The sequence below is a fragment of the Actinoplanes solisilvae genome (assembly GCF_003999975.1).
Lineage (GTDB): Bacteria > Actinomycetota > Actinomycetes > Mycobacteriales > Micromonosporaceae > Actinoplanes > Actinoplanes solisilvae.
Map to the genome: position 1 here is coordinate 1 of NZ_RJAC01000036.1, position 55,643 is coordinate 55,643.

57 protein-coding genes (1 of these 57 running past the window's edge) are annotated in these 55,643 nt (G+C 70.5%); 24 read left to right on the forward strand and 33 right to left on the reverse strand.

The genetic code is table 11. The features are described from left to right. Window positions 1-210: 210 nt before the first annotated feature. From EER30_RS50130 to EER30_RS42910, 3 genes are read right to left on the reverse strand one after another with little or no spacing between them, the layout of a single operon-like run. Complete coding sequence (locus tag EER30_RS50130; RefSeq protein ID WP_432417599.1) at window positions 211-276, reverse strand: hypothetical protein; 66 nt, start codon at window positions 274-276, stop codon at window positions 211-213. Then, window positions 273-683, reverse strand: coding sequence for a universal stress protein (locus EER30_RS42905; protein WP_164842714.1), 411 nt, complete (start codon window positions 681-683; stop codon window positions 273-275). Before EER30_RS42905 ends, EER30_RS50130 begins: the two co-directional genes overlap by 4 nt. A gap of 22 nt (window positions 684-705) precedes the next feature. Then, window positions 706-1,584, reverse strand: a complete 879-nt coding sequence (locus EER30_RS42910) for a universal stress protein (RefSeq protein ID WP_127507979.1) — start codon at window positions 1,582-1,584, stop codon at window positions 706-708. A gap of 147 nt (window positions 1,585-1,731) precedes the next feature. On the opposite strand from EER30_RS42910, the gene EER30_RS42915 reads away from it, so the two are divergent. Next, window positions 1,732-2,718, forward strand: coding sequence for an Acg family FMN-binding oxidoreductase (locus EER30_RS42915; protein ID WP_127507981.1), 987 nt, complete (start codon window positions 1,732-1,734; stop codon window positions 2,716-2,718). 168 nt (window positions 2,719-2,886) lie between these two features. Beyond that, on the forward strand, window positions 2,887-5,352 hold the full coding sequence (locus EER30_RS42920; protein WP_240670680.1) for a cation-translocating P-type ATPase: 2,466 nt from the start codon (window positions 2,887-2,889) through the stop codon (window positions 5,350-5,352). 3 nt (window positions 5,353-5,355) lie between these two features. Here EER30_RS42920 and EER30_RS42925 read toward each other — a convergent pair whose 3' ends face one another. Beyond that, on the reverse strand, window positions 5,356-6,009 hold the full coding sequence (locus EER30_RS42925; protein WP_127507984.1) for a response regulator: 654 nt from the start codon (window positions 6,007-6,009) through the stop codon (window positions 5,356-5,358). Window positions 6,010-6,291: 282 nt separating this feature from the next. On the opposite strand from EER30_RS42925, the gene EER30_RS42930 reads away from it, so the two are divergent. Continuing rightward, window positions 6,292-6,498, forward strand: a complete 207-nt coding sequence (locus EER30_RS42930) for a DUF1918 domain-containing protein (RefSeq protein ID WP_127507986.1) — start codon at window positions 6,292-6,294, stop codon at window positions 6,496-6,498. Here EER30_RS42930 and EER30_RS42935 read toward each other — a convergent pair. The 4 genes from EER30_RS42935 to EER30_RS42950 form a co-directional block, all read right to left on the reverse strand. Beyond that, on the reverse strand, window positions 6,495-7,655 hold the full coding sequence (locus EER30_RS42935) for an acyltransferase family protein (RefSeq protein WP_127507988.1): 1,161 nt from the start codon (window positions 7,653-7,655) through the stop codon (window positions 6,495-6,497). The two genes, EER30_RS42930 and EER30_RS42935, sit on opposite strands and share 4 nt — an antisense overlap. Window positions 7,656-7,669: 14 nt before the next feature. Continuing rightward, window positions 7,670-8,167 carry a pyridoxamine 5'-phosphate oxidase family protein gene (locus tag EER30_RS42940; RefSeq protein WP_127507990.1) on the reverse strand — a complete coding sequence of 166 codons (498 nt, stop codon included), beginning with the start codon at window positions 8,165-8,167 and terminating at the stop codon, window positions 7,670-7,672. An 89-nt stretch (window positions 8,168-8,256) separates the two neighbouring features. Then, the gene (locus tag EER30_RS42945) at window positions 8,257-8,625 is read right to left on the reverse strand and encodes a spore germination protein GerW family protein (RefSeq protein WP_127507992.1); all 369 of its coding nucleotides are present in this window, start codon (window positions 8,623-8,625) and stop codon (window positions 8,257-8,259) included. Window positions 8,626-8,745: 120 nt separating this feature from the next. After that, complete coding sequence (locus EER30_RS42950; RefSeq protein ID WP_127507994.1) at window positions 8,746-9,678, reverse strand: universal stress protein; 933 nt, start codon at window positions 9,676-9,678, stop codon at window positions 8,746-8,748. Window positions 9,679-9,799: 121 nt separating this feature from the next. On the opposite strand from EER30_RS42950, the gene EER30_RS47725 reads away from it, so the two are divergent. Next, entirely contained in the window at window positions 9,800-9,943 is a 144-nt protein-coding gene (locus EER30_RS47725; protein ID WP_164842715.1) for a hypothetical protein, read from the forward strand. A gap of 74 nt (window positions 9,944-10,017) precedes the next feature. Here the strand turns inward: EER30_RS47725 and EER30_RS42955 are convergent, their stop codons facing one another. Continuing rightward, on the reverse strand, window positions 10,018-10,362 hold the full coding sequence (locus tag EER30_RS42955; protein WP_127507996.1) for an HPF/RaiA family ribosome-associated protein: 345 nt from the start codon (window positions 10,360-10,362) through the stop codon (window positions 10,018-10,020). A 216-nt stretch (window positions 10,363-10,578) separates the two neighbouring features. Between EER30_RS42955 and EER30_RS42960 the strand changes: the two genes are divergently transcribed. The 6 genes from EER30_RS42960 to EER30_RS42985 all read left to right on the forward strand — a co-directional run bounded on the left by EER30_RS42960 (window position 10,579) and on the right by EER30_RS42985 (window position 17,521). After that, entirely contained in the window at window positions 10,579-12,303 is a 1,725-nt protein-coding gene (locus EER30_RS42960; RefSeq protein WP_240670681.1) for a GAF domain-containing sensor histidine kinase, read from the forward strand. Between the two features lie 75 nt (window positions 12,304-12,378). Further along, on the forward strand, window positions 12,379-13,356 hold the full coding sequence (locus EER30_RS42965; RefSeq protein WP_127507998.1) for an Acg family FMN-binding oxidoreductase: 978 nt from the start codon (window positions 12,379-12,381) through the stop codon (window positions 13,354-13,356). A 97-nt stretch (window positions 13,357-13,453) separates the two neighbouring features. Beyond that, the gene (locus EER30_RS42970) at window positions 13,454-13,780 is read left to right on the forward strand and encodes a CoA-binding protein (protein ID WP_127508000.1); all 327 of its coding nucleotides are present in this window, start codon (window positions 13,454-13,456) and stop codon (window positions 13,778-13,780) included. Window positions 13,781-13,847: 67 nt separating this feature from the next. Continuing rightward, window positions 13,848-14,210, forward strand: coding sequence for a VOC family protein (locus EER30_RS42975; protein WP_127508002.1), 363 nt, complete (start codon window positions 13,848-13,850; stop codon window positions 14,208-14,210). Between the two features lie 348 nt (window positions 14,211-14,558). Continuing rightward, a complete protein-coding gene (locus tag EER30_RS42980) occupies window positions 14,559-15,926 on the forward strand; it encodes an AMP-binding protein (RefSeq protein ID WP_164842716.1) in 1,368 nt (455 codons plus the stop codon). Between the two features lie 173 nt (window positions 15,927-16,099). After that, window positions 16,100-17,521, forward strand: a complete 1,422-nt coding sequence (locus tag EER30_RS42985; protein ID WP_127508006.1) for a DUF4389 domain-containing protein — start codon at window positions 16,100-16,102, stop codon at window positions 17,519-17,521. A gap of 56 nt (window positions 17,522-17,577) precedes the next feature. On the opposite strand, the gene EER30_RS42990 is transcribed toward EER30_RS42985, so the two are convergent. Then, the gene (locus EER30_RS42990) at window positions 17,578-18,267 is read right to left on the reverse strand and encodes a CBS domain-containing protein (RefSeq protein ID WP_127508008.1); all 690 of its coding nucleotides are present in this window, start codon (window positions 18,265-18,267) and stop codon (window positions 17,578-17,580) included. A 179-nt stretch (window positions 18,268-18,446) separates the two neighbouring features. Further along, window positions 18,447-18,620 (reverse strand): hypothetical protein, encoded by a 174-nt coding sequence (locus tag EER30_RS47730; RefSeq protein ID WP_164842717.1) that lies wholly within the window; start codon window positions 18,618-18,620, stop codon window positions 18,447-18,449. A gap of 146 nt (window positions 18,621-18,766) precedes the next feature. On the opposite strand from EER30_RS47730, the gene pflB reads away from it, so the two are divergent. The 4 genes from pflB to EER30_RS43010 all read left to right on the forward strand — a co-directional run bounded on the left by pflB (window position 18,767) and on the right by EER30_RS43010 (window position 24,365). Continuing rightward, entirely contained in the window at window positions 18,767-20,992 is a 2,226-nt protein-coding gene (pflB, locus tag EER30_RS42995; protein ID WP_127508009.1) for a formate C-acetyltransferase, read from the forward strand. Then, complete coding sequence (gene pflA / locus EER30_RS43000) at window positions 20,992-21,741, forward strand: pyruvate formate-lyase-activating protein (RefSeq protein ID WP_127508011.1); 750 nt, start codon at window positions 20,992-20,994, stop codon at window positions 21,739-21,741. The genes pflB and pflA overlap by 1 nt, the downstream gene beginning before the upstream one ends. A 91-nt stretch (window positions 21,742-21,832) precedes the next feature. Further along, complete coding sequence (locus EER30_RS43005; RefSeq protein ID WP_127508093.1) at window positions 21,833-22,822, forward strand: Acg family FMN-binding oxidoreductase; 990 nt, start codon at window positions 21,833-21,835, stop codon at window positions 22,820-22,822. 55 nt (window positions 22,823-22,877) lie between these two features. Then, complete coding sequence (locus EER30_RS43010; RefSeq protein ID WP_127508013.1) at window positions 22,878-24,365, forward strand: alpha/beta fold hydrolase; 1,488 nt, start codon at window positions 22,878-22,880, stop codon at window positions 24,363-24,365. 53 nt (window positions 24,366-24,418) lie between these two features. On the opposite strand, the gene EER30_RS43015 is transcribed toward EER30_RS43010, so the two are convergent. Next, window positions 24,419-25,396 (reverse strand): TerC family protein, encoded by a 978-nt coding sequence (locus EER30_RS43015; protein ID WP_127508015.1) that lies wholly within the window; start codon window positions 25,394-25,396, stop codon window positions 24,419-24,421. Window positions 25,397-25,658: 262 nt separating this feature from the next. Between EER30_RS43015 and EER30_RS43020 the strand changes: the two genes are divergently transcribed. Continuing rightward, window positions 25,659-26,006 carry a helix-turn-helix transcriptional regulator gene (locus EER30_RS43020; RefSeq protein ID WP_240670683.1) on the forward strand — a complete coding sequence of 116 codons (348 nt, stop codon included), beginning with the start codon at window positions 25,659-25,661 and terminating at the stop codon, window positions 26,004-26,006. A 27-nt stretch (window positions 26,007-26,033) separates the two neighbouring features. Here the strand turns inward: EER30_RS43020 and cydC are convergent, their stop codons facing one another. The 9 genes from cydC to EER30_RS43070 form a co-directional block, all read right to left on the reverse strand. Continuing rightward, window positions 26,034-27,692, reverse strand: a complete 1,659-nt coding sequence (gene cydC / locus EER30_RS43025; RefSeq protein WP_127508017.1) for a thiol reductant ABC exporter subunit CydC — start codon at window positions 27,690-27,692, stop codon at window positions 26,034-26,036. Next, complete coding sequence (gene cydD, locus EER30_RS43030) at window positions 27,689-29,428, reverse strand: thiol reductant ABC exporter subunit CydD (protein WP_127508019.1); 1,740 nt, start codon at window positions 29,426-29,428, stop codon at window positions 27,689-27,691. Before cydD ends, cydC begins: the two co-directional genes overlap by 4 nt. Next, on the reverse strand, window positions 29,425-30,420 hold the full coding sequence (gene cydB, locus EER30_RS43035) for a cytochrome d ubiquinol oxidase subunit II (RefSeq protein WP_127508021.1): 996 nt from the start codon (window positions 30,418-30,420) through the stop codon (window positions 29,425-29,427). The genes cydD and cydB overlap by 4 nt, the downstream gene beginning before the upstream one ends. A 12-nt stretch (window positions 30,421-30,432) precedes the next feature. Further along, window positions 30,433-31,821 carry a cytochrome ubiquinol oxidase subunit I gene (locus EER30_RS43040; protein WP_127508023.1) on the reverse strand — a complete coding sequence of 463 codons (1,389 nt, stop codon included), beginning with the start codon at window positions 31,819-31,821 and terminating at the stop codon, window positions 30,433-30,435. Window positions 31,822-31,937: 116 nt separating this feature from the next. Next, window positions 31,938-33,440, reverse strand: a complete 1,503-nt coding sequence (locus tag EER30_RS43045) for an FAD-dependent monooxygenase (protein WP_127508025.1) — start codon at window positions 33,438-33,440, stop codon at window positions 31,938-31,940. Window positions 33,441-33,443: 3 nt separating this feature from the next. Further along, a complete protein-coding gene (locus tag EER30_RS43050; protein ID WP_127508027.1) occupies window positions 33,444-34,025 on the reverse strand; it encodes a hypothetical protein in 582 nt (193 codons plus the stop codon). A 159-nt stretch (window positions 34,026-34,184) separates the two neighbouring features. Further along, entirely contained in the window at window positions 34,185-35,882 is a 1,698-nt protein-coding gene (locus EER30_RS43055; RefSeq protein ID WP_127508029.1) for a SulP family inorganic anion transporter, read from the reverse strand. A 6-nt stretch (window positions 35,883-35,888) separates the two neighbouring features. Continuing rightward, window positions 35,889-36,185 carry a hypothetical protein gene (locus EER30_RS43060; protein ID WP_127508031.1) on the reverse strand — a complete coding sequence of 99 codons (297 nt, stop codon included), beginning with the start codon at window positions 36,183-36,185 and terminating at the stop codon, window positions 35,889-35,891. Between the two features lie 336 nt (window positions 36,186-36,521). Beyond that, entirely contained in the window at window positions 36,522-36,722 is a 201-nt protein-coding gene (locus EER30_RS43070; RefSeq protein ID WP_127508033.1) for a hypothetical protein, read from the reverse strand. A gap of 356 nt (window positions 36,723-37,078) precedes the next feature. Here EER30_RS43070 and EER30_RS43075 point away from each other — a divergent pair, with 356 nt between their 5' ends. Further along, the gene (locus EER30_RS43075) at window positions 37,079-38,044 is read left to right on the forward strand and encodes an Acg family FMN-binding oxidoreductase (protein ID WP_127508035.1); all 966 of its coding nucleotides are present in this window, start codon (window positions 37,079-37,081) and stop codon (window positions 38,042-38,044) included. Between the two features lie 19 nt (window positions 38,045-38,063). On the opposite strand, the gene EER30_RS43080 is transcribed toward EER30_RS43075, so the two are convergent. After that, window positions 38,064-39,287: a sensor histidine kinase gene (locus EER30_RS43080; RefSeq protein WP_127508037.1), complete on the reverse strand. Its 1,224-nt coding sequence runs from the start codon at window positions 39,285-39,287 to the stop codon at window positions 38,064-38,066. After that, window positions 39,284-39,961, reverse strand: a complete 678-nt coding sequence (locus tag EER30_RS43085; protein WP_127508039.1) for a response regulator transcription factor — start codon at window positions 39,959-39,961, stop codon at window positions 39,284-39,286. Before EER30_RS43085 ends, EER30_RS43080 begins: the two co-directional genes overlap by 4 nt. Before the next feature lie 141 nt (window positions 39,962-40,102). Here EER30_RS43085 and EER30_RS43090 point away from each other — a divergent pair, with 141 nt between their 5' ends. The 3 genes from EER30_RS43090 (at window position 40,103) to EER30_RS43100 (ending at window position 42,229) form a co-directional block, all read left to right on the forward strand. Further along, complete coding sequence (locus tag EER30_RS43090; protein ID WP_127508041.1) at window positions 40,103-40,660, forward strand: DUF2231 domain-containing protein; 558 nt, start codon at window positions 40,103-40,105, stop codon at window positions 40,658-40,660. An 87-nt stretch (window positions 40,661-40,747) separates the two neighbouring features. Next, window positions 40,748-41,452 carry a VIT1/CCC1 transporter family protein gene (locus tag EER30_RS43095; protein WP_127508043.1) on the forward strand — a complete coding sequence of 235 codons (705 nt, stop codon included), beginning with the start codon at window positions 40,748-40,750 and terminating at the stop codon, window positions 41,450-41,452. Between the two features lie 102 nt (window positions 41,453-41,554). Beyond that, on the forward strand, window positions 41,555-42,229 hold the full coding sequence (locus EER30_RS43100) for a ferritin-like domain-containing protein (RefSeq protein WP_127508045.1): 675 nt from the start codon (window positions 41,555-41,557) through the stop codon (window positions 42,227-42,229). Here EER30_RS43100 and EER30_RS43105 read toward each other — a convergent pair. The 6 genes from EER30_RS43105 to EER30_RS43130 form a co-directional block, all read right to left on the reverse strand. Then, window positions 42,207-43,577, reverse strand: a complete 1,371-nt coding sequence (locus EER30_RS43105) for a sensor histidine kinase (protein WP_127508047.1) — start codon at window positions 43,575-43,577, stop codon at window positions 42,207-42,209. The genes EER30_RS43100 and EER30_RS43105 overlap by 23 nt on opposite strands. Next, a complete protein-coding gene (locus EER30_RS43110) occupies window positions 43,570-44,262 on the reverse strand; it encodes a response regulator transcription factor (RefSeq protein ID WP_240670684.1) in 693 nt (230 codons plus the stop codon). The genes EER30_RS43105 and EER30_RS43110 overlap by 8 nt, the downstream gene beginning before the upstream one ends. Before the next feature lie 103 nt (window positions 44,263-44,365). Continuing rightward, complete coding sequence (locus EER30_RS43115) at window positions 44,366-44,881, reverse strand: DsrE/DsrF/DrsH-like family protein (RefSeq protein ID WP_127508051.1); 516 nt, start codon at window positions 44,879-44,881, stop codon at window positions 44,366-44,368. 14 nt (window positions 44,882-44,895) lie between these two features. After that, complete coding sequence (locus EER30_RS43120) at window positions 44,896-45,210, reverse strand: TusE/DsrC/DsvC family sulfur relay protein (protein ID WP_127508053.1); 315 nt, start codon at window positions 45,208-45,210, stop codon at window positions 44,896-44,898. Further along, window positions 45,207-46,457, reverse strand: coding sequence for a type III sulfide quinone reductase, selenoprotein subtype (sqr, locus tag EER30_RS43125; protein ID WP_127508055.1), 1,251 nt, complete (start codon window positions 46,455-46,457; stop codon window positions 45,207-45,209). Before sqr ends, EER30_RS43120 begins: the two co-directional genes overlap by 4 nt. Before the next feature lie 261 nt (window positions 46,458-46,718). Beyond that, window positions 46,719-47,900 (reverse strand): N(5)-(carboxyethyl)ornithine synthase, encoded by a 1,182-nt coding sequence (locus EER30_RS43130; RefSeq protein WP_127508057.1) that lies wholly within the window; start codon window positions 47,898-47,900, stop codon window positions 46,719-46,721. A gap of 199 nt (window positions 47,901-48,099) precedes the next feature. On the opposite strand from EER30_RS43130, the gene EER30_RS43135 reads away from it, so the two are divergent. After that, on the forward strand, window positions 48,100-48,354 hold the full coding sequence (locus EER30_RS43135) for a hypothetical protein (protein WP_127508059.1): 255 nt from the start codon (window positions 48,100-48,102) through the stop codon (window positions 48,352-48,354). A gap of 1 nt (window position 48,355) precedes the next feature. Here the strand turns inward: EER30_RS43135 and EER30_RS43140 are convergent, their stop codons facing one another. Next, window positions 48,356-48,844 carry a nuclear transport factor 2 family protein gene (locus EER30_RS43140; protein ID WP_127508061.1) on the reverse strand — a complete coding sequence of 163 codons (489 nt, stop codon included), beginning with the start codon at window positions 48,842-48,844 and terminating at the stop codon, window positions 48,356-48,358. 126 nt (window positions 48,845-48,970) lie between these two features. Further along, window positions 48,971-49,705, reverse strand: a complete 735-nt coding sequence (locus EER30_RS43145; RefSeq protein WP_127508063.1) for an SDR family oxidoreductase — start codon at window positions 49,703-49,705, stop codon at window positions 48,971-48,973. Window positions 49,706-49,846: 141 nt separating this feature from the next. Here EER30_RS43145 and EER30_RS43150 point away from each other — a divergent pair, with 141 nt between their 5' ends. Beyond that, the gene (locus EER30_RS43150) at window positions 49,847-50,722 is read left to right on the forward strand and encodes a helix-turn-helix transcriptional regulator (protein WP_127508065.1); all 876 of its coding nucleotides are present in this window, start codon (window positions 49,847-49,849) and stop codon (window positions 50,720-50,722) included. On the opposite strand, the gene EER30_RS43155 is transcribed toward EER30_RS43150, so the two are convergent. Together EER30_RS43155 and EER30_RS43160 are read right to left on the reverse strand one after the other, a co-directional pair. Next, a complete protein-coding gene (locus EER30_RS43155) occupies window positions 50,688-51,392 on the reverse strand; it encodes a permease prefix domain 1-containing protein (protein ID WP_127508066.1) in 705 nt (234 codons plus the stop codon). The two genes, EER30_RS43150 and EER30_RS43155, sit on opposite strands and share 35 nt — an antisense overlap. Then, the gene (locus EER30_RS43160; RefSeq protein WP_127508067.1) at window positions 51,389-51,727 is read right to left on the reverse strand and encodes a PadR family transcriptional regulator; all 339 of its coding nucleotides are present in this window, start codon (window positions 51,725-51,727) and stop codon (window positions 51,389-51,391) included. Before EER30_RS43160 ends, EER30_RS43155 begins: the two co-directional genes overlap by 4 nt. A gap of 100 nt (window positions 51,728-51,827) precedes the next feature. Here EER30_RS43160 and EER30_RS43165 point away from each other — a divergent pair, with 100 nt between their 5' ends. The 3 genes from EER30_RS43165 to EER30_RS43175 form a co-directional block, all read left to right on the forward strand. Continuing rightward, window positions 51,828-54,047: a PEP/pyruvate-binding domain-containing protein gene (locus tag EER30_RS43165; RefSeq protein ID WP_164842718.1), complete on the forward strand. Its 2,220-nt coding sequence runs from the start codon at window positions 51,828-51,830 to the stop codon at window positions 54,045-54,047. Window positions 54,048-54,299: 252 nt separating this feature from the next. Then, window positions 54,300-54,788: a MarR family winged helix-turn-helix transcriptional regulator gene (locus EER30_RS43170; protein WP_127508069.1), complete on the forward strand. Its 489-nt coding sequence runs from the start codon at window positions 54,300-54,302 to the stop codon at window positions 54,786-54,788. Window positions 54,789-54,901: 113 nt separating this feature from the next. After that, window positions 54,902-55,643, forward strand: the 5' portion of a protein-coding gene (locus tag EER30_RS43175) for an EAL and HDOD domain-containing protein (protein WP_127508071.1). The gene runs 509 nt beyond the window's last position; the window shows 742 of its 1,251 coding nt (coding positions 1-742); the start codon lies at window positions 54,902-54,904; its stop codon lies beyond the right edge, outside the window.

A 55,643-nucleotide genomic window follows, 5' to 3' on the forward strand; every position in this document is an offset into this window, starting at 1 on the left:
GATACGCAACACGGCAAGCGCCCGCGCGGCGGTCCTGGTCAGCATGGAGCCGGGCGCCTCGACCTTCTCGAGGTGAGCGGCGGTTCCCCGGCCGATGGTGGTCATGATGTCCTCCCAGATTTCGATGTCGTTGGATATGACGGTGCCGGACAGTTCGTCGCGGCGGCGGAGGCGAAGTGCCTGACTTCGATGGGACCAAGGTCCCGCCGGTCAGCGGCGGCCTTCGTGCACGACCGCGACCGAGCAGGCCGAATGACGCAGCACGTGCTGGCTCACCGAACCGAGCAGAGCGCCGGCACGCTGACCGAGCCGAGCAGACCGGCGACGCCGCTGATTCCGCGGCTGCCCAGCGCGATGAGGCCGGCGCCCTCGGAGCGCTCGATGAGGCTGATCGCGGCGCCCGCATGGACGATCGACGTCCTCGTCCGGACGGCCGGGTGGGTAGTTCGGGCGTTGCGCACGACCTCGTTCAGCATCCCGTGGACGGCCCGGTCGGTCTCCCCGTCCGGCCACACGCCGGGCGCGGCCATGGTGGCCGTAGCGGGGGCCCAGGTCGGCCATTCGTACGCGTAGATAAAGTCGACGCTTGCCCCCGTGCGGGCTGCTTCGTCGAGCGCCCACGCGGCCGCGGACCGCGCGCCGACCGATCGGTCGTAGCCCACGACAATGGTGCGAGCGGACATGACGTCTCCCTTCAGATGCCGGTCAGGCCGCCGGCGCGGTGGAACGGTGAACGATCAGCACGGGGCACTCCGAGTGGTGCAGAAGCTGCTGGCCGGCGGAGCCGAGCAGCGACCTGCTGACGACACCGTGTCCGTGGTCGCCCACGACCACGAGTTGCGCTCCGGCCGACGCGTGGACGAGCGCGGCCGCGGCGCCGTCGTGGGTGAGCACCACGTTCACCGGCACCTGGGGGTATTTCTCGGCCCACGGCTCGAGCAGTTCGTTCACCGCGGCCCGCTGGACCGCGTCCTCGTCCGGGGTGTCGACGTCGGCCGGCCGCACATTGGCGAGCCAGAGCGGGATCACCGGCAGGAACGCCCGGACAACGGTCAGCGGGGCCTGGCGAGCCGCGGCGTTCTCGATGGCAGTTTCCAGGACCGGCTCGGCCGCCGGGGTCTCGTCGAGTCCGGCCACCACCGGACCGGTCGGATTGGCCCTGCCGCGCACGACCACGACCGGGCATGTGGCTTGCGTGGCCACCCGCTGACTCACCGACCCGAGCAGCAGCCCGGCGAATCCGCCGCGGCCGCGGCTGCCCACGACCAGAAGGGCCGCATCACGCGAGACCCGCAGCAATCCTGCTGCGGCGTGCCCAATGAGCGTCCGGCTTTCGATCTCGATGCCGGGGGCGAGTGCCCGGGCGCGGTCGCGAGCCGCGGACACGATCGCCTCCGCGATCGCCCGCGCCACGTCGATGTACTCGTTGCCGATGTCGAAGCGGGACTCGTGCCAGTCCCATTCGTAGGCGTGCACGATGCGCAGCGGGGCCCGGCGCCGCCGAGCCTCAGCGGCTGCCCATTCGACGGCGGCGGTGCCGCAGGCTGTGCCGTCCGTGCCGACCACGACACTCGGGTTCCTCATGTCCGCTCTCCTTTCGATCCACTTCGATCCTTGAGCGCGTGGTGGCACCGAGGCAGGGCGCGAGGTCCCGTCCGCGTGGGCCGAAGGGCTCTGGAAGCACAGGCCGGGCGGCGACACCCTGAGAGGAGGGAGCGAGGAGGAGGAACGATGACCACCACGATCAGTCCGCCCGCCCGGGACGTCCTCACCGAGTGCGTCCGCACCGCCACGGCCGCGCCGTCGCTGCAGAACAGTCAGCCCTGGCAGTTCCGGATCCGCGGCTCCCGCATCGACGTGTACGCCGATCCGTCGTGTCATCTGCCCGTGCTGGACCCCGACGGTCGCGAGCATCTGATCAGCGTCGGCGCGGCCGTCTTCACGCTGCGGCTGGCGATCCGGCGGAGCGGTTACCGGTCCGACCACGTACTGTTTCCCGACGCCGGCCGGCCGGACCTGGTGGCCCGAGTTACCGCCACCGGCCCGTCGCCGGTGGCTCCAGCGACGGAGGCGCTCGCCGCAGCAATCCCGCATCGCCACACCAACCGGTGGCCGTTCGCACAGACGACCGTTCCCGTGGCTGTGCTCGACCACCTGCGTGAAGCCGCTCGTCGCGAAGGTGCGCTGCTGGCCGCCACCGGTCCGGCCGGCCGGGACGCGGTGCTGCGTCTGGCCCGACGCGCGGATCACCAAGTGCGGGCGCGACCCGGCTACCGCGAGGAGTTGCGCCGCTGGACGGCCACCGGTCCGCGGCCCGACGGCGTACCGAGGTGGGCGGCCGGCCCGCAGGACTCCTGGGACGCACTGCCGATCCGGGAATTCGCCGAGCCCGGGGGTGGCCCACACCCGAGTGACCGCTTCGAGCCGTACCCCACGATCCTCGTTCTGGCCACTCGCGGCGACCAACCCTCGGACTGGGTGCGGGCCGGGCAGGCCCTGCAACGGGTCTTGCTCACCGCTACCTGGCACGGCCTGGCGACGATGCCCATCAGCCAGCCGATCGAGGAGCCGTCGGTGCGCCGGCTGCTCCTCGACCCGGCCTCAGGGCTGACGGCGCAGATGCTCGTGCGGGTGGGTTACGGACGCACCGTCGGCCGGACCCCGCGGCGCCCGCTGGCCGAGGTGCTGCTGTCGACCGGCCGCCGACGGCCCACCTGATCATCCAGGACCAATGCGTGGCCGTCGAGGAAACCGGCCGCGGCGTCTTCGAGGACAAGGCCGTCAAGAACCGGACGGCCACATGCCCTCGCCGTGCGGGACCTTCGGCCCTGATGACCCGATGGCCCCCACCCGATCCTGGAGAGCAGATCGACAGGAGGGGACATCGTGGGGATCACCGCAGTCGGCGCCACCACCGGCCTCACCACCGCGGAGGCGCTGGCGCGTCTCGGGAAGGACGGCCCGAACTCGGTCGCCGCGCCCCAGCGGCGCCGGCTGGTGGGCCGGGTCGGACGTCAGCTTGCCGATCCCCTGGTCGCGCTGTTGCTGGCCGCCGCGGTGGTGACGAGTCTGCTCGGCGACCTGCCGGACACCGCCGTCATCGTCCTGGTCGTCACGGTGAACACCCTGATCGGAGTCGTGCAGGAGGTGCGCGCCGACGCGGCGATCGCGGCGCTGGATCGCCTCGCCGCCCCCACCGCGCGTGTGGTGCGCGACGGCCACGACCGCATCCTGCCGGCCGCGGAGCTGGTACGCGAAGACTTCGTACGTCTGGAAGCCGGGGATGTCGTCCCGGCCGATTTGCGTCTGGTCGAGGCGGAGCGGGCGAGCTTCGACGAATCGGCGCTGACCGGGGAGTCGGTGCCCGTGCATCGGGCGGCCGGTGAGGAGGCCGCGTCCGGGACGGTGCTGACCAGCGGCCGGGCCGGCGGATCGGTGCTGCGGACCGGTCCGGCCAGCTCGCTGGGCCACATCACCGCCCTGGTCGCCCGCACCAAGCCCGCACCCACTCCCCTGCAGCGCCGCATCGCCGCGCTGGGCCGGACGCTGGGCATCACCGCTGTCGCCGTCTCCGGCGTCGTCTTCGCGCTGGGCGCCCTCGCCGGTCAGCCGATCGCGCGGATGGCCATCACCGCGGTCAGCCTGGTCGTCGCGGCCGTGCCGGAGAGCCTGCCCGCCGTCGTGACGCTCACCCTGGCGCTCGGCGCCCGGCGCATGGCCCGCACGCGAGCCATCCCGCGCCGTCTGCACGCCGTCGAGACGCTCGGCTCGGTCACCGTCATCGCCTCGGACAAGACTGGAACGCTGACACAGAACCGCATGGCGGTGCAGCAGGCGTTCACCGCGGACGGCGTCCGGCACACGATCACGGGAGCGGGCTACGCCCCCGACGGCGAGATCCAGCCCGAGGTCTCCGACGCCCTGCGGTTGCTCGCCCAGGGCGGTCTGCTCTGCAACGACGCCAACCTCATCCCGCCCGCCCCGGGAGACGACGGCTGGACAGCGGCCGGTGACCCCATGGAAGCCGCTCTACTCGCTTTCGCCGCCCGTTGCGGTCTGGAAAGCACCGCCGAGCGTGCGGCCGCGCCCCGCGTCGCGGAACATCCGTTCGACCAGGCGAGCCGCCGCATGACCACTGTGCACCGGATCGGCGACGAAAAGTTCCTGGTCATCACGAAGGGCGCGCCGGAGAATGTCCTGGACCAGGCGATCGACGCGGATCTGCTCGACACCGCCGGCATCCTGGCCGCGGACGGACTGCGCGTGCTGGCCGTCGCCACCGCGGTCACGACGACCCGGCCCGATCCGGCGCGGCCGCCCGCGTTGCGAGCCGCGGGCCTGGTCGGCATCGGCGACCCGCTGCGCCCGAGCGCGCGCGACACCGCGGCGGCGTTCGAGGCGGCCGGCGTACGCCTCCTGCTGATCACAGGCGATCACCCGGCCACCGCCGCCGCGATCGGCCGGAAGCTGGGCATCCTCGGAACCGGCGACCGGGTTGCCACCGGCGACCCCTCGATCGACGCCCGGGTCTACGCGCGGACCGCGCCCCAGCAGAAACTCGACATCATCGCCGGTCTCCAGCGACGCGGCGAGGTGGTCGCCATGACCGGGGACGGCGTCAACGACGCGCCCGCCCTGCGCCGCGCCGACATCGGCGTCGCGATGGGCAGCGGCACCGAGGTGGCCCGCCAGGCGTCCGAACTGGTCCTGGTCGACGACAACCTCGCCACGATGGCCGACGCGATCGGCGAGGGCCGGCGCATCTACGACAACATCCGCCGCTTCTTGCGGTACGCGCTCTCGGGCGGCATCGCCGAGCTCCTGGTGATGCTGGCCGGCCCGCTGGTGGGCATGCCGATCGCACTGCTGCCCGGCCAGTTGCTCTGGATCAACCTGTTGACCCACGGCATCCCCGGAGTCGCCCTCGGCGCCGAGCCGGCCGAGGCCGGCGTCATGCACCGCAAGCCCCGCTCGCCGCAGGAATCCGTGCTCGGCGACGGCCTGCTCCTCAGCGTGCTGGCCGGTGGGGCCTGCCTGGCCGCGGTGACGCTGGGCGCCGGGGTGATCGCGAACTGGCTGGACCGTCCGTGGCAGTCGGTGATGTTCGTCGTGCTGGGCCTGGCCCAGCTCGGCGTCGCCCTCGCCGTCCGGGCCAAGGCAGCCCCCGGCGTGACACGGAACTGGTCTCTGCTCGCGGCCGTGGCGTTGTCCGGGACTCTGCAGGTCGCCGGCGTGCTGCTGCCGCCGCTGCAAACCCTGCTCGGCACCGAGCCGCTCACCCTCACCGAACTGCTGGCCTGCGCGTTCGCGGCGATGATCCCCGGGGCGGCGCTGCGCGTCATCCGGCGCTGAGGCTCAGTGACCGTCGACCGGAGAGTGCTCACCGAACAGGCGGGTCGCCAGGACCGCGGCCTGGGTGCGCCGCTCGAGACCGAGCTTGGCCAGGACACTGGAGACGTAGTTCTTCACGGTCTTCTCGGCCAGGAACATCCGCCCGGCGATCTCCCGGTTCGTCAGCCCCTCGGCGACGAACTCGAGGATCCGGCGTTCCTGCTCGGTCAGCGCGGCCAGTTCGCGCGGCTGTTCCACGCCGTGCCGGATGCGTTCCAGCACGCGCTGCGTCACGGCGGGGTCGAGCAGGGACTGCCCGTCGGCGACCCGGCGAACCGCGTCCACGAGGTCGGTGCCCCTGATCTGTTTCAGCACGTAGCCCGACGCGCCCGCCATGATGGCGGCGAACAGCGCCTCGTCGTCCTCGTAAGAGGTGAGGATGAGCCCCTTGATGGTCGAGTCGACGGCACGCACGTCACGACACACGTCGATGCCGTTGCCGTCGGGGAGCCGGGCGTCGAGGATCGCCACCTGCGGGCGCAGCGCGGGAATGCGACGGGTCGCCTCGGCCGCCGACGCGGACTCGCCGACGACCTCGATGTCGCCGGCGGCCTGCAGGAGGTCGGCCAGGCCGCGCCGGACCACCTCGTGGTCGTCCAGAAGATAGACGCGGATCATTCGTCCGTTGTACCCCGGCCCGCGAGTGACGTTCCAGGGCCGAAGGTCCCGTCGCCAGGTCAGATCGCGGTCCCGACCACCGGTGATGATCGGGACCAATGACCCTGACAGTCGTGGAGCCGCGGGACGATGATGGCAATGAGCCCACCGGACGCAACCGGACCGGGCGGCCGAGCCGAACAGTGGCGGCCGAAGAGCCGCGAGACCCACCGTCGCCAAGACGGAAGGCCGGCCGTACCCCGGATGTATCCGGTGGGCCCTTCGACCTGAGGAGGAATCGTCATGATTGCCCACGTCGGCGACCGCATCGTGCTGGAGGGCACCCACCTGGGCGACGCCCGCCGCACCGGGATCATCGTCGCGCTCGGCCACACCGACGGGTCGCCGCCCTACCAGGTTCACTGGCTCGACAACGACCGGACCACGCTCATCTTCCCGGGCGCCGAAGCACGTATCGAACAGAAGGACCCCGATCTCGACCGTCGCTAGTCCTCGGGGTCGGCTGTGGTCCCCTCCGCCCGGCGAAGAGGCATCGGGACCGTGGCTATGGCCCGGTAGGGCGCTGTTCCGACGGCCGGCGTCTCAGGTGGTGTCGTCGCCGGCGAGCCGGGCCGGACGATGGTGCTGGGCCACAACCGCGGTCGCCGGCGCGCCGCCAGATCTTCGGCCCAGCCGAACGCGAGCACGGCCAGCACTGTCAGCAGCAACGCCAGCACAAGGTCGGTCACGGCCGCCAGAGGCCCACCCAGTTCGTCGAGGGCGATCACGGCCAGCAGCGGCCACACCGCCGCGATCGCGGTGTTGTGCCACAGGTAGATGGTCACGGCCCGACCGTTGATCAGGGTAACGATGCGGTCCAGCGGGCCCGCTGCGGCCAGCCAGCCCATCGGCGGCTGCCAGCGAAGCACCACCAGCACGAAGCCCAGCGACCACAGTGCCTGCGCCTGCGGGAGGTCGTTGAGATCCCAGCTTCCGGACGTCGACGCCCACACGAGGGCGGCTGCCCCGAGGACGAACGCAATCGTATAAGCCAGCCACGGCCGTACCCTGGCCAACCGTCCGTCGTGGTGGGCGAAGCCGGCGATCCAGCATCCCCCGTAGGTCGCGAAGTCCCACAGGCCGGTGTCGGCCGTTTCCGGCAGCGGGAGCTCGGTCACCTCGAGAACCGCCATGATCAGCAGTGGTACGCCGAGGGCGGCGAGTCCGATCTTCCGCCACAGCGCGAACAGCAACGGCGACAGCAGCACAAACCAGACGTACGCCCGTAGGTACCAGAGCGGCTCCCAGATGTCGACGGCCTGATCGCTGCCGGGCGGATCACCGAGCGGCAAGATCCAGAAGATCAACGCAGGCACGCTGAACGGATGCTCGCCGTCGCTCTCGCTCGCCCATCCGGCGATCAGCATGACCGGCACCGCGATCACACCCAGCAGCCACAGCGGAGGCAGCAGACGCCGCAGCCGTGAGGTGACAACCCTGCGGGCGGGACGTCTGGACAGCGACGCGGCCGTCAGCGATCCGGCCAGGGCGAACATGACACCCATCGCGGGAAGCAGGATGGACAGCCACGGCCAGCCGAACAGGTGGTAGACGATCACACGAACGATCGCGGCGGCACGAAGCAGATCAAGATAGCGATCTCGCACCGCCGCGTTCCTCCTCAGCCGATCGCGACGCGGGCACGCGCCCGGGCGGGTTCGCGCATGGCCCTCAGCGGCACACCCAGGCCGTAGGTGATGAAGTGACCGGTGGGACGGATCTCGAGGATCGAGCAGTTCGCACGCCGGTCCGGAGGCACCAGCCGGTCGAGCCGGGGCAGATGGTCCAGATGATCGCCGGAATGCACCACCGCGACGGCCGAGAAGCTCACGGTGGCCGGCGGGATCGGAAACACCGACGACAGGAGACCACCACGGCGGATCGGCACCGTCACCGCGACGAGGCCGTCCACAGCCATGTGCCGTGCCTTCCAGCTGTCCTTGGCGACGGCCACGAACAGGCTGCGGCCCTCGATGGCATAGACGACGCCGCTGGAACGGGGCGCTCCCGCGGGGGTGACATGGCTGAGCACGGCGAACGAGGCCCGCCTCATGGCACGCCAGACATCGTCGGCGGTCAGCGACGTCATCAGACCGGCTGGGCGGATCGAAGTCGACATGGCAACTCTCTTCCTTGCTCCCACAACACTCCGCAAGCCTTCTCGGCGGCAGGGCCGAAGGGCTCCGCCGGCCGTGGGATCCGCGTTGTTCACCCGGCCCGGCGTTGCCTGAGCAGTCCTCGCACGACGAGCAACGCCGTGATCGCCACGATCTGGCCGCCGAGCACGATGCGGTTGACGTCGATCGCGGGATGCCAGGAGACCTTGCCGTTCCGGAGCACGAAAACGCCCAGTCCGCGTGCCGTTGTGCCGAACCCGCCGCCTGAACCTTCGGGACGGCCCTCGCCGGCCGGGCCGGATCCGCCGCCACCGCCCGCGCCACCGCTTATCTTGGCGACCGGCAGCAGCACCGTGCCGTTCTCGGCCACCGGTGCTCCGAACACCCGGCCCGCACCGTTCTCGGTCACCGCGGCTCGCAACGAACCGAGGACGTCCGTTCCCTCAGCCGAGGTCACCATGCCGCCCACCCTCTTCCGGATCGGGGCCGGGCTCCTCGCGCGCCGGCGCATCAGTTCCACGCTGGGCCGGCGGGATCGCATGCGGCAGGGCCGAAGGGCCCTTGCTGACGGCCGGTCGTGTCAGACCTCGGACGCCTCCGCACCCGTGCCGGCCCTCGCCGGGTCGAGGGCTTCCCGCCACCCGGGTGGGACGAGCAGGACCGGGCAACCCGCCCGCTGCCGGGCCGCCGGACGCCAGGACTCGTACAGCAGCTCGGCGAAGCTGCCGCTGCGGCCTACCCCGGCGACGAGCAGACGGCCACGGCGCATGGCGCCCTCAATGGTGTACGGCATGTCGAGCTCGTTGACGAGGAGGCGCTCGACCGGCACGTCGGGGAAGCGTGTCCGCCACTCGGCCAGCGCCGCGTCGAGGGTCTTCTCGGCCACCGCGCACTCCGCGGCGTAGGCGCCGGCGGCCACAACCGGAGGGATGCCTTCCGCTGCCCCCGGCCGGGTCCACATGTGCACGGCCACGAGCCGGGTCGAGAACACCGACGCGCGCGAGAACGCGTATCCCAGGGTGGCGCCGGCCTCGGGCCGGGCGGAGGTTGACACCACGACCGGGCCGGAAACCGGATCGCCGGCGCGATAGACGAGCAGGGGGCAACTGCTGTGATGCGCCAGATAGGCCGTGGTCGGGCCCCAACCGGAGCGGACTGTGACGTCGTCACGGTGCCCGACGACAAGCAGCCGGCTGAACGCCGACGCCTCGGCGAGCTGTATCGCCGCACCACCGTCCAGCAGTTGCTTTCGCACGCGCAGGCGCGGATGTTCCCGCCGGACCCGGGCCACCGACAGCTCGAGCAGTCGCCGCGCGTCGGATCGTGCCGGGATGGTGCCGCGGCCGCGGAAGGATCCGGTGTAACGGCCCGGCCAGACGTGGGTGATCACCAGCGGCGACCGGCGTTGGACAGCCTCCGCCGCGGCAAGATCGACGATCGCCTGGACGGCGCGCGAGCCGTCCACGCCCACCACCACCGGCCGGTCCTCGTACATCCCTGCGTCGGTGTTCATAACCGCAGGTTAAGCGGGTGCGGCGGGTGGTGACACAGCCCACGGACAGGTAGGCGCGGGCCGAAGGTCCCGAAGCGGGCGATGCGACCGACCCTGTACGCCCGTCCGGGAGGCGTCGACGATGGAGAGAGAAGTGGAGGTGTCCACCATGACGGTCGCCATCATCGCCATCCTGGTGCTGCTGGGCCTGCTCATCGTCGCGGGCCCCATGCTGGAGAGCATCATCGACCGGATCTGGCCGCCGGGGGCAGGTCGCCACCGCTGACGGCCGGAACCGCCGGGCCGGACAGTGAACGGTGCCGCGACCCCGGGGTCGCGGCACCGTGGTGCGACGTGCGGTCACTGTGGCGAGCCGGTCTCCGGCAACGGCGCGGGTGGACCCTGCTGAGGGCGGCGGCGGATGCGACGCAACCGCGAACGCAGACGTTCCTGCATCAGATCGGTCGCCTCCTGCAGCGTCTCACCCACCGCGTGCACGTGCAGACCCACCCCGTTGACGTCGACATGCGCGTCGACCCGGTCGCCGGGCGCGGCCGCGTCGAGGGTCAGCGACGTGCGCAGGACGGGGGCAGGTGCGTGGTGCAGTGCCGCCTCCAGTTTCGCCACGGCGTACGCGGCAGCCTCCGGCGCAACCTCGCCGTGCGTATGAACCTGAGGGCTGATGACTTGTTCGATACGAGTCATGACGCCTCCCTGACTGTGCCCCGGGCCGTGTCGCCGGGTCGTATCCAAACGATCAACTTCGGATGGGCGAGCTCAGTAGGGTCGTTCGTCACTACTTCCAACTCCGGGCAGGATCGTCAGGCCGCCGGCTGGAGCCGCCCGTGGGGTTCGCCCGATGCCCGAGATCTTCGGCCATCCGCTGTTCCCCGGGTCCGTAGCGAGGGCTAGCGTGGCAACATGGGTGATAGGTCGGCATTCGATGACCGGGTCGATCCGCCGTCGCTCGGGCTCAGCCCGCTGTCCCGGCTCCGGCTCGACGAGCTGCTGAAGGAGATGCTCGACCGGGTCGGTGACGTGATGGCCAGCCGTGAACGGCTGCGGGCCCTGCTCGACGCGGTCGTCGGCATCAGCACCGACCTCGACCTGCGCAGCACCCTGGTACGCATCGTGGAGGCCGCGTGCTCCCTGGCCGGCGCCCGCTACGGCGCGCTCGGGGTGATGAGCCCCGACCGCACCGAGCTCGCCGACTTCATCACCCATGGCATCGATCCCGAGACCCACGCGAAGATCGGCGACCTGCCGCGCGGCCGAGGTGTCCTCGGCGTGCTCATCAGCGATCCTGAGCCGGTGCGGCTGCCCGATATCACCCGGCACCCCGACTCGTTCGGCTTTCCGCCGAACCATCCGCCGATGCACAGCTTCCTGGGCGTCCCGGTGCGCACCCACGACCAGATTTTCGGCAACCTCTACCTGGCCGAGAAGCAGGGCGCGCCCGAGTTCAGCGACGACGACGAAGAGATCGTGATCGCCCTCGCCGCCGCGGCCGGCGTCGCGATCGACAACGCCCGTCTCTACGCTCTGACCCAGCGCCGGGAGCGCTGGCTGGCCGCCACCGCCGAGATCACCCGGGTGCTGCTCGGCACTGTTCAGCGCACCGACGCGCTGCGGCTGATCGCCCGGCGCGCTCGTGAGGTGACCGACGCCGACCTGGTGATGGTCATGCTCTACGACGAGGAGAACTCCCGCTACACGATCGAGGTCGCCGACGGGACCGACCCGGCGTGCGGCGCCCTCGTCGGCAAGATCGTTCCGGTCGACCGGGCTGTCGCGGCCGAGTTCGGACGCGAGAAGTTTCGCGCGGTGCCGAACCTTCGCGCCGCCACCGAATGGCCCGGTCCAGTGCCCGACAGCCCCGCCATGTCCGCGCCGCTCGCCGGCGCCGACACCCTGCACGGCGTGCTCATCGTGACCCAGCCCGTCGGCGAGGTACCCACCGACGAGGACGCGGTGCAGTTGTCGACCTTCGCCGGGCAGGCCGCCCTCGCCCTCGAGCGTGCCCGAGCCCAGGAGGAACGGCAGCAACTGGCGGTGCTCGAGGACCGCGAACGCATCGCCAGGGATCTGCACGACGTGGTCATCCAGCGACTGTTCGCCACCGGCATGCACCTTCAGGGAGCCGTTCAGCAGGCCGGCCGGCGCGAGGTCGCCGACCGCATCAACACGGCCGTCGACGACCTGGACGCCACCATCCGCGACATCCGCCGGTCCATCTTCGAACTGCGGGCGCCGGTCGGCCCGTCACTGCGCAGCGATCTGCGCGAGGCGATCGACACCGCAGCCGAGGCTCTGGGCTTCCAGCCCGTCCTGGACACGTCCGGCCCGGTCGACAGCGCCGTCCCCGACGACATCAAGCCCGAACTGCTCGCCGTGCTGCGCGAGGCGCTGTCCAACATCGTGCGGCATTCCCGGGCCACCGCCGTACGGGTCTCCGCGCGGGCCGCGGACAACGAGATCCGGCTCAGCGTCGAGGACGACGGCACCGGGTTCGACCCCGCCCGGGCTCGGGGCGGCATCGTCAACATGGGCGAACGCGCGAGCGACCTGGGTGGCACCTTCGAGATCGGCCCCGGCCCGAACGGAACGGGCACCGAGGTGACCTGGCGAGTGCCGCTCGGCGCATGAAACAGGACCTTCGGCCCTGAACGGTCACAGGGCCGCCCGGCACCGTTGTTGGATACACCCGCAACGGAGGTCCCCTTGAACGGCTACGACGACGCGGATCTGCGGGCGGCGGCGGCCGCGGGCATCCGAGCGCCCTCCATGCACAACAGCCAGCCGTGGCGTTTCCGCCTGCACGAGGGAAACATCGAGGTTCTCGCCGACGCGGCACGGCAGCTCGAGATCGCCGACCGATCCGGCTGGGCGATCCGTCTGGCCGCCGGCGCCGCCACCTACAACGCTCGCCTTGCCCTGGCGGTCCGGGGCCGGCCGGCCGAAGTATGGCTGCGGCCGGTGGCGGCCGAACCGGGGATCTTGGCTCAGCTCGTGCGCGGATCCGACCGGCCACCGACCACCGCCGAACGCGACCTTCTCGCCGCCGTCCCCCACCGGCACAGCAACCGGGCTCCCTTCCGGCCCGACCCGGTGCCGGCCGACACCCGGATCCGGCTCATCCAGGCCGCCCGGGACGAGGGCGCCTGGCTCGATCTGCTGGTTGGCACGACCGCCCTCACCGCCTTTTCGGAGATCGCCGGCAGCGCCGACCGGGTTCTGCGGCGCAACACCGCCTACCAGACTGAGCTCGCCGCCTGGACGCACGCCGACCAGGCGCCCGACGGCATTCCGGTCCGCGCCGGGGCGCCACCGCCCAAACCGTACGACCTGCTCCCCCAGCGTTTCCTCGGCGACCAGGGCCGGGCCGACGGTCTCGACTACGAGCCCGAGCCGCTGGTGGGCATCCTGGGCGTCTCCGGCGACCTGCCGATCGACCACCTAACCGCCGGTCAGGCCCTGCAGAAGGTCCTGCTCACTGCCACGGACGCCGGGCTGGCCGCCTCGATGATGTCCCAGCCGATCGAGGTCACGGCCGCCCGTGATCAGTTGCGCCGCTCGCTCGGCCGATCGGGCTTTCCCCAGATGACTCTCCGCATCGGCTACGGCGAACCCGCGGGATCCGCGCCACGGCGCTCGGTGGACGAGGTAATGGCTCATCGGGACGAAGTACGGCAGAGCTGATCAGTTCGTGGCCTGACACGACCGTCGGGACCTTCGGCCCTTTCCACCGTGGGACCTTCGTGCTCAGGCTGAAGGCCGACGTCCCAGGAGGCCGGCAATGACCACGGCGACCACCCTGAAACCGCTCGCCGAAGGGGCCGACCTGCACCCCCTCGGAGCCCCGGCATCCATGCTGAGTTCGATGCTGGCGCCCCGGTCGGTGGCGGTGGCAGGCGCCATGCAACAACACGGCCACGCCGGGTACGAGGTGGTGCACGCCCTGCGTGACTACGGATTCCGCGGTCGGTTGTACCCGGTCCACTGCTCGCGCCGGTCCGTCTGCGGCATCCCCGCCTTCGACGCGATGGCCGATATTCCCGCCGCCCGGAGCCGACGGGCGCCGCCGACCGGCGCACGCCCCCCGCAGCGCGTCAGGGCCGAATGACTCTGACGCAGCCCGGCGGGGCGGGCGGAACCTGATCCTCGACGACGACCACGACGAGGTGATCACCATGACCAATCCGGTAGTGCACTGGGAGATCGGCGGACCGGACCTGGCGGCGCTCAGTGACTTCTACGGCAAGGCGTTCGGCTGGGCCATCCGAGAGGAGGAGCCCGGCTACGCGATGGTGCAGGCCGTCGTCGGTGGACTGGGTGGGGGGCTCATGCAGGCCCGCGGCGAGATGGAGCCTTACGTGACGATCTACGTTCAGGTCGACGACCTCGACGTCGCGTTGCATACCATCGGCGAGCTCGGTGGCGCGACGCTCGTGCCACCCACGCGGATCAACGACAAGGCGACTTTCGCGCTGTTCCGCGACCCGGCGGGCAACACCGTGGGCCTGCTGCGGGCTACGGGGCCCATCCTCGACTGACCACCTCGGCGCGCCTGGGGCGTGATCGGTCGAAGACAGGACTCATGGCCCTGGTGGCGGGTCCGATGACGGGGAGACGATGGAATCGAGTTCGCCGGCACGTGGGTGACGATCCAGGGTGGTGGAGCAAGCTCCGCCATGGACCCGAGGAGGGCCCGGCCGGCGAACCCACCGGCTGCGGTGCGACCCGGCGATGTCTGTCGCCGCCGACCCGGACGGGCCGGTCGTGGCCGGGGTGGATCAATCACCGGCTGCCGGCGCTCCTCGGATCCACCGGCCCGCAACTCCCGCGTCACGCCGACTGCCCCGTCCTCATCGCCCGCCCGGCAGGCTGACAGGAGGCCGGCAATGGACAACGGTTCGGTCATCCACAAGGACAGGGCCACGCGCGCCCGATCCAACCTCGACAACTACGTGTGGACGCGACATGACTTCACCTGGGCCCGAGCCCGAGCGTGGCTCAGCGGCCTGCCTGACGGTCAAGGGCTGAACATCGGGTACGAGGCAGTCGACCGGCACGCCCGGTCGAGCCGCCGGGACAGCGTGGCCCTCGTGATCCTCGGACCGGGCTCGACGTCCTCCGAGGTCACCTACGGTGAGCTGGCCGAAGCGACCAGCCGGTTCGCCAACCTTCTGGGCGAGTCCGGGGTACGGCGCGGCGAGCGGGTCTTCGTGCTGCTCGACGGGGGCTGGGAGGCGTACGTCGCCGGCCTGGCCGTCCTCAGGTACGGCGCGGTCCTGACCACGCTGCCGGCCGGCCGCGCCGCCGAGGCGCCTCGATGCCTGGCCGCGAGCGAACCAGCTCTCCTGCTCACGACCGAGGACCTGTACGACCGGACAATCGCCCCGGTACGCCGGCACCTCGCCGGCCTCCGGGAGGTCCTGCTCACCGGGGAGCGCCTCGACGCGGCGCTCGAGAAGATGCCCGCGGACTTCACGGTTCCGCCGACCGACCCGCAATGGCCCGCCATGGTGCACTTCACCGCCGGAACATCGGCGGCCACGGCCGGCGTGGTGCACGCGCACGAGTCGGTCGTCGCGCAGCTGGCTTCCGCGACCTACGCCCTCGATCTGCACGACGACGACACCTTGCAGGTCTCGGTGGCCGCCGGACGGCTGACCCACACGGCGTACGGCATCATCGCGCCCCTGGTCCGTGGCATCAGAACCGTGATCGACACCACCCCGGGGCCGTTGCTTCTGCCTCGCGACGCGAGGGTGTCGGTCTGGTACGCACCGGCCGAAGCGCTGAACCGGCTCTGCGCCGAACGATCGCCGCACCCGCCACCGAAGTCGGTGCGCCTCGTGGTGGCCGAGGGTGGCGGGCTTCGCCCCGACGCGGTCGTCCGCAGCCGTTCGAGCATCGGGCAAACGGTGCACGACACCTGGTGGCAGACGGAGACCGGAGCCATCCTGATCAGCAACTACGCCGGGCTGGACGTACGGCCCGGCTCCATGGGCCTGCCGTTGCCCGGGGTCACGGCCGCGGTCGTGCGGAGAACCGGCCCGGGTCAGGTCGTGCCGATCGGGGCGCCGGACATCGAGGGCGAACTGGCCGTCCGCGCGGGGTGGCCGTCGATGTTCCAGCGCTATCTCGCCGAGCCGGGACGCGTCGGTGACTGCTTCGCCGACGGCTGGTACCTCACCGGCGACCTCGTCTCCCGTGACGCCGACGGCTATTTCTGGTTCGCCGGGCGCGCACCGGCGAGATCGTGAAGGAGGCAACGACGAGACCGGACCCTGAACCCGGCGGCCGTTGGACCCGCACCGCGTGCACCCTCTTTCGTCTGACGGCGGAGGCCCGACCTGCTCTGTACGCACCGACTTCCGGCCCTGCCACCGCCGGTGGATCGCCGATCTGCTGGAGGAAACGCCTTCTGGGAGGTGACATGAACCGCTATCCGTTGCGGGTCGAGGCACGCCATGACGCCACGCTGAGCCGCTGGCTGTGGCTGGTCAAATGGTTGCTGCTCATCCCGCACTACATCGTCCTGCTGGTGTTGTGGACCGGCGTGGTGGTCCTGACCTTGGTGGCTTACCTGGCGGTGCTGTTCACCGGCCGCTATCCGGCTGCCCTACGCGCCTACAACCTCGGCGTGCTCCGCTGGACATGGCGAGTCGGCTACTACGGCTACCAGGCACTCGGCACCGATGCCTATCCGCCGTTCACTCTCGCGGACGTGCCCGGCTATCCGGCCCGGCTCCACCTGGAACCCGACGGCCCGCCACCGCGCTGGCTCCCGCTGGTCGCGTGGCTCTTCGCGATCCCCCACCTGGTCATCCTGGGCGCCCTGACCGCCGCGGGCACCCGCGGCGACAACGTCCCGATCAGCGTGGTCGGCGCCGCGCTGCTCGTGGCCGGCCTGGCCCTGCTGTTCACCGGCAGGTACCCGCGCGGGCTGCACGACCTGCTCGTCGGCGTCGCCCGGTGGAACCTGCGAGTGATCGCCTACCTGACCCTGCTCACCCCGCGGTATCCCCCGTTCCGCCTGGACCAGGGCGAGACCGAGCCGGTTCCGCCGCCCGACGACCCGATCGGCACAGTGGGATCGGTGCACAACCCGCACCGGAGCTCGACCGCGGGATCCGTCGTCGCGCTGGTGGCCGGAGTGCTGCTGCTGGCTCCGGCGGCTGGCCTGGCCATCGGTGGTGGCGCGTTGCTCAGCCTGGACTCGGCACGCGACCGCAACGGCTACGTGGCGGCGCCCACCCTGCAGCTGAACACCGCCACGGCCGCCGTCACCGCGGAGAATCTCACCATCGGCGGCTCCGACCAGTGGGCCCGCAACGTCGCCGATGTCGGCGGGCTGCGCGTGACCGTCGCCTCGCCCTCCGGGCAGCCTCTGTTCATCGGCATCGGTCCGCAGGACGACGTCGACGCATGGCTGTCCGGCACCGCGCACGACCGATTGATCGGAGTCAACTCCGGCGCGGGGCGCTACGACCGGATCTCCGGCGTGTCCCGAGCGGTCGCCGACCCGGCCGCCCAGCCGTTCTGGCTCGCCACCGGCACCGGCCCCGGCGCCACCCTTCGGTGGAACGTCACCGACGGCAATTTCGCCGTCGTCGTGGCCAACCTCGACGGCACGCCCGGTGTCGCCGCCGACGTCGAAGGCGCGATCCAGGTTCCCGACCTGACCGGCCTGGGCGGCGGCCTGCTCGCGACGGGCATCGTGCTCGGACTGATCGCGATCGGGTTGATCGTGCTGGGCGGCGTCGGGATCGGCCGCCGGCACAGCCCTCCGCCGCCGGCCGCCGGACCGACCGGCACGGCGCCGCAGCAGATCCCCCCGGTCACCGTGGGTTCGTGAGCAAATAGTTGTGGCCCGGGCCGACGGCCCGGGCCACAACTTTCGCGCTGCCGTGGTCAGCCGATGCCCATGCCCATGCGCACACCGTGCGTCTGACGGTCGTCGTGGCGCCAGGCCAGCGAGGACTGGACCTCGACCACGCCGGGCACCTGCCGGGTCAGTCGCTCGGCGATCTCGGCCGACGACCAGCGGTCCACCTGCCCGGCCAGCGTGACCACGCCGTCGGCCACGGCAGCCGTCACCGTCGTGTCCTCGTCGTCCACGTATGGCCGCAGCACGCCTGATTCGATGTCCGCGAGAATCTCCTCGTCCGCCCGCAGGTGGGCCTTGAGCAGGTCGCCGCGGGACACGATCCCGATCAGCCGCCCGAGGTCGTCGATCACGGGCAGCCGTTTCACGCTCTCCTGGTCCATCAGCCGCGCGGCCGCGGCGATCGAGGTGCCGCTGAGCGCCACGACCGCGGGAGCGCTCATCAGGTCCGCGACGGACCGCGCCTTGGCCTTGCGGCGCTCGCCGCGGCGCCGCCGGCTCTCGAAGAGCCGGGGCCACTCGTCGCCCGCGTACTCGATCTTGCGCAGCAGGTCGGCCTCGGACACCACTCCCGTCACGTGGCGGAAGGCGTCGATCACCGGCACCGCGCTCAGCCTGTTCTCGATCAGCAGGTCGACCACATCACGGTAGGAGGCGGCCGCGTCCACGGACAGAACCTCCCGGGTCATCACATCGTCGACGTTCCAGCTCCTCACGGTGCCCTCCTTCGGGGTTCTTCACTTCGGACGGTACGGCCGTTCGCGACGACCGCAGCAGGGCCGAAAGGCCCGGCCGTCCAGGACGTGCGGGGCCGTCCGGCCCTGCTGCCGGGCGCTTCGGCAGGCACGGTCGTCTCCGGGAAGCCTGAGGACGTGTCCGCCGACTGGATCACTGGTCAAAGGCGCACGGCGGGCGCGGCGAATGCCGCGGGACGGCCGTGGTGCCGGCGGTGCGCGATCGAAACGATGCCGGCATAGGAGACAACTGCGGCGCCGGCGACCGTGGCGGCCAGGCCGAACAGCGGGAACGTGGCGGATACGGCGAAGGCGATCAGATTCTTGCGTGTCATGGCAGGACTCCCTTTCTGCGGCTTCAGGAGAACGCCGTCGGGGGGTGTCGGAGCAGAGGCGAAGTCCCACGCCCGCCGGGACCAACGGCCCTGCCGCGGCGGATCACCGGCGTCGAGGCTGAGCAGAGAGGGACAGGAGGAGAGTCATGGCTGGTGGATGGCGTGGTTTCCGGGGGACGACCTGGCGGAACACGATCGATGTGGCGGCCTTCGTGCGGGACAACGTCACCCCGTACGCCGGAGGGTCCGAGTTTCTCAGCGGCCCGACCCACCGCACCGTACGAATCTGGGAGCAACTAGAACGGATGTTCCCCGAGGAGCGGCGGCGTGGCATCTACGACGTGGACGCGCACACCCCGTCGGGCATCACCTCGCACGCGCCCGGCTGGATCGACCAGGACCACGAGCTGATCGTCGGCCTGCAGACCAGTTCGCCGCTGCGCCGGGCGATCATGCCGAACGGTGGCCTGCGCATGGTCCAGGCCGGCCTGGCCGCGTACGGGTTCAGCCTCGACCCGGCCGTGAAAACGATCTTCAGCCGGTACCGCAAGACGCACAACGACGGCGTCTTCGACGCGTACCCCGCCGACGTCAAGGCCGCGCGGCGCTCGCACATCATCACCGGGCTCCCGGACGCGTACGGTCGTGGCCGGATCATCGGTGATTACCGCCGGGTCGCCCTCTACGGCGTGGACCGGCTCATCACCGAGCGCCTGGAGCGCAAGGCCGCCCTCGACGAGCACCCGTCCACCGCTGACGTGATCCGCGACCGGGAGGAGCTGGCCGAGCAGGTCCGCGCGCTCGAGGAGCTGCGGTTCATGGCCGAGCAGTACGGCTACGACATCACCGCGCCGGCCACCACGGGGCGCGAGGCGATCCAGTGGCTGTACTTCGCCTACCTGGCCGCGACCAAGGAGCAGAACGGCGCGGCCATGTCGCTCGGCCGGACTTCGTCGTTCCTGGACGTCTATCTGCAGCGCGACCTGGACGAGGGTCTGTTGACCGAGCAGGAGGCGCAGGAGCTGATCGACGACTTCGTCATCAAGCTGCGCATCATCCGGTTCCTGCGCACCCCCGACTACGATCAGCTGTTCTCCGGCGACCCGACCTGGGTGACCGAGGCGATCGGGGGTCTCGGCGCGGACGGACGGCCGCTCGTGACCCGCTCGAGCTTCCGCTACCTGCAGACCCTCTACAACCTCGGTCCCGCGCCCGAGCCGAACCTGACCGTGCTCTGGTCGCCGCGGCTGCCCGAGGGCTTCAAGCGGTTCTGCGCGCAGGTGTCCATCGACACGAGCTCGATCCAGTACGAGAACGACGACCTCATCCGCCCGGCCTACAGCGACGACACCGCGATCGCCTGCTGCGTCTCGGCCATGCGGGTCGGCAAGGACATGCAGTTCTTCGGCGCCCGCGCCAACATCGCCAAGGCCCTGCTGTACGCCGTCAACGGTGGCCGCGACGAGATGACCGGCGAGCAGGTCTTCACGGGCGAGCCGATCGCCGAGGACGTGCTCACTTTCGAGACCGTCATGGCCGCGTACGACCAGACGCTCGACTGGCTGGCCGAGACCTACGTCGACGCCCTCAACGTCATCCACTACATGCACGACAAATACGCCTACGAACGCCTCGAGATGGCGCTGCACGACTATCCCGTGCACCGGTTCCTCGCGACCGGGATCGCCGGTCTGTCGGTGGCCGCCGACAGCCTGAGCGCGATCAAGTACGCCCAGGTGAAGGTGGTACGCGACGAGACCGGCCTGGTCGTCGACTACTCGGTCGACGGCGAGTTCCCGGCCTTCGGCAACAACGACGACCGGGTGGACGCCATAGCGGTCGATCTGGTCGAGCGGTTCATGGCGAAGATCCGCCGGCAGCAGGCGTACCGAGGGGCCGAGCCGAGCCTGTCCGTGCTGACCATCACGTCGAACGTCGTCTACGGCAAGCACACCGGCAACACGCCGGACGGGCGCCGGACCGGCGAGCCGTTCGCGCCCGGGGCCAACCCGATGAACGGCCGCGACAAGCACGGCATGGTCGCCGCCGCCCTGTCGGTTGCGAAGCTGCCCTTCCGCTCGGCTCGCGACGGTATCTCGCTGACCATCACGGTCACTCCCGACGGCCTGGGCCACACCCGCGACGACCGGATCACCAACCTGGCCGGCGTCCTGGACGGCTACACCGACAGCGGCGGTTTCCACATGAATGTCAACGTGCTCGACCGGGCGACGCTCGAGGACGCCATGGCGCACCCCGAGAACTACCCGCAACTGACCATCCGGGTGTCCGGATACGCCGTGAACTTCGTCAAGCTCACCCCCGAGCAGCAGCGGGATGTCATCTCCCGCACCTTCCACGGGTCGCTGTGATGGTCACGACGGCCCGGACCGTCACCGGCTCGCTCCACTCCTTCGACATCTCGACGGGAGTGGACGGGCCGGGCACACGGTTCGTCGCGTTCCTCGCCGGTTGCCCGCTGCGGTGCCTGTACTGCCACAGCCCCGACACCCAGTTCCGCCGTTACGGCGGCCTGACGACCGTCGCCGACCTGCTCACTGAGATCCGCCGGTACGAACGCTTCGTGAAGGTCGCCGGCGGCGGCGTGACCATCAGCGGCGGCGAGCCGTTGCAACAGGCCGGCTTCACCCGCGAGGTGCTGCGCGGCTGCAAGGAGATGCGGCTGCACACGGCGCTGGACACGAGCGGCTTCCTGGGTGACCGGGCCGACGACGATCTGCTGGACGCCGTCGATCTGGTGCTCCTCGACATCAAGAGCGGCGATCCCCGGACGTACGCCGAAGTGACCCGCACCGGCCGTCTCGAGCCCACGGTCCGCTTCGCGCATCGCCTCGCGGAGCGGGGCAAGCCGATCTGGGTACGCTTCGTCCTCGTCCCCGGCCTGACCGACGACCCGGCGAACGTGGACGCGGTGGCGGCCGTCGCGGCGGGCGTGCCCACCGTCGAACGCGTCGAGGTGCTGCCCTTCCACCGCCTCGGGGAACAGAAGTACGCCGCGCTGGGCCTGCCGTTCCCGCTCGCCGGCACACCGGCCCCCAGTGTCGCCCTGCTGGAACGGGTACAGGGCCAGTTTCGCGACCACGGCCTGACCGTGTACTGACCGGTCCGGCGACACGGGACTTCCGGCCCTGAACGGGCACTGCCGCCGAACGGCACGCTGGTGAGGAGACACGATGACGGAGGTTCCGACCATGACGCCCACCGAGCAGGCCCCTGTTGCCCAGCACGCGCCGACCCTGTTGTACGGCGAGGGAGACCTGCGCTCGGCGGCGATCGCGGGAATCCGAGCCCCGTCGATGCACAACAGCCAGCCCTGGCGGTTCCGGCTGCGCGACGGCGCGATCGAGATCCTCGCCGACCCGGACCGGCAGCTCGCCGTGGCCGACCGCTCCGGCTGGGCGATCCGCGTCGCCTGCGGGGCCGCCACCTACAACGCCCGGCTGGCCCTGGCCGTCCGTGGCCGGCCCGCCGAGGTGCACCTGCGCCCGACCTCGGAGGTCATCGCGCGGCTCACGCCAGGCCGCGAACGTCCACCGACGTACGCCGAGGAAGCCCTCTACGCCGTGATCCCCCGCCGGCACAGCAACCGGTCGCCGTTCTGGCCCGAACCGGTGCCCGCCGAGCTCCGGATGCGCCTCGTCCAGGCGGCCCTCAGCGAACACGCCTGGCTCGATCTGCTGGTCGGCGTGGTCGCCCTCACCGGATTCGCCGAGATCGCCGGCAGCGCCGACCGTGTCCTGCGCCGCGACAACGAATACCAGTCCGAGCTCACCGGCTGGACCCGCACGGACGACCGCGCCGACGGCGTGCCGGCCCGCGCGGGAGGGCCCCGGCCGGAACCTCAGGACCTGCTCCCCCAGCGCGATTTCGGCGATCGTAGTCGCGCCCCCGGCCGCGACTACGAGCCCGAGCCTCTCGTCGGGATCCTCGGCGTGCCCACCGACCGGCCGATCGACCAGATCACCGCCGGCCAGGCCCTGCAGAAGCTTCTGCTCACGGCGACGGATTCCGGCCTGGCCGCCTCGCTGATCTCCCAGCCGATCGAGGTACCGGCCGCCCGTGACCAGCTCCGCCGGTCGTTGAACCGCACCGGCTTCCCCCAGATGGCGCTGCGCCTCGGCTACGGCATGCCCGGCCACCCGTCACCACGCCGCGACGTCACCGAGGTGCTCGCGCCGTGAGGGCGATCGGCTTCGGGCTCACGCTGGGGCGAGACACAAAAGGAAGTGATCACTCATGGCCGCCTCGCCGGTGCTGCCGGCCGCGTTGCCGGACGTTCCCGGGTCGCCGCGGGTTCGACAGGCCCCATGGGCTTCGGCCCTCGTAGCGTGGCTCGTCGCGTCGTCGGGCGTGGTGTCGGCCGCGCTCGCACCGCGCGGCCCGGTGACCGGCAGTCAGGTCATAATGCTGATCACCGCGTCCACCCTCCTCGGTGGACTGACCGGATTCGTCGTCCGCTCCAGGTGGGCGATCGTGACGGTGCCCGTTCTGCACCTGGCGATGTGGGAGTTGGCTCGCGCGACAGCGTTCGGGCTGGACGGTCCCACGTTCGGCCGGCCGCGCTTCGACGTCGCGATGGGCGTCGTCGTCTTCATCGCCGTACACGTGATGTATGCCGTGGTCGCCGTGCTGCCCATGGTGCTCGGTGTGATCGGCGGCCGGGCCTGGCGACGCCGGAGGCCACGATACGCCGCGGTCTGGTCGGCCGTCCTGGTGCTCGTCGTAGGAGCGCTCGGTGTGCTGCTCGTCCGTCCCGGCACGACCGACCCGGAACCCGCCGGGGTCGCCACAGTCGTGAAGCTTCGCCTGGGTGGCGTCGACCAGTGGGTGTCGATCCGCGGTGCCGACGCCGGCAATCCGGTGCTGCTGCACCTGTCCGGCGGCCCGGGAAGCTCCGACGTCGGCTGGGTCCGCACCTTCAACCGGCCGCTCGAGGATCACTTCACCGTGGTCGTCTGGGAGCAGCGCGGCGCCGGCAAGTCGTACCCGGCGCTGGATCCGACCGCCGACCTGACCCTCGACCGGCTGGTGTCCGACGGTCTCGAGCTGACGACCTGGCTGGCCCACCACTACGACGAATCGAAGATCTACCTCACCGGCAACTCCTGGGGCAGCACGCTGGGGGTGCTCATGGCGCAGCGCCGGCCCGACATGTTCCACGCCTTCGTCGGCACGGGCCAGATGGTCAGCCAGCGGGAGACGGACCAGCGGCTGTACCGGCAACTGTCCGCGCACGCGCTGCGCACCGGGGACCGGAAGCTTCAGGCTCGGCTTTCGGCGCTCGGTGAGCCGCCGTACCACGACGTGCTGGGCTACGCCCTGGTCATGGAGTACTACGACGTCCTCGAACCCTACGACCACGTCCCGGCCTTCGACGCGGCCCGGGGCCTGGGCGGCTTCTTCCCGGACGAGTACAGCGTGCTCGACACCTGGAACGAGCTGCGGGGATTCGCCGACATGGGTGGGCTGATGTACCCGCGGATACAGGACGTCGACTTCCGCCGGGACGTGCCCCGGCTCGACGTGCCGGTCTATTTCGTGCAGGGGCGTCACGAGCTGACCGCCCGGAGCGGACCGGCCGCCGAGTGGATCGCGCGTCTGCGGGCGCCGGTCAAGCGGGTGTACGAGTTCGCGAGCTCCGGGCACAACGCCGACGCCGAGGAACCGCAGCGCTACAACGACCTGCTCGTGTCGACCGTCCTGCCCGAGACCTACGGAAGGTGAAGCCGCCACCGGCACCGCGGACGTCGCCGTCGTCGTGCACGACGACCCGGTCTTCACCGTGCGTCACCGGCCCCGCCCGCGTCCGGCGCCGGTGGAGTCATCGGTGCTCGCGGGGTGGCGCCGCGCGTGGTTCGAAGGCTCCAGACGATCGACACAGTGATGGTCACGACGATGGCACCCACCGTGACCGGGATGGGCAACTTGCCGACCGGAGTCTCGGAAAGGATGAGTTTCACGCCGGCGAAGGCGAGCAACACGGCCAGGCCGTAGTGCAGGTGGACGAAACGCCGTAGCAGCCCGGCGAGGCAGAAGTAGAGGCTGCGGAGGCCGAGGATCGCGAACGCGTTGGCCGTCCAGACGATGAATGCATCGGTAGTGATGGCCAGAATCGCCGCCACCGAGTCGATGGCGAAGATCAGGTCGGTGGCCTCGACCGCGATCAGCACCACGAACAGCAGGGTCGCGACCCGCCTGCCGTTCATGCGGGTGAAGAGCTTGGCGCCGTGATAGGCCGGGTCGGTCGGAACGATTCCGCGGACGAGCCGGACGACGAGGTTGGCGTCCGGTGGGGTCTGCTCGCCGTGTCGGAACGCCATGCGATAACCGGTGTAGACGAGAAACGCGCCGAACAGGTAAGCGGTCCAGAAGAACGTCTCCAGCAGCTCGGCACCCACGAAGATGAAGGCCAGACGGAAGACGAGCGCGCCGATGACGCCCCAGAACAACACCTTGTGCTGCAACGCGGCGGGCACGGCGAAATAGGAGAAGATCAGCGCGAAGACGAACACGTTGTCGATCGACAGCGCTTTCTCGATGAGGTAGCCGGCGTAATAGGCGCCCGCCACCTCGGCGCCCTGCCACACCCAGAGGACACCGCCGAACAGGAGTCCGGCGGCGATCCAGAAACCGGACCAGGCGATCGCCTCGCGGAAGCCGATGACGTGATTGTCACGGTGCAGGAACAGGTCCGCGGCGAGCATCGCGGCGATCGACACGATCAGCGCGAGCCAGATCCACCAGGAGACCGACATGGAGAGTCCTTTCGACCGGCCGGGCCCGCGGTGACGGGCCGGCGTTGCTGGTCGAAGGTCTCCCCGAGCCACCGTTGACGGTGGCCGCGTCGCCGGAACCCGGATGGGCCAGGTCCGTCCTGACGACAACGCGTACGACAGTCGGGTACTCCCCTTCACATACGTATACATATTCGCGAAACATGCTTCGCATGTCAAGGCTTCGGGACCTGGAAGTGTGTTTAAGATTTCGTGACTTGAGCTACGTACATCGGAGGTCGGCATGCTCGGTGAGGAACGGAAGGTGGCCATGTCCGCGGCAGCCCGCCCGAGAACGGCGAACGGGCCCAAAGGCTGGACCTTTCTGACGAATCACGCCCACGTCCTGCTGGCCATCGCCCGGGAGCCGACCGCGCGTCTCCGTGACGTCGCCGCGTCCGCCGGAATCACCGAGCGCGCGGCACAGGCCATCGTCGCTGACCTCGAAGCCGCCGGCTACCTGCGACGTGAGCGTGTCGGACGGCGCAACGAATACACCGTCAACCCGTCGGGCCGGTTCCGGCATCCCGCCGAAGCCGATCACCGCATCGGTGACCTGATCAAACTGTTCACTGCCGCACCGAACGCCTGACCAGGCCGTGACGCGGCGGCACCGACGTCATGATCGCGCCAGTGAGGAGGGAGCGGCCAGCTCGATCACCTCGTCGACGCGGGACGCGATGTCGGTGCGGTGCGTAATGACCAGGACGCTGCGTCCGGCCGCGGCGGCCAGCAGGTCGTCGAGCAGCGCGGCCGCGGTCTCGTCGTCGAGGTGTTCGGTGGGCTCGTCGAGGATCAGCACCCGGAAGTCCGCCAGCAGGGCGCGGGCCAGGACGAGACGGCGGCGCTGGCCGCCGGACAGCGCCCGGCCGTGCTCCCCCACCAGGGTCTCCAGACCGTCGGGCAGGGTGTCGACCCAGTCCAGGAGCCGCGCCTGCGCCAGAACCGACCTCAGCCGGTCGTCGGTGGCGTCCGGGGCGCCGATACGCAGGTTCGCGGCGATCGTGGTGTCGAACAGGTAAGCGTCCTCGGGCAGATAACCGACGATCTGCCGGATCCGCTCCGGGGCGATCCGGCGCAGGTCGACGCCGTCGAGGGTGACCCGGCCCGCGGTCGGGTCGAGGAATCGGACCATCAGCGCGGCGACGGTGCTCTTGCCGCAGCCGCTCGGGCCGACCAGCGCCACCCGCGCGCCGGGCGCGAGCTCGAGGTCGATGTCGTGCAGCACGGTGCGGCCCGGGGTCCAGGCCGCGCCGACCCGCTCCAGCCGCAGGGTATGCGGGCCGTCCGGGACCGCGACCGGCGCGACCGGCGCGACGACGGGCGCCGGGGTGGCGAGCACATCCGCGAGGCGGCGCAGCGAGGCCCGGGCGGCGGCGAAGTGTTGCGCGGCGACGGGCAGGCCGGCGGCGGTCTCGAACACCGCGAGCGGGGTCAGCACGACGACCGCGAGCAGCTCACCCGAGAGTTCGCCGGAGCGGACCGCGACCGCGCCGGCGGCGAGACCGACGAGCAGGCAGACTCCGGTGACGAGCGCGGTGACGGCGGCGGAGACACCGGCCATGGCGGCGGAGCGCTGCTCGGCGCCGCGCAGTCGCGCGCCGGTGTCGGCGAGCCCGGCCAGACGGGCGCGGGCGGCGTCGTAGGCGAGCAGGTCGGGCAGGCCGTGCAGCAGATCGGCGGTGCCGGTGGCGAGGCCGGCGCGCAGCGGGGCCCGCCGCCCGTCGGCGCGACGGGCGGCCCGGGCCTGCAGCACCGGCACCGCCGCTCCGATCAGCACCAGTCCGGCGGCGAGGGTCAGCCCGGTGAGCGGCGAGTACGCGCCGACCAGCAGCACCGAGCCGGTCCCGACCAGCACGGCAACGGCGTACGGCAGCAGCACCCGGGTGAGCATGTCGAGGACGGCGTCCACGTCGGCCGCCAGCCGCTCGGCCAGGTCGGCGCGGCGGTATCCGGCGAGCCCGGCCGGAGCCAGCTCGGCAAGCCGGGCGAAGACGCGCGCCCGCAGCCGGCCGAGCACCCGCAGCGCAGCGTCGTGACCGGCCAGCCGCTCCGCGTAGCGCAGGACTCCGCGACCGAGGCCGAAGGCGCGAACCGCGACGATCGCGACCATCAGGTGCAGCACCGGCGGGTGCAGGGCGGCGCGGGAGATCAACCAGGCGGAGACGGCCATCAGCCCGACCGCGGCACCGGCCGCCCCGGCCCCGGCGAGGACGGCGAGAAGCAGCCCGCCGGTCGCCGGGCCGGCCGCCACACGCAGCAGGCGGATCCAGCTCATCGGGCACCCACCGGCTGCGCCGGGTCCACGGCCGGCGAACGGACGGGGACGGCCTCGTCGGGCGGTGGGCCCAGGTCGATGACGCGGTCGGCCAGGGCGATCAGCTCGGGGCGGTGGGCGGCCAGCAACACCGTGCGACCGCGGGCGAGCCGGCGGACGGCGGCCATGATCTCGTCGGCGGTGACCTGGTCGAGGTTCGCGGTGGGCTCGTCGAGCAACACGATCGGGGCGTCCCGGAGGAAGGCGCGGGCCACCGCGATCCGCTGGCGCTGCCCCGCCGAGAGCCCGCTGCCGTCGTCGCCCAGCGCCGTGTCGTAGCCGTCCGGAAGGGCGCTGATGAAGCTGTCGGCGCCGGCGAGCCGGGCGGCGGCGGCTACTTCCGGGCCGGGGGCACCGAGACCATCGCCGGTGAAGCATTGCGCGAAGGCCGTCGGTGGCGCCGGCAGAGCGGTCGGCATCCGGCCGAGGGCGATGTTGTCGCGGACGGTGCCGGCGAACAGGTACGGCCGCTGCGGCACCCACGCGATCGTGGACCGCCAGGCGGCCGGGTCGACGGTCGCCAGGTCGACGCCGCCGACCACGACCCGGCCCCGATCCGGGGTGACGAAGCCGAGCAGCACGTTGAACGCCGTGGACTTGCCGCACCCACTCGGCCCGCTCAGGGCGACGACCTCACCCGGTTCAACCCTGGCCGACAAGCGCAGGGCATCGCGGCCGCGGAAACGCACGAGCACGTCGTCGAAGACGATCGTCCCGGCCGGGGCGGGCGCCGAGCCGGAGGTGGGCGCCGGGGTCTCGAGGATCGCGAAGGCCTCCTCCGCGGCGGCGAGTCCCTCGGTGCTGGCGTGGTAGTGGGCGCCCACCTGCCGCAGCGGCAGGTAGGCCTCCGGCGCCAGGATCAGCACGAGCAGCGCGGTGGTCAGGTCGAGGTGCCCGGAGACCAGGCGCAGCCCGATGCCGACCGCGACGAGCGCCACCGACAGCGTGGCGAGCAACTCCAGCACCAGCGAGGACAGGAACGCGATCCGCAGCGTACGCATGGTCAGGTGTCGCTGTTCGGCGCTGATCCGGCGGATCGTGGCCGCCTGCGCGCCGGCCCGGCCGAAGATCTTCAGCGTGGTCAGGCCGGCGACGACGTCCAGGAAATGGTGCGAGAGGCGGGCCAGCAGGCGGAACTGGCGCCGGTTGGCGGCCTGGGTGTGCAGGCCGACCAACGCCATGAACACCGGGATGAGCGGCAGGGTGAGCGCGATCGTCAGGGTGGCGGTCAGGTCGGCCGGCAGCAACCGGGCCAGCACGACCGCCGGGACCAGCGCGGCGAGCACGAGCTGGGGCAGGTAACGGGCGAAGTACGCGTCCAGAGCGTCGAGCCCGCGGGTCACCAGCGCGGTGACCGCACCGGTGTCCGGTCCCCGGCCGGGCCCGAGCGCCACGAGGTGGGCGAGTAGACGGGTCCGCAGCTCGCTCTTGACCGCCGCGGACGAGCGGGCCGCGACGGTCTCCTGGGCCCAGGCGATCGCGGCCCGGCCGGCGACCACGGCCGCCAGCGCGACCAGCGTCGGCAACAGGTCGCCCGCGCCGGCGCCGTCGAGGAACACAGCCGTGATGCCGTGGGCCAGCAGGGTCGCCTGAGCCACGATCAGGGCGGCCAGGATCACCCCGAGGACCACCGTGGCGACGAGATAGGCGCGGGTGCCGCGGGCATAGCGCAGCAACCGCGGGTCCAGCGGCTTCACGCCGGGATCCGGTCGACGGTCAGCCTCTTGCGGAACACCCAGTAGGTCCAGCCCTGATAGGCCAGCACGATCGGCGTGAAGGCCACCGCTACCCACGTCATCACCTTGAGCGTGTACGGCGTGGACGAGGCGTTGTCGACGGTGAGGCTGTTCGCGGCGGCGATGCTGGACGGCATCACGTCCGGGAACAGCGTCACGAAGAGCCCGAAGACCGCGAGCACGAGCGTGGCGCCGGTGGCCAGGAACGCCCAGCCCTCGCGGCGCAGGCGGGTGGCGACCGCGGCCCCGGCCAGGGCGAGGGCGGCCACCGTGAAGAGGATCCAGCCGGTGACGTCGTGGTGGGCGCGCGCGGTCCACGCCAGGAACCCGCCGGCGATCAGGATGGCCGGCGGGGAGAGCCGCTCGGCGAGCCGACCGGCGCGCTGCCGCATGTCACCGTCGGTCTTCAGGGCCAGGAACACCGCGCCGTGCAGCACGAACAGCACGAGAGTGGTCAGGCCACCGAGCAGCGCGTACGGGTTGAGCAGGTCGAAGAAACCGCCGACGTACTCGTGATTCGCGTCCAGACGTACGCCTCGGACGATGTTGCCGAAGGCGACACCCCACAGGATCGCCGGCACCAGACTGCCGCCGATGATGCACAGGTCCCAGCGTCGCCGCCAGCCGTCGTCGTCCCGCTTGCCGCGATACTCGAAGGCGACGCCACGCAGGATCAGCGCGACCAGGATGAGCAGCAGCGGCAGGTAGAAGCCGGAGAACAGCGTCGCGTACCACTCCGGGAAGGCCGCGAAGGTGGCGCCGCCGGCGACCAGCAGCCACACCTCGTTGCCGTCCCACACAGGACCGATCGTGTTGATCAGCAAGCGGCGTTCGCGGTTGTCGCGGGCGAGCACCGGCAGCAGGATGCCGACACCGAAGTCGAATCCCTCGAGCAGGAAGTAGCCGGCCCAGAGGACCGCGATCAGCGCGAACCAGACGGTCGTGAGTTCCATCGTCGTGAGTCCCTAGTAGGCGAAGGCGAGCGGACGGTCGGGGTCGTCGGTCGGCGCCTCGATCTCGGGGGCGCCGGCCCGGGCGTACCGGACGAAGAGCCCGACCTCGATGACCGCGAGCACTCCGTAGAGGAGGGTGAGCACGATCAGCGAGGTGGCCACCGACCCGGCGCCGACGGAGGGCGAGACGCTGTCGGCGGTTTTGAAGACGCCGAAGACCGTCCAGGGTTGGCGACCCATCTCGGTGAAGATCCAGCCGAACGAGTTGGCGGCGAGTGGCATGCCGATCGACGCGATGGCGGCGATCCACAGCCACCGGTTCGAAGGCGTCCGGCCGCGGCGGGTGAACCACAGCGCGGCGACGGCCACCAGCATGGCGAGGCCGCCGAAGCCGATCATCAACCGGAACGACCAGTACGTCACCGGCACGTACGGGACGTAGTCGCCGGGACCGTACTTCTCGGCGTACGCGGTCTGCAGGTCGTTGATTCCCTCGACCTCGCCGGTGGGGCTGCCGGTCGCCATGAACGACAGCAGGGAGGGGATGCGGACACTCGCCGTCTCTTCGCGCCCGTCCAGCGACCCGATCGTGAAGATCGAGAAACTGGCCGGCTTCGAGGTGTCGTAGAGCGCCTCGGCGGCGGCCATCTTCATCGGCTGCTGCTCGGTCATGACCCGCGCCTGCAGATCGCCGGTGACCAGCACCCCGATCCCGGCGATCAGCACCACCCAGGCGCCGAGCTTGAGGCCGGGCCGGAACACCTCCTCCTGGTTGCGGCGCTTGAGATGCCAGGCGCTGACCGCCAGCAGCACCGCGCCGGCGGTGAGGAAGCAAGCCGTGATCGTGTGCGGGAAGGTGACCAGGGTCGTGGAGTTCGTGAGCACGGCCCAGATGCTGTGCAGCTCGGCGCGGCCCGCCTCGGTGTTGATCTCGTAGCCGACCGGGTGCTGCATCCACGAGTTGGCGGCGAGAATGAAGTAGGCCGACAGCAGCGTCCCGATCGACGCCAGCCAGATCGTCGCGAGGTGAACTTTCTTCGGCAGCCGATCCCAGCCGAAGATCCACAAGCCGAGGAACGTCGACTCGAGGAAGAACGCGAGCAGGCCCTCGATCGCCAGCGGCGCACCGAAGATGTCACCCACGAAGCGGGAGTAGTCGCTCCAGTTCATCCCGAACTGGAACTCCTGCACGATGCCGGTGACCACACCCATCGCAAAGTTGATCAGGAAAAGCTTGCCCCAGAATTTGGTGGCGCGCAGATAGTGCTCCTTGCCGGTGCGCACCCAGGCGGTCTGCAGGCCGGCCACGAGGGCCGACATTCCGATCGTGATGGGCACGAACAGGAAGTGGTAAACGGTGGTGATGCCGAACTGCCATCGGGCCAGGTCGAGCGCATCCACGGCGGGGTCCTTTCGACAGACACCCGTCGAGTCTCTCGATCACGAAACGGCTTGCTCAGGGTCGAAGGTCCCGATCTGCGCAGGGCCTATTCCCCGAATCACCCCGGCCACCGGTCTCATAACGCGCCGACGCGGGCCAGCCACGCGGGAAGCCGGTCGTCGACCGTGCCACATCGATACCCGACGTAGCCGTCGGGCCGGACGGCGACAACGCCACCGCCGACCCGATCGGCCAGCCGATGAACGTGGACGTAGGGTCCTGGCCGGCTCAGACGCGGATCGGCAGCGTCCCGCTGCAGCAGCACGTGCACTCCCGGCCGTTCGAGCAGTCGGTGCACCGGCAGGCGCTCGTTGCCGCACACCACGCTGTCGTCGGGCAGCCGGGCGCCAGGGCGAGGCAGACGGTCCGCCGTCGGCCACTCGTCCGTCGCCGCCGGACCCGTGGGATAACGCACCCACAACTGCGACAGCATGCGCCCACCCAGGCTCAACAAACCCGGTGCGCGCAGCATCAACGGCAGGACCGGAGCGGCCAGCGGTGCGAGTAACCCGCGCAGCAGGCCAGCGGTTCCCCCGGCCGACTCCCCCCAGAAGACCGCGTCCGTCAAGGCCAGGATCCGGCCGGCGACCGGACGGCGCTCGGTCTCGTACGAGTCGAGCAGTGCCGTGGCATCCCGGCCGCGACCGGCAAAAGCCAGCTTCCATCCGAGGTTGGCGGCGTCCTGGATGCCGGTGTTCATGCCTTGGGCGGCGGCCGGCGAGTGCGTGTGCGCGGCGTCCCCGGCGAGCAGCACCCGTCCGCGCCGATAGGTCGTGGCCACGCCGTGCCGCAGGCGTACCCGGCTCGACCACGCCATCCGCGTGATCCGGGCGCCCAGCCCGGAGTCGTCGAGCACCGCCTGGAGCTCGTCGATGCCCGGGGCGTCCGGGCCGTCGCCACCGGGCCGGGCGACCAGCAGACGCCACCGGGCCCGCTCGCCAAGAGCGAAAACGAACACCACGCCGCTACGGGCGACGACGACGTGAGCGACCCCGGGCTGCAGGTCACCGCTCAGATCCAGGTCGGCGAGCACGATCTCCTGCCGGTACGGCCGCCCGCGCCAGCCGATGCCCGCGAGCCGCCGAGCCGTGCTGTCCGCGCCGTCGCACCCGGCCAGGAAGGCGCACGTCTCCTCGGCGTACCCGTCGGTGGTCCCCAACCGCACCCGCATCCGGCTGCCTTCATCAGTGAGCGACGCCAGTTCTGTACCCCACTCGATCGGCACGCCCCGCTCGGCGAGCGCCGCCGCCAGCACCGTTTCGACGTTCATCTGCGTGATCATCGTCAGGTGCGGAAACGCCGTGTCGCGCCATCCGAAGGGCCCTATCTCGACCGGGACGGTATTGGCTCCCACGTGCAGACGCGCCCGCGGCGCGATGTCGGAGCGGGCCATCAGGGCCGGCACCACCCCGAGCGGCTGTAGCACCTCCAGCGTGCGCGGTTGGACGATCAGCGCGCGAGACGGCCGGAACGGCTCGGCCCGCCGTTCCACTATCCGCACGGACGCGCCGTGCCGGTGAGCCTGCAACGCCAGCGTGAGACCCACCGGCCCGGCGCCCACCACCAGAACGTCGGGCACCGCTCACCCCTTCTCGACCAGCTGCCACCACGACTCCGCCTCCGGGACCGCCGCCTCGCCGAGCAGGCGTGGATCGTCCAGGACTTCATCGCGGCGGAGACCGGGCACCACGTGGTAGCGGATGGACGCCGGCACGCTCACCAGCGCCAGCACCCGCCACAACGCTCGGGCATAGGCCTGCGCCTGGTCGGAGCCGTCCCATTCGTAGATGCCGCGGTACACGCCGTTCGAGTCGTGAGCCATCCAGAGCTTCGACACGAAGCCGGGGAAGCCGACGAACAGGGGCGTGTTCAGCAGGCTCAGCCGCCGGAACACCCGGTGCCCGCGACCGCGGACCGCGCGGAGCCGGAACTTCACCATGAGCACGCAAGGGTCGAGCGGCGCGACCGGATGGACGACCGTCTCCCGATAGACAACAGCGCTGGTGCCGTCGCCGAAGGCGAGAGGGAGGCCGAGATTGCGGCGCGGCACTTCCACCCGCCCGCGGGCCAACAGAGCCATCGTCCGGGCGAAGCACCGGCTCACGGCCGCGGCCGCCACCGGCACGGGAAGGGGAGCCTGCAAGTTCGACGACGTGGCGCTCATGCCAAGGGCCTCCTTCCGAACCCCTCCAGCGTGCGCGCGGCCACCGCCCACCGGCAGGGTCCTTCGACCCGTCGGCGCACGCCAGGCCGGCTGATGGAGCGAACGGCCCCGACGCCACAAGCTTCGTCCCCCTCACAGCGCCGGCCTCGAGCGTGTCACCTACCCGCGCGACGACCCGCCGTCCGGTCCGGCCGACCCATCGCCGTCCCGCCATTTCTCGTACGCCGCGACGGCCGTCGGCAGGGTGGGGAAGATCAGATCGGCGCCGACCTCACCAGCCAGCCCGAACGCCTCGAGGTCGCGCAGCAGCTCCTGTTTGACGCGGGCCAGCGCGAACACGACCCCCCGCTGCGCGAGTTGCCGCCGCAGGCGTTCCACAGCATCGAGCCCGGTGATGTCCACCTCGATGTTCGCCTCGGTGTTGAGCACGAACCAGCGCACCGGATCCGGCTGCTTCTCGACCGCCGCCAGGGCGCGACGATGGAAGTCCTCGGCGTTCGCGAAGAACAGCGGCGAGTCGTACCGGTAGACCAGGAGCCCGGGGACGAGATGGGCCTGGGGGTAATCGTCGACGTCGTGCATGCCGGCCAGCCCAGGCACCAGACCCTCGACAGCGTCGTGCGGCCGCGCCACCCGGGCCAGCATCTCGGCCACCGACAGCCCCACCGCGAGCAGCACACCATACTGGATGTCGAGGACCAGCACCCCCGCCGTCGCGCCGAGGGCGAGCAGCAGCTCGCTGCGCCGGAAGCGGGCCAGGCGGCGGAAGCCGGGCACATCGATCAGGCGGATCGCGGCATAGACGACGAGCGCGCCGAGCGCCGCGGTGGGAAACAACGCCAGCACCGGGCCGAGGAAGACCAGGGTGCCCGCCACGCCGGTCGTCGTGACCAGCGAATGGACCTGGGTGTGCGCGCCCGCCGCCTCGGCCAGCGCGGTCCGGCTGCCGCTGCTGCTCACCGGGAGCCCGCGGAACAGCCCGGCCCCGAGGTTGGCCACGCCGAGCGCGACCAGTTCACGGTTGGCGTCGATGGTGTCGCCGGTGCGGCCCGCGAACGACCGGGCCGTGAGAATGGTGTCGGTGTAACCGACGAGCAGCACCCCCAGCGCCGGGAGCGCCAGTCCGGGCAGCTGCGCGACATCGGGCAGAGCGGGCGTCGGAAAGCCTGACGGAACCTCGCCGACGACGTGGATGCCGCGCCGCTCCAGGTCGGCGAGCACCGTGGTGACAGTGGCGGCGAGCACGGCCAGGAGCGGACCGGGCGCGCGCGGCACGAAACGCCGCAGGGCGAACAGGAATATCAGCACGGCCAGGGCGAACAGGGCGGTCAGGGGGTCCAGGGACCGCAGGCCCGCGCCGAATGAGACGAGCTGCCGGAAGAACGTCTCCCCGTGCACGGGAACGCCGGTGAGTTTGCCGAGCTGGCCGACAATCATGATCAGGGCGACCCCGGCCAGGAGTCCGACCAGGACGGGCCGGGACAGCAGGTCGGCGACGAACCCCAGACGCGCCAGGCGGGCCAGCAGACAGAGGAGACCGACGACGACGGCGAGGGCGGCCGCGAGTCCGGCGTACCGATGGGGATCGCCGGCGGCCATCGGGCCGACGACCGCCGCCGTCATGATGGCCGTCGTCGATTCCGGGCCGGCCGAGAGCAGCCGGGAGGAGCCGAGCAAGGAATACGCCACGAGCGCGGGAAGAGCCGCCCACAGGCCGGTCACCGGCGGCAGGCCGGCCAAGGTCGCGTACGCCAGCACCTGCGGCACGAGGTACGCGGTGACGGTCACGCCCGCCACCAGGTCGCCGCGCCACCACGGTCGCTGGTAGTGGCGCAGACCGGCCGGCACGGGCAGCACGGCGGCTCAGGCGTCCGCCGGGCCCAGGTCCGGCGGAACGCACAGCGGGTTGCGGTCGTCGTCGCGGGCGGCGAGCCCTTCCAACGACCGGCGGTACTGCACCGGCGTGATCTCCCCGGCGATCAGCTGTGCGACCAGCACGCCCTCCAGGCTCTCCGGCTTGACCCGCGTCGCCGCGGCGGGTCGGGCGTCCGGCGCGCCGCGCCGACGACGCCGCCCTCCGGCGACCAGGTCGGGCAGGAACCACCCAGCGAGCATGCAGGCCACGCTGAGAACCGTCACGATCAGGAGTGGGATCACCATTCTCCTCACCTCCCCGTGATCCATGCTGACGCACGGCCGCGTTGCGCGGGCAGGGACCTCGGTCCCGTCCGGACACATCCTCCGGCCCGAAAGCGTGGACCCGAGGCTCGACCGCCCGGGGCGAAGGCCTTCGGCACTACCGGGCGAGGGTCCCGAACGCTCAGGGTGTCGGCAAAGCCGGAATAGGAGGCTGTCGTGACGAGAAGGAAGATCATCTTCGGGTACGACCGCTCACCGTCAGCGAGGCTGGCCGCCGACTGGGCCCTGGATGAGGCGGCCCGCACAGGGTCGCCGGTCGAGGACTCCAGCTCGGGAGCGACTCGACGGCCGCCGGCCTCAGCCCGAAATGAACCGGAACAGGTCGTACACCATGAAGGCGGGCCAGACCAACGCCTTCAACATGCCGATCACGCCCGCACCGAAGCTGTCCGCCTGACTGATGTAATGAGCCAGCGCTCCGATCGCCCCGAGCCCGTAAACGGCGTCCCCGCCGCCCGCGCTCCGAACCCCGGTCCTGCGCTGCATGGTCTCGCTCATGGCAGCCTCCCTCGCCGACCACCGGCCCGTACGAGCCGGACGGTCCCAGCGTGCGCGCGCCGGCCGCCCCGTCGTCAGAGGCGTTGGTCCCCCACTCGACGAACCGGGTGGGCTCAGGCAGCACGACCCGCCGACCTCTTCCGTCCGACAGGATGCGCGGCCAGCGACCGGCCGCGCATCTGCCACGGCTCCGGAAGCGATGAACGTGGCCCCGAACCGCCGACGCTCGTTTCCCGGGTTCGCGCGGAAGCGGGCTTCCCCCGTGAGACCGTGAGAAACGGTGCCTCTCACCGCACTGTCGCGCTACGGCATCGACGGCTGTCCGACCGATCCTGACTTGGGAGAGGAAGTAGGTTGTGAAGATTGAAACCGATCAGCGCCAGGCGTTGTTGCAAGCCGCGGAGGCTGCCCGATACGCGCCCTCGGTTCACAACACTCAGCCCTGGAACTGGATTCTCAGCGGCAACACGCTCGAGTTGCACGCGGACAGCGGCAGACAACTGACGGCACAGGACCCCGACGCGCACATGCTGCTCCTCAGCTGCGGTGCCGCCCTGCACCACGCCGAGGTCGCCTTGGCGGCCGACGGCTGGCAATTCAGCGTCGACCGTCCCGCCGGCACTCCGTTGGCCGTCATCCACCTGAGGCAACAGGGGCCGGTCGACCCATTGAGCGTACGGCGTTTCGAGCAGTTGCCAGAACGTCACACCGATCGACGCGCCGTCGGTGATGAGCCGGTGGTTCCGGGTGTGCTCGACCTTCTGGTCGAGGTCGCCGAGCAGAACGGCACCCGGCTCGACGTCCTCCGCCAGGAACACATGATCGAGCTCGCCGTGGTCGTCGAACACGCCCTGAAGGCGCAATCCGCCGACGAGGATCTTCAACGGGAGACCGTGGCCTGGGTGGGTGGCGACCGCACCTCGGGCACCGGGATACCGGATGCGAGCCTGCCGCAAGAGCTTCCCTTGACCACCGTGGCCGAACGCGACTTCGGCGCCAGGGGCACCCTCGCCGCCGGCGCCGGGCACGACACCACCGCCACCTACGCGATCCTTTACGGCGAGGGCGACGAACCGGCCGACTGGATCCGCGCCGGTGAGGCACTCAACGCGGTCTGGCTCGCCGCCGCCGAACATGACGTCACCCTCCTGCCCCTCAGCAGCGCCACCGAGGTGCCTTTCGCCCGGGAGGAACTCCGCCGGTTGATCGGTCATGTCGGTTTCCCCTACCTCGTCCTGCGGTTCGGGACGAAGGCAGCCGATGCCGGGCCCGCTCGCACACCCCGGATGCCGATCGACCAGATCATCGACATCCGCGACTGAGATCCTCGTCGAACGTGTCTCACGCCGCGGGAATGCGGATGGTGAAGGCAGCACCCCGGCCAGGGCGGCCCCATGCCTCGATGGTGCCGCCGTGGCCGGTGACGACTTCCCGGGCGAGCGCGAGGCCGAGCCCGAAGCGCCGTTGATCGCCGTGATCGCCACGGGAGAAGCGGGCGAACAGCCTTTCGGTGTCCGCTTCGTCGAACCCGGCGCCGTCGTCGCGGACGACGACGGTGACTGTGGCGTGCTCGGTGCCGAGTTCGACGCGCACGTGCCCGCCGGCCGACGTGTGGCTCAGGGCGTTGTCAACCAGTGCGGTGAGTACGCGCCGCAATGCGGCCTGGTGCCCGAGCACGACCGCGGGCCCGTCAGCAGTCAGCGTCAGCTCCATCTCTTGCCGCCGCGCTCGGTCAGCCTGATCGGCGATGACACCGGCGGCGACGGCCACGAGGTCGACGGGCACACGGGCGTCGTCGCGGCGGTCGAGCTGGCTCGACAGCAGCAGGTCCTCGACCACCTCGCCGAGCTGCCGGGTGCCGGTGACGAGCCGGTCGACGTCGATGCTGATGTCCGCGACGGCGGCGCCGGCTCGCAGGTCCATCCGCAGCAGCTGGGCACGGGTGTGCAGTTGGGTCAGCGGTGTACGCAGCTCGTGGCTGGCGTCGGCGACGAACTGCCGTTGCCGGGCCAGAGCATCTGTCAGGGGAGCTGTTGCGCGGTGGGCGAGCAGTGCCGCGGACAGCAATGCGATGAGCAGGCCGACCACTTCCCCGGCGATGAGGGCGCCGAGCAGCCGTTCGCGTTCCTCGTGTTGTTCGTGCCGGCTCAGGACGACCTGCACCACCCGGCCGTCCTGCCGCTCGGTCAGGGCCAGGTAGCCGCCCTCGCGGCCGTCGATCCGGGTCGTCTCGCTCGCTCCGCCGGCGTGGACACGGTCGAGCGCCGCCCGGTCGGGAAGTCCCGCGGGTGCGTCGCTCGTGGCCCTGATCCCGCCGTCGGCGTCCTGAACGAAGATCCACACATCCCGCGGCGGGTCTTCGATGTCGTCGGCGTTCGCCGCGGTCTGCCGCAACGTTGCCTCGGCCGCGGTGTTCTGGCTGTGGGTCACCACGAGCAGGACGAGGGCTCCGAGGACCAGCAGGCTCACGCTGATCGCGGCGGCGGTCTGCAGGGCGATGAGGCGACGGGCTCGCGTCAGCAGAGCTCGATCTTGATCGGATGGTGCCGGGCCGCCGCGTTTCATCGGCGCCCGAGCCGGTATCCCACACCCCGCACGGTCGAGACCGCGGCGGCCCCCAGTTTGCGACGCAGGTAGTGCACGTAGGTGTCGACCAGGGCGACGCTGGAGCCCTCGGGGAAGACCTGGCCGAGGAGTTCCTCGCGGGTGAATGCTCGCGCCGGGTTCATGGCCAGCAACCGCAACAGGTCGCTCTCACGACCCGACAACGCCACGACCGATCCGTCCGGGCCGCTCACCGTCCTCGCGATCAGGTCGAAGGTGCCGGCGCCGACGGCAAGTCGCTCGCCCGCATCGGAGCGGCGGCGCAGCAGAGCCCGGACACGGGCCAGGAGTTCGTCGACCTCGAACGGCTTGACGAGATAGTCCTCGGCGCCGCTGTCCAGGCCGGTCACCCGGTCGGTCACCGTGCCGAGCGCGGTCAGCACAAGTACGGGCGCGGTGAAACCGGAACGACGCAGCCGGCCAAGCAGGTCGAGCCCCTCGATGGCGGGCAGACCGCGGTCGAGGATCATCGCGTCGTAGCGGCGCGTCAACGCCAGATGCAGGCCCGCTTGGCCGTCCGGGGCGAGGTCGGGCTCGTAACCGGCGCCTCTGAAGAGGCGGAGCAGCAGTGGGCCCAGCTCGCGGTCGTCCTCGACCACCAGCACCTTCGCCGCCGGCCGATCAGCGTCTGTCATGGTGTCACTCTCGCAGGCCGGCATCCGTGCCATCAGCGCTCCCGGTCACCTGCCCAGCGTCTCCGCCGAAAATTGGAGGATTCGAAGATTCCAGCTTCTAACCTTTGCCGAGATCTATCGGGCCATCCGGAAGGACTCTCCATGGGCACTGTCAACGGCTTGCCGGCGCACATCCTGCTCGTGCACGCCATCGTGGTGCTGCTCCCCCTCGCGGCCCTGCTGCTCGTACTGACCGCCGTCTGGCCCGCGGCCCGCCGGCGCTTCGCCGGCCCCAACGCGATCCTGTCCGTGCTCGTTGTCGCGCTCGTCCCCGTCACGACCAGCGCCGGCGAGTGGCTGGAGCACCGTGTCGCCGAGACCACGCTGGTACGCGACCACGCCGAGCTCGGCGACACCGCCATCTGGGCCGCGCTCCCGGTAGCTCTGCTGGCCCTGGGCATCTGGTGGCGGCAACGAGAGGCCACCATGTCGACGGAGGCGCGGGCCACCGGCGGCTCCGCCGTCACGACCGCGATCCAGCGGCGCACCTATCTGGCACCGCTGTCCGTCACGATCACCAGGATCATCATCGCCCTGGCTGTCGTCATCGCCGGCTGGGCCGTCTACGACACCTACCGCATCGGCGACTCCGGCGCGAGAGCAGCCTGGACCGGCAACTTCAGCTCCGTCCCGGCCCAGGAGGGCTCCGCCGGTGACTGAACCGACCAAGGGTCGACTGCCTCTGTCCAGGACCGGTGGACGCGAGCACCATATGATCATGCAGACCAGGTACGAGGCCACGGGCCGATGACACATCCCGGCGAACCGCACTCCGGCGGGATGGCCGAGCGGCTCAATTGGCTCCGAGCCGGGGTGCTCGGCGCCAACGACGGCATCGTCTCGACCGCCGGCCTTGTTGTCGGGGTGGCCGGCGCAACCCTGGCCACCGGACCCATCGCGACCGCCGGGCTCGCCGGCCTCGTGGCCGGCGCGGTGTCCATGGCACTGGGCGAATACGTCTCGGTGAGCAGCCAGCGCGACACCGAACGGGCCCTTCTCGCCAAGGAGCGCACCGAACTCGCAGAATTCCCCGACCAGGAGCTGGACGAGCTGACCGCCCTGTACGCGGCGAAGGGACTGACCGAGGCCACAGCGCGCCTGGTGGCCGAGGAGCTGACCGCCAAAGACGCGTTCGCCGCCCACGCCGACGCGGAATTGCGGATCGATCCCGAAGCACTGACCAACCCCTGGCACGCGGCCGGCGCGTCCGCGCTCGCCTTCACCATCGGATCGATGCTCCCCTTGATCGCGATCCTCCTGCCACCACCAGACGTGCGCGTAGCGGTCACCTTCGTGGTGGTGGTCCTGGCACTCGCGCTGACCGGTGCGATCAGCGCGAAGCTCGGCTCATCGGGCCTCGGCCGGGCGGTCGCACGATTGGTCGGGGGCGGCGCCCTCGCCATGGCCGTCACCTTCGGCATCGGCCAACTGGTCGGCGCCAACGTGAGCTGAAGCGCGCCGCTCCCCTTCTCCACCGGTCCTCCACACCAGACGCACGCGGTGTCCACCCGAGAGGACGACGCTTCAGGAGGAGAACCGGACAAGGGAGGAATCATGAAGGCCACGACCAGGCGCCGTACGATCACCGCTTTCACCGTCGGCGCTCTCGGCCTGGGCGGGATCGCTGTCGCGGGCCCGGCTCTGGCGGGCGGCGACATGTTCGTGGGCAGCCGGATGGCGGCTGCTCAGCAGGGTCCGGGCGGAGGCAACGGCTACGGCTACGACACACCGATGGGCACCCGGATGCGCGACGGCGCCTGCCTCGGCGCCGGGGTGACCACCGCCCAGGGCACCCTGACCGACCAGCAGAAGAATACCCTGGTCGCGATGGCCCAAGAGGAGAAACTCGCGCACGACCTGTACGCGGCGTTCGCCGCCAGACATCCGGCGCCGATCTTCGACCGCATCGCCACGGCGGAGACCCAGCACCTGAGCGCGATCCGCACGCTGCTCGCCCGCTACGGAGTAAGTGACCCCACCGCCGGCGCGTCCGCCGGAACCTTCGACGACTCGTCGGCTCAGGCCACCTACGACCGGCTGCTGGCCCGCGGAACGGCCGGTCAGGCCGCCGCGTTCCAGGTCGGCCAGGAGGTCGAGCGCGCGGACATCGCCGATCTGCGGGAGGCGCTGACCGGCCTCACCGCCGCCGACGTCACGCAGGTCTATCAGCGCCTGCTGACAGCGTCGCGGCGGCACTTGACCGCGTTCACGGCGTGGGCCGCCCGATAGTCCCACATCGGGATGATGCGAGCGGCAGGCGGACGGTGATGACGGTCCCCGCGTCCACGCCGGACGCGGCGGTCACCGTCCCACCGTGAGCGCTGATCAGCTCCCGGACGATCGCCAGGCCGATCCCCGACCCGGCGACGTCCCGGTTTCGCTCGGCGCGCCAGAGACGGTCGAAGACATGTGGCAGATCCTCAGCCGCGATGCCCGGGCCGGTGTCCGCCACGGCCAGCATTGCCTCCGCCCCGTCGACGCGCCCCGTGATCGTGACCCGGTCGCCGGGGCGGCAGTAGCGTGCCGCATTGGTGAGCAGGTTGGTGACGCTCTGGTGCAGGCGGTCCGGGTCGGCGTGCACCGGCAGCGCGACCTGTAGGTTCGCGCCGACCCGCAGACCGGCCGCATCGAGGTGGGGGCGCTCGGCGTCGAGCGCGGCCCGGGCGATCCGGGTGAGGTCCGTATCGATCGGACGCAGCGACAGCGCCGCCGACTCCGCGGCGGACAGGTCCGCCAGGTCGGCGACGACGCGACCGAGACGCAAGGCCTGGTCGTGCAGGACGCCCAGCCTTTCCGCGTCGGGGGTGCTCAAACCGTCGCGCAGCTCCTCCAGCCCGGCCTGCAGCGCGGCGAGCGGGGTGCGCAGTTCGTGGGCGACGTCCGCCGCGAGCCGGCGGCGTACGACGTCCGTGCGCACTACCTCGTCGGCCATCGCGTCGAACGCCCGGATCACCTCTCCCACCTCCCCCGGCGCGTCGACGCCGGAACGGGCGTCGCGCTCCCCCGCCGCGAAACGCCGGGCCGCCGTGGCCGCTCTGACCAGCGGCCTCGTCAGCCGCCGGGTCACGAATCCGCTGACCAGAAGGGCCGCCAGCAAGGCCACCCCGGCGGCCCCGGCCACCCAGGACCAGGCGATCTGCCGGGCGGCGGAGGAGTTGGCGGGAAAGCTCACCCGCGCGGTCCCGACCCGTGCACCGTCGACTTCGACCGGGGATTGAACGGTGTGCGCGGACACTGTCGACTGCATCGCGCGTCCACCCATGCCGTGGCCGGGCCACACCATCGCACCGGTCATGTCGAAAACCACCAGACGAGCGCCGGCCGCCTCGGCGATGTCGGACGCATGATCGAGATCGATTCCCGGCCAACCGCCGGCGGCGGCATATGCGGTGGCGATCGCGGTGCCCGCCCGCCCCGCGATCTTCTCCTGGTCCGCACGCAGCGCACCGGTCAGTCCGCGATCGGTCGCGACCAGGGCCGCGACGGTGAGCATCAGGACCGAGGACAGCGCGACGAGCAGGAAGGCGGCCAGCAGACGACGACCCAGCGGGCTGCGGAACACGCTCTGCTCACCCATCGTGCGACCAACCCAGCCGGTAGCCGACACCGAGTACGGTCTCCACGATCTGCGCGGCCTCCGGGCCGAGCTTGTGCCGCAGGTTCTTCACGTGCGAGTCGATCGTGCGTTCGTAGCCGGCGAATTCGTAGCCGCGAACCCGGTTGACCAGCTCGTACCGGGAGAACACCCGCCCAGGCGCCGAGCACAGCGCGATCAGCACACCCCACTCGGTGGGTGTCAGGTCGAGTGGCGCACCGTCGAGGCAAGCCTCATGCCGTGCCTCATCGACGCGCAACCGCCCCGATCCGAAGCCGGTAACCGCTGGTTCAGCCGACGTTCCCCGCGTGCGATGCAGCACCGCCTCGACCCGCAGGACCAGCTCAGTAGGGCTGAACGGCTTGGTCACGTAGTCGTCGGCGCCGCGACGCAGACCGTCGATGCGATCCTCCACGGCGCTACGCGCGGTGAGCACGACCACGGGCACCTTTCGGCCGGCGCGAGCCGCGGCCAGAATCTCCAGCCCGTCGACGTCCGGCAGGCCGAGGTCGAGCACCAGGAGCGCCGGGCTCGCAGTGTCCAGCAGGCGCAGCGCCTCCGCCCCCGAGCCAGTGGTGTACACGGAGTGACCGGCGCGTTCGAGATACCGGCGCACCAGGTCGCGCAACTCACGATCGTCCTCGACGACCAGCACCGGATCCGCCACGACTCCAGCCTCCTCCGCGACTCCGTCGCCGGTCAGGGCCGGACGCGAGCCGGCTTCACGAGATCCCCGACGGCGAGGTCTTCGACGCTCGGGTCCAGCCGCGTCAGATGAACAGCAGCTGGGCGCCGTCGGTCTTCTCGATGAAGTCGGCCGCGCTGATGATGGCCTCGACGCCCTCATACAGGTCGGCCTCGTCGAGGTGCATCATGTCGGCGGACATGCGGCACGCCCACAGGTGGCCCCCGGAGTCGACGATCTGTGCCAGGAACTCCGGCACCTCCGGCACTCCGACGTCGTGGATCTGCTTCTTCATCTGCTTGGTCGCCATCGCCGTCACCCCGGGCAGGCCGCCCAGACCTTGCGGCAGATGGGTTGCGGTATTGCCGAGCATGGTGAACTTCAGGTCGTTCATCCGGGATTTCGTGATCATGTCGAAGCCCCAGAACGTGAAGAACAGGTGCGTCTCGACCCCTTCGCCGAGGGCGGCGTTGGCCAGGATCAGACCCGGGTAGGCCATGTCCAGGTTGCCCTTGGAGCAGATGATGGCCAGCTTGCGGTCCTGGGTGACGGCGTCGCCGAAGTCGGGGACGACGGCGGCGGCGACGGTTTCAGTGGTCATGGTGTTGCCTTCTCTCACACGCAGCCGTGCGGCTTGGGAAGACCGGCGATGTAGGCCATCTTCTTGGCCGGCTTGCCGGGGAACAGGGCGAACAGTTCCTTGATCGGGATGCCGCCGACGGTGGACACCCGGCGGAGCGTGGCGGTCTCGCCCCGCGTACGGAAGTCGTCACGCAGGAACCGGAGGGCCTTCCAGTGGGCATCGGTCAGCTCGATGCCGATCCCGGCGGCGAGGTGCTGTGCCAGGGCCTCGGTCCATTCGTCGTACTCGGTGAGAAAGCCCTCGCCGTCGACGTGCACCGGCGTTCCGGCGATGGTGGCGACGGTCATGATTGCGGCTCCTTCACGGGTTGGTGTTTGCCGGCCATCGACATGTTCGCGGGCAACGGGATGCGGCGGCCGGGCAGCAGCAGGTGCCAGTAGATCCAGCGGAACGCGAGCTTGCCCCAATGATTGCGGGCGTTCTCCTTCAACAGCCCGAAGGGCCCGACGATCGGCAGCGGGTAGGTGCCGGTCAACGGCTCGGTGTCGTAGTTGAAGTCGATCAGCAGGCCCTTGCCGTTCCCGGACTCGATGAAACAGTTCGCGTGCCCGTCGAAGCTGCCGGTCATCGGCTTCCCGGCGATGTGCTGGACGAAGTTGTCGGCGAAGACCTCGACCGAGAAGTGCGCGACCGAGCCGGCCTTGGAGGTGGGAATGTTGTTCGCGTCGCCGAGCGCGAAGATGTTGTCGTACTGGGTGGACAGGAAGGTGTGCTTGTCGACCGGCACCAGGTTCAGCTCGTCGCCCAGACCGGAGCGGGCCACGAAGTCCGCGCCCATGTTCAGGGGCACGGTCACCAGCAGATCGAACGGGACCTCGCGCTCGTCGTACGAAATCAGGGTCTTGTGATCGGCGTCGATGCGCTCGACCAGGAAGTCGGGCTCGACGACGATCTCGCGGTCGTCGAGCATCGTCCCGAGTCGCTCGGCGGCGATGGGCTTGGTGAACGCGCCGGGCAACGGCGTCACGAAGACGATCTCGACCCGGTTGCGCATCCCGCGACCGCGGAAGTACGCGTCGGCGAGGAAGGTGAACTCCAGCGGCGCGACCGGGCACTTGATCGGCATGTCCGTGACGTGCACGACCAACCGGCCGCCGTCGAAGCCCTTCAGGGCGGCCTTGAGCGCGGTCGCGCCGTCGAGGGTGAAGAAGTCGAAGATGCTGCGCCGCCACTGCGGGCCGAGCATTCCGGGAGTCTGATCCGGGCGGGGGCTCACTCCCGTCGCGATGACCAACTGGTCGTAGCGCAGTTCCCGGCCACCGGCCAGCACGGCCGTGCACGCGTCCGCGTCGACCCGCGCGATCTCGCCGATCACGAGATCCACCCCGTCCGGCAGGAAACGCTTCCGCGGCTTGACGATCTGCTGTGCCTGAATGTCACCGAACGGCAGGAACAGCAGGCCCGGCTGATAGAGGTGGTCGTCGTCGTGGTCGACGACGGTGATCTGCCAATCGGCCGGGTCGAGGCGACGGCGCAACTTGCCGGCCACCATGGTGCCGGCGGTTCCACCGCCGAGAATGAGTAGCCGCTGCATGGCGTACCTCCCTGGCCGTGGTCCACACCATCGACGGAGATGCCTCGAACGGCAGTGCCGCTGTCGGTTCTCCCCTGCGATCTACGCTAGGCCGGCTCGCGCCGGCCGATCAGAGGCGAAGGTCCCGACGGGAACCAGCCCGTGACTCGCCGTCAGCCCGCGCGCCGCTCACTACGCATCACATCGACGACACATACCCCCCAGGGAGGGCCGGCGGCATTCGGTTGAGTGTCCGCGCCTCTGCGCCGGGAATCACCCGGCTCAGGGATGCCGAGGCGACCAGGCTTCGTCGCCCGGCCTTCGGCCGGCGGTATGGGGATATTCGGGCAGGCGATGCTGGAACGTGAGGATGCTCGGATTCCGGACGATCCCGTCCTGGATCTCGATGGCTCGCCGGAGGGTCTCGTCGGCGTCCCACGCTTCCGGTCCGCCGAGCACCGGTCGCAGGTAGGGCAACAGCGCTTCGCTGATCTCCCATGTCGCCGAGTTCCACAGGTAGGACGGGCTGTGATCGACAGCGTAGTAGCTGACGTTGTCGCCGACGGTCATCATCGGCTCGGCGAACGATGTCGGCCGCGCCCAGCCGAAGCCCATTCCTTCGTCGCAGGAGACATCGACGATGAGGCCGCCGGGGGTGAAGGTGGCCAGGTCGTCGGCGGTGAGGAACGTCAGCGGCCGATCAGTGTCCTGCAGCACGCAGTTGACGACGATGTCGTGGGAGGAGAGGTAGGTTGCCATCGGCACCGGACCGCTTCCGGTGAGTACGCGACATCGGCGGCGATCGCCGATGTCGCGTTCGAAGTGCCTGATGCGCGTCGAGTGGATCGGCGAGGCGACGGCCGTGGTTCCTCGATGGGTGAGTACGTCGACGTCGTGCACTCCGTGCGCGTTGAGAGCGGTGACCGCGCCCCGGCCGGTGGCTCCGAACCCGATGACAGCGGCCCGCAGATGGCGGCCGTAATCGCCGGTGGTCCCGATGAGCTCCAGCGCGTGCAGCACCGAGCAGTAACCGGCAAGCTCGTTGTTCTTGTGGAAGACGTGCAAGTTGAATTCGCCGTCGTGCGACCAATGGTTCATCGCTTCGAAGGCGATCAGGGTCAGGCGGCGGTCGATGGCCAGTTGGGTGACCGCCGTGCCCTGCACGCAATGCGGCCAGCCCCACAGGATCTGCCCCTCCCGCAGCTCCGCGAGGTCCCGTGGCAGTGGCTTGGGAAGCAGGACGACGTCACATCGAGAGATCAGTTGCCGGCGGGGAAGCAGCCCGGCGACGTACGGTGCCAGCCGCTCGTCGGGCACGCCGAAGTTCTCGCCGTAGCCGCGTTCGAGAAAGATGCTCCCGCGCAGGTCAGCGTCGATTCGCTTGAAGTGTTGTGGATGGATCGGCAAACGTCGCTCGTGCTCCTTGCCGGAGCGCGACAGGACCGCGATGGCGAGCTGATCCATGAACCCTCCTCTGTGCACGACCGGCGACCAGTTGGTGGCCTATGCCTGGTTCGGCGGCGCGAACGGTCCACGCCGACCCGCGGATGGTCGCCGGCTGCGCACCTCCTCCTGATTCTGGGCGCCACCCCAGCTGTGCACAGGGGCCGAAAGACCTACCAGAAGGGCTACAGGGACCAGGTCGCGACATAGACCCTGGTGTGTGGTCAGCCCGACCCGCCGCGCCCCGGCAGTCGCGACGGCCGACATGGCCCTGGGCATGACCGGTCGGGGCCCGGTCGACCTTGATCAAGCTCAGATCGCGATGTCCACGACCACTGTGCCGGCGGCGCCGGCTGCGACCGATGCGTGGGCCTCGGTCACCTCGCCCGTCGTGAAGCGCCGAGCATCCATGAGCGGCGAGCACGCGGAGCCGGCCAGCGCGGTTGCCTGGCGCCGCCCGGACAGCAGTGCCTGAGTCAGGGCCGCGGAATGACGTACGGCATGTCGAGCAGAACACGGTGACCGACTATTTTCCACTCGCCGTCGATCCGGCGCAGGTCGGTGTCGTAGTAGCCCGACTCGATCGGATGCACGGTGCCCTGGGCACCGAATGCCTCGGCCGGCCAGCCGCCCTCCGGCCGGGCTGCGCCCTGGATCCGAAAGACGATGAACTGGGCGTTCAGGTGAGCTCGGTCGCCGTCGACCTCGATGATGTGATCGGAAGTGACGTGGTGGCTGGCGCCGCCCACCGGATGCGGAAGCATGTAGTTGTCGACCGCGTACGCCACGGCTGCCCCGCCGATCAATGGCGGCGCGACCGGTTCGTAGTCGTCGGTACCCGTCCTGGTGAAGGACTGCACGATCGCGTCGTCCGTGAACAAGGCGCCTTGAGTCTTGCCGTCACGCCGGTCCGTCGCCCGGACATAGCGGCTCAGCACTTCCTGGATCTCCCGTTCATCGCTCATGTGGTCCCCTTTCGTGACGTGCTGCAGTACCGGAACGATCCGGAAGTCGACGGTGGTCTGGTCGATGGTCGCGTGAACCGGCGAGTGGCCATTTCGGTCATGGTGCTGGTGCTCCTCGCCGTGTGGTCAGCCCTGCGCGGTCGAGCGCATGATGATCTCGTTCACGTCGACGGCGTCGGGCTGGGCGATGGCGTGGGCGATGACATCGGCGACCGCGGAGGCCGGCATTCCCAGTTCATCGGCCGCCGCGCGAGCGGCGGCCCGCACATCGGGGTCGCCGCCGTGCTCGGTGAGTTCCGAGTGGGTGTAACCCGGGCTCACCAGGGTCACCCGGATGTCCCGGCTCTCCTGGCGCAGCCCTTCGGTGAGTGCCCGGACCGCGAATTTGGTGGCGCAATAGATCGCCGCTGTCGGGTCGACCCGATAAGCGGATGACGACGCGATGTTGATGATGTGGCCCGAACCGCGGCTTCGCATGATCGGCAGGGCGGCCGCGATGCCGTACATGGTGCCGCGCAGGTTCACGTCGATCATCCGGTCCCACTCATCGACCCGTAGTGCATCGAGCGTGGACAGGGCCATCACGCCGGCATTGTTGATCAGCACGTCGATGCGTCCGTTGCGTTCCTGGGCGTCCTCGACGAAGGAACGCACGCTGTCTCGGCTGGTCACGTCGAGTTCCTGAAGGTCGGCCGTGCCGCCGGCACGGCGCAGTTGCTCGACGAGCGCCGCGAGCCGGTCGACACGCCGGGCACCGATCACGACGTGGTGGCCGTCGGCGGCCAGCCGGCGGGCGGTCGCCTCGCCGATGCCGCTGCTCGCGCCGGTGATGAGAACAATCTTGGAGGATGGGCTGTGCACTGATTCTCCTGGCGCCTGTTGTCCGCGGCCGAACGCCGCTCATTCAACGATGCCGCCGGAACAGCGGCGGAGGAAGGCAGCGCTTTCCTGGGTGCACGGCACCCTGGCAGCCACGGTCAAGGCCGTTCTACGCTGGTCGACATGCCAGCCAGCGACAACAGGCTCGGTGAGTTTCTCCGCGCCCACCGCGCCCGCGTCGACCCCGGAGAGGTCGGGCTGCGCAGGGGCGGCGGCCGCAGGGTCCCGGGATTGCGCCGCGAGGAGATCGCGGTGCTGGCCGGCGTCAGCGTGGACTACTACGCCCGCCTCGAGCAGGGCCGCGAACGCAAGCCCTCGCCACAACTCCTCGACGCGATCGGGCGGGCCCTGCGCCTGGCCCCGGACGCCCGTGGCCACCTCTTCCGGCTCGCCGGGCTGAGTCCTCGCCCGGCTACCGACCGGCCCCGGGACTCGGTCCACCCTGAGCTGATGCGCCTGCTGGACGCCTTCCCCACCGCCGCCGCCTACGTGCTCAGCCCCGCGTTCGACGTGCTCGCGACCAACAGCGTCGCGGCCGCGCTGCTCTCCCCGTTCGCGGGCACACCCAACATGGTCCGCGTGCTGTTCCAGCACCCTCAGGCGCGCGCCGTGTTTCCGGACTGGCCGTTCCTCGCCGAGAACACCGTGCACGCCCTGCGGCTCAACGCGGGCCACTTTCCCGACGATCCGGGCATCAAGGCTTTGGTGGCCGACCTGTGGCGGAACTCACCGGAGTTCGGCTCCCTCTGGGCGGACCAGACCGTACGCGGCCTGACCCGCATGTTCAAGATCGTGCACCACCCGAACGCCGGACGGATCGAACTGACCTACCAGACCTTCGACGTCGCCGACGCGCCTGGACAGCAACTGCTGGTCGGCACGCCGCAGCCGGGCAGCCGCAGCGCCGAGGCCCTCACCTATCTTGCCGCCGTCCACACACCCGACCCGGCGAGTACAACGGAGATCATCCCGTGGTCCGCCGACGAAGCAGATGCTTGAGCCCGAGGGCAGGTCGACGCGGCCAAGTGCCGACGCTGAGGATGGTGCGCAGGCTGTAGGCGATCCGGGCCAGGCCGGCGGTCACAGCGATCACGGCAAGCGGCCGGGTGAGGAATCCGGAGTGCCCGGCGACGCCGATGATGATCAGGTCCCCGGCCATGGTCAGACCGGCGACGGTGGCCGTCGCGGCCAGCGCACGGCCGGGAGACGTCTCGGGCAGCCAGCGCATCAACCGGCCGGTGGTCGCCAGGGCTCCGGCGGAGGTCGCGAGGCCGGCGGCGATCAACGGAAGCACCGGGATCGCGGTGATCGAGGCGGCCAGGCCGGTGCGCCACGGGTCGGGGTGCAGAAGCAGTAGCCAGCAGATGCCGACCAGCGGTCCGGTGGCGACATAGGTGATCAGCGTCTGCCGGGCGTACGCGGTGGCGAGTTCTCCCGCAAAGGCGGCGGTGACCACATCCGGGGCGCCGAACTCGGCGGTCGCCGCGGTCGCCGCACGGCCGGCGGGTTCACCCCGGTCAGTCCGGTCGGCGACGGCTTGCTCGAGGCCGTCGCGCAGCTCGGCGAGGATCCGCGTCCGCGCGCGGCGAGGGCCGTACAGGCGGGCGGCGACCTCGTCGAGGTAGACCTGGATCGGGGTCTCGGCACCGGAGCCGGTCGACGGGTTCATGCCGGCGCCGGCTTTGTCCCGCCGCCGAGCAGCGCGGAGACTGCGATGGAGAACTCGTCCCAGAGGGCACGGTGTTCGCCGAGCGCCGCACGGCCCGCCGTCGTCAAGTGATAGGTGCGGCGGCGCCGGCCGCCGACGGTCTCCCAATCGCTGCCGATCAGGCCCGCACGTTCGAGGCGGTGCAGAGCCGGATAGACCGTGCCGGTAGGCAGGTCCAGCGTGCCGTTGCTGCCGGCCCGCAGCGACTCGATGACCGCGTATCCGTGCTGGGGGCCAGGCTCCAGCACGGCCAGCAGCAGCGCGTCCACATGGCCTTTGAGCAGTTCCGGGCGCATCGCCACACCACACCTCCGCTTCTGGCCGGTCTTGCGCGGCACGACCGGCCCGCCTACCGTAGCATCACAATACTTTGCGACGCTACATATGGAGGAGTCCATGGACGCCACGATGGTGAGGCTGGCCGAGGCCGTCGGTCTCGGCCAGGAGGTGGTGGGCGGAAAGGCAGCGGCGTTGGCCAAGCTCGCGGCAGGAGGGTTCGCGGTGCCGGCAGGGTTCATCATCACCGGAAGTGCCCACGACGATCCGGCCCTCGACGACCAGGTGTTGGCCGAAGCTGAGCGGCTGGGTGGCACGAGGTTCGCCGTCCGTTCGTCCGCGGCGGCCGAGGACTTGCCCGACGCCTCCTATGCCGGCCTGTATGACACAGTGCTCGACGTCGCCGCCGAACGACTCGGCGCCGCGGTTCGGGAATGCTTCGCCGGCGCCGGCTCATCCCGCGTCGCCGCTTATCGACAGCACCGCGGTGGTGACGCGCCGGCGATGGCGGTCCTGGTCCAGGTCATGATCGACGCGGTCGCAGCCGGAGTCGCCTTCACCGCCCATCCAGTTACCGGCGACCGGAATCAGATTCTTGTCACCGCCACGCACGGTCCCGGTGAGGCCCTGGTGTCCGGCCGGGCCGCAGGCGAGGAATGGGTCAGCGCGGACGGCCGAGCGACCTTGACCCGTCGCGGTCCGACCCGGGTGCTGAGCGGGCGTCAGGCCCGCGCTGTCGTCAGGCTGGCCGGCCGGGCCGCCGCCCTGTTCGGCCGGCCGCAGGACGTGGAGTGGGCGATCGACCGGGACGGCCACCTGTGGATGCTGCAGTCCCGGCCGATGACCGCCCTGCCGCCACCGGCGACCTGGCGGGCACCGGGTCCCGGATTATGGATGCGCAACTTCCGCCTCGGCGAATGGCTTCCCGAACCGGTCACCCCGCTGTTCGCGACCTGGCTGCTTCCCTTGATCGAGGCCGGCTACCTCGACGGCATGCAAGCCACCGTCGGTGTCCGTGTCCCGTTCCGGTGGGAACTGGTCAACGGCTGGTACTACAACGCCGCCCCGATCCCCTCACCCGCACTGCTCGCACGGGTGCTCAGGCACGGCCGCCGTACGGCGACGATCTTGTTCCACGCCCTTGTGCAAGCCGGCCGGAACCCCGTCGCCGCCGATCGTGCCGTCCTGACCACGCTCGACCAACAATGGCGCGAGCAGGAACTACCCCGTTACCGGCAACTCGTCGCGGCCGCCACGGCCGAGATCCCCACGGCGGATCCACACCGGCTGGTGGAACTCGTCGACCAACTCGGGCGGCAGGCCGGCATCGCCCTGTGGTATCTGGCGATCGTCGGCGGCTCGGCGTGGAAAATGGAAGCCTGCCTGACCCGCTTCACCCGTCGTCATCTGGCCGCCGTCCTGACCGACCACGACGGTGGCTCGCAGTCGCTGTTGCGTGGGCTGCCCGGCGCCACACCCACGTTCGATCCGCACGCGGTCCACAGCGCCGACTGGTACCACCCCACCGCCGCCGAACTCCCCGCGCCGGCGGACGGCGCGAGCACCGGCGACGACCGGCAAGCCGGGCTCGCCCCGCTCCGCCGCGCCGCCGAGCACGCGTGCGTCGCCGCTCTGGCCGGGCAGCCCCGCCGGCTCGCGCGGTTCGCCGCGCTGCTGCGAGTGACCCAGCGGTACACCGTCATCCGGGAACAGCAGGCCCGCACATTCACCCTCGCCTGGCCGGCGCTACGGGACTGCGCACTTCGCCTCGGCCGGCACCTGCTCGACACCGGTGCGATCACGGACGTCGACGACGTGTTCTTCCGCACCCGCGCCGAGCTCGGCACCGCCCTGGCGGGTTCGCCGGTCGAGGTCACGACGCGCCGACGCGCGCGGTGGCAGCAACAGCAGCGGCTCCCGGCGCCGCTGTCCCTCGGCCGGCCACCCCGCCTGATCGGGGATGTCATCGCCCGCACCGTCGCGCGGGCCCGTCCCGCCGGCTTCGTGGCCGAGGCCGGCGGTGAGGTGATCGTCGGGCATCCCGCCTCCGCCGGCCAGGCCGCCGGCCCGGTCCGCATCATCACCGACCCTCACGACTTCGCCACGTTCGGCGACGGTGACGTGCTTGTGGCCAAGGCGACCGCGCCCGCTTGGACGCCGCTGTTCGCCCGCGCCGCCGCCGTCGTCACCGACGGCGGGACGCTCGCGGCGCACGCTTCACTGATTGCCCGGGAGTACGGCATTCCCGCCGTCGTCGGCACCGGCACCGCCACCACATCGCTCCGGACCGGCCAGCGCGTCACCGTCAATGGCACCAACGGCACTGTCACCGTCGAATGAGTCGCGGGCCGACGCCACCGGCCGGTCGGCGGCATCAGGGCCGTTCGTCGACCCCGTGGCGAGAGCGACGACGGACACGCAGCAACTCGACGGCGACCGGCACTACGGACACGACGATCCCGACCAGGATCAGCTGTCGCGCACCGCCACAATGCACGAGCCCGCACGCCTGTGGAATGCCGCACCAATTGTTCCGTACCGAAATTTCCGGCTCTGGTCCCGTGAGCCGACGGCTTGGCCGATACTTGCCGCATGCCGGACATCGAGGTGACCGCCGCGGTCCTGGGCAGGCTCGTCGTTCAGGCGGGCCGAACGCTCGACGGGCCGTTCGGCGAGGTTGTCGAACGATACGGCCTCACCCGTAACGCATGGTGGCTGTTGACCGAGCTCTACCGCACCCGAAACGACGAGCTGACGACCATCGGCGAGCACGCCCGGCGAAGCGGTCTCGCGGCCTCGTCCGCCACGATCGCCACCGAACAGCTCACCAAGCGGCGCCTGACCAGGCGCTGGCGGCCGAAGGACAACCGCCGCACCACCTTCGTGGCCATCACCGACGCCGGCTCCGATCTGGTCGACAGCGCCCGCGAAGATCTGGAGCGTTCCGTGTCCGGGCTCTACGACATCTTCGGCTACGAGGACCGCCGCATCTTGCACGACCTGCTGTCCCGGATCGTCCTCGGCGACCACCTCAGGTCCGGCCCTGCCGCGCGGGTGACGACCGCAATCGCGCGTGACTGATCGCCACCGGGAGCGATGCGGCGAGGATGGCGAAGCCCCGGCCACCGTTCGCGGCACAGAGAGTTTCACGACGGAAGTCTTGGGGATCGGAGGGGGCGGCCGATCATCCCGGCATGAGAATCTTGTCGCCTTCGCGCCGGTCGGGCACCCGTCTGGTTCACGTCGGCCGGCAACCGATCTTCGACCGAACCGGGGACGTCGTCGCTTACGAGCTGCTGTTCCGTGGGAGCATGGAGGCGATAACGGCTGGTCGACGAGACACCTACGCGACCAGCGAGGTCATCGTCAACACCTTCACCGAATTCGGCATCGAAGAGGTCGTGGGCGATCGCATCTGTTTCATCAACCTCACCCGTGACTTTCTTGTCGGCGACCTGGCGCTGCCTTTCGGCCCGAGAAATGTCGTCCTCGAGGTCCTCGAGACTGTCGACGTCAACGATGATGTCATCGACGGCGTCGGCGCCCTGACGGATCAGGGCTACACCATCGCCCTCGACGACTTCGTTCTGGGCTCCGGCCATGAAAAACTGCTGCCGTATGCCTCGTACGTGAAGCTGGATCTGCTGCACTCCGATCCGCGCCGCCTCGACGAGGTGGTAGCCGCGTGCCGGGCCTACGATCACATCCAGATGGTCGCCGAAGGCTTGGAAACCAGCGAACACCTCGCTCTGTGCAATTCCTATGATTTCGAACTGCGTCAGGGCTACGTACTCAGCCGTCCTCAGGTTCTCACCACCGCACGCGTCACCTCGTCCAAGCTTCGCCGGCTCGAGCTGATCGCCGCGCTCTGCGCTGCCGACCCGGACCTGGACCGCATCGTCTCGATCATCGTGAGCGATCCGGCGCTGACCATCC

What these genes read in the sequence shown, in the direction of transcription:
- EER30_RS43005 (WP_127508093.1), top strand. Translation starts at nt 21,833, where the DNA reads ATGACGCCCACCGAGCAGGCCCCTGTTGCCCAGCACGCGCCGACCCTG.
- EER30_RS42910 (WP_127507979.1), bottom strand. Translation starts at nt 1,584, where the DNA reads ATGAGGAACCCGAGTGTCGTGGTCGGCACGGACGGCACAGCCTGCGGC.
- EER30_RS42925 (WP_127507984.1), bottom strand. Translation starts at nt 6,009, where the DNA reads ATGATCCGCGTCTATCTTCTGGACGACCACGAGGTGGTCCGGCGCGGC.
- EER30_RS43050 (WP_127508027.1), bottom strand. Translation starts at nt 34,025, where the DNA reads ATGAGCGCCACGTCGTCGAACTTGCAGGCTCCCCTTCCCGTGCCGGTG.
- EER30_RS43015 (WP_127508015.1), bottom strand. Translation starts at nt 25,396, where the DNA reads ATGTCGGTCTCCTGGTGGATCTGGCTCGCGCTGATCGTGTCGATCGCC.
- EER30_RS43070 (WP_127508033.1), bottom strand. Translation starts at nt 36,722, where the DNA reads ATGAGCGAGACCATGCAGCGCAGGACCGGGGTTCGGAGCGCGGGCGGC.
- EER30_RS43100 (WP_127508045.1), top strand. Translation starts at nt 41,555, where the DNA reads ATGAAGGCCACGACCAGGCGCCGTACGATCACCGCTTTCACCGTCGGC.
- EER30_RS42960 (WP_240670681.1), top strand. Translation starts at nt 10,579, where the DNA reads ATGGGTGATAGGTCGGCATTCGATGACCGGGTCGATCCGCCGTCGCTC.
- EER30_RS47730 (WP_164842717.1), bottom strand. Translation starts at nt 18,620, where the DNA reads ATGACACGCAAGAATCTGATCGCCTTCGCCGTATCCGCCACGTTCCCG.
- EER30_RS43155 (WP_127508066.1), bottom strand. Translation starts at nt 51,392, where the DNA reads ATGAACCCGTCGACCGGCTCCGGTGCCGAGACCCCGATCCAGGTCTAC.
- EER30_RS43095 (WP_127508043.1), top strand. Translation starts at nt 40,748, where the DNA reads ATGACACATCCCGGCGAACCGCACTCCGGCGGGATGGCCGAGCGGCTC.
- pflB (WP_127508009.1), top strand. Translation starts at nt 18,767, where the DNA reads ATGGCTGGTGGATGGCGTGGTTTCCGGGGGACGACCTGGCGGAACACG.
- EER30_RS43085 (WP_127508039.1), bottom strand. Translation starts at nt 39,961, where the DNA reads ATGACAGACGCTGATCGGCCGGCGGCGAAGGTGCTGGTGGTCGAGGAC.
- EER30_RS43165 (WP_164842718.1), top strand. Translation starts at nt 51,828, where the DNA reads ATGGACGCCACGATGGTGAGGCTGGCCGAGGCCGTCGGTCTCGGCCAG.
- EER30_RS43160 (WP_127508067.1), bottom strand. Translation starts at nt 51,727, where the DNA reads ATGCGCCCGGAACTGCTCAAAGGCCATGTGGACGCGCTGCTGCTGGCC.
- EER30_RS42905 (WP_164842714.1), bottom strand. Translation starts at nt 683, where the DNA reads ATGTCCGCTCGCACCATTGTCGTGGGCTACGACCGATCGGTCGGCGCG.
- EER30_RS42955 (WP_127507996.1), bottom strand. Translation starts at nt 10,362, where the DNA reads ATGACTCGTATCGAACAAGTCATCAGCCCTCAGGTTCATACGCACGGC.
- EER30_RS43170 (WP_127508069.1), top strand. Translation starts at nt 54,300, where the DNA reads ATGCCGGACATCGAGGTGACCGCCGCGGTCCTGGGCAGGCTCGTCGTT.
- pflA (WP_127508011.1), top strand. Translation starts at nt 20,992, where the DNA reads ATGGTCACGACGGCCCGGACCGTCACCGGCTCGCTCCACTCCTTCGAC.
- EER30_RS43020 (WP_240670683.1), top strand. Translation starts at nt 25,659, where the DNA reads ATGCTCGGTGAGGAACGGAAGGTGGCCATGTCCGCGGCAGCCCGCCCG.
- EER30_RS43140 (WP_127508061.1), bottom strand. Translation starts at nt 48,844, where the DNA reads ATGAGCGATGAACGGGAGATCCAGGAAGTGCTGAGCCGCTATGTCCGG.
- sqr (WP_127508055.1), bottom strand. Translation starts at nt 46,457, where the DNA reads ATGCAGCGGCTACTCATTCTCGGCGGTGGAACCGCCGGCACCATGGTG.
- cydB (WP_127508021.1), bottom strand. Translation starts at nt 30,420, where the DNA reads ATGGAACTCACGACCGTCTGGTTCGCGCTGATCGCGGTCCTCTGGGCC.
- EER30_RS42915 (WP_127507981.1), top strand. Translation starts at nt 1,732, where the DNA reads ATGACCACCACGATCAGTCCGCCCGCCCGGGACGTCCTCACCGAGTGC.
- EER30_RS42980 (WP_164842716.1), top strand. Translation starts at nt 14,559, where the DNA reads ATGGACAACGGTTCGGTCATCCACAAGGACAGGGCCACGCGCGCCCGA.
- cydC (WP_127508017.1), bottom strand. Translation starts at nt 27,692, where the DNA reads ATGAGCTGGATCCGCCTGCTGCGTGTGGCGGCCGGCCCGGCGACCGGC.
- EER30_RS43060 (WP_127508031.1), bottom strand. Translation starts at nt 36,185, where the DNA reads ATGGTGATCCCACTCCTGATCGTGACGGTTCTCAGCGTGGCCTGCATG.
- EER30_RS43105 (WP_127508047.1), bottom strand. Translation starts at nt 43,577, where the DNA reads ATGGGTGAGCAGAGCGTGTTCCGCAGCCCGCTGGGTCGTCGTCTGCTG.
- EER30_RS42985 (WP_127508006.1), top strand. Translation starts at nt 16,100, where the DNA reads ATGAACCGCTATCCGTTGCGGGTCGAGGCACGCCATGACGCCACGCTG.
- EER30_RS42930 (WP_127507986.1), top strand. Translation starts at nt 6,292, where the DNA reads ATGATTGCCCACGTCGGCGACCGCATCGTGCTGGAGGGCACCCACCTG.
- EER30_RS43130 (WP_127508057.1), bottom strand. Translation starts at nt 47,900, where the DNA reads ATGGATCAGCTCGCCATCGCGGTCCTGTCGCGCTCCGGCAAGGAGCAC.
- EER30_RS43010 (WP_127508013.1), top strand. Translation starts at nt 22,878, where the DNA reads ATGGCCGCCTCGCCGGTGCTGCCGGCCGCGTTGCCGGACGTTCCCGGG.
- EER30_RS42970 (WP_127508000.1), top strand. Translation starts at nt 13,454, where the DNA reads ATGACCACGGCGACCACCCTGAAACCGCTCGCCGAAGGGGCCGACCTG.
- EER30_RS43115 (WP_127508051.1), bottom strand. Translation starts at nt 44,881, where the DNA reads ATGACCACTGAAACCGTCGCCGCCGCCGTCGTCCCCGACTTCGGCGAC.
- EER30_RS43090 (WP_127508041.1), top strand. Translation starts at nt 40,103, where the DNA reads ATGGGCACTGTCAACGGCTTGCCGGCGCACATCCTGCTCGTGCACGCC.
- EER30_RS43150 (WP_127508065.1), top strand. Translation starts at nt 49,847, where the DNA reads ATGCCAGCCAGCGACAACAGGCTCGGTGAGTTTCTCCGCGCCCACCGC.
- EER30_RS43080 (WP_127508037.1), bottom strand. Translation starts at nt 39,287, where the DNA reads ATGAAACGCGGCGGCCCGGCACCATCCGATCAAGATCGAGCTCTGCTG.
- EER30_RS42940 (WP_127507990.1), bottom strand. Translation starts at nt 8,167, where the DNA reads ATGTCGACTTCGATCCGCCCAGCCGGTCTGATGACGTCGCTGACCGCC.
- EER30_RS42950 (WP_127507994.1), bottom strand. Translation starts at nt 9,678, where the DNA reads ATGAACACCGACGCAGGGATGTACGAGGACCGGCCGGTGGTGGTGGGC.
- EER30_RS43120 (WP_127508053.1), bottom strand. Translation starts at nt 45,210, where the DNA reads ATGACCGTCGCCACCATCGCCGGAACGCCGGTGCACGTCGACGGCGAG.
- EER30_RS47725 (WP_164842715.1), top strand. Translation starts at nt 9,800, where the DNA reads ATGGAGAGAGAAGTGGAGGTGTCCACCATGACGGTCGCCATCATCGCC.
- EER30_RS42945 (WP_127507992.1), bottom strand. Translation starts at nt 8,625, where the DNA reads ATGGTGACCTCGGCTGAGGGAACGGACGTCCTCGGTTCGTTGCGAGCC.
- EER30_RS42975 (WP_127508002.1), top strand. Translation starts at nt 13,848, where the DNA reads ATGACCAATCCGGTAGTGCACTGGGAGATCGGCGGACCGGACCTGGCG.